Below are 53,023 nucleotides of genomic sequence, written 5' to 3' on the forward strand. Positions count from 1 at the left end.
TAGCGCCGATCCGGTGAAGACCCGACAGGCCGTGTTGGCCGTTGCCGACTGGCTCCGCGACCCCACCCGCTCCGCCCCGGACCGCGCCACCCTCGGGTCGGCGGTGCGTCTCACCGCCCGCACTCTGGCTGCTGTCGCGCCGGGCGCGAGTGTGGAGGTCCGGGTCCCGCCCTTCGTCGCGGTGCAGTGCGTGGCGGGGCCCCGGCACACCCGCGGCACACCACCCAATGTCGTCGAAACCGACCCCCGGACGTGGCTGTTGGTGGCAACGGGACTGATGGGGTTTCAGGATGCGTCGGCGACGGGCGAATTGGCGCTGTCCGGCTCGCGGGCCAGTGAAATATGTCACTGGTTGCCGCTCGTGGATTTAGGCCCTGAGCACTGAGTTTGCCGCGACACGAAGATTCGGTGAACAGCAACACGCGGGTTTGATTCGGCACGGGGGCGTCGCGGCCCGTAGACTCCGTAAGCGTCACTAACCGCGCCCTAGGGAGCCGCCACATCGTGACCGCGCAGCAGCCTGAAGAAGACTTCAATTCGCCTCGTGAAGAGTGTGGCGTATTCGGGGTCTGGGCCCCCGGCGAGGACGTCGCCAAACTCACCTACTACGGCCTCTACGCATTGCAGCATCGCGGCCAGGAGGCCGCGGGCATCGCGGTCGCCGACGGATCCCAGGTGCTGGTCTTCAAAGACCTCGGTCTGGTCAGCCAGGTGTTCGACGAGCAGACGCTGGCGGCCATGGAGGGCCACGTCGCCATCGGCCACTGCCGCTACTCCACCACCGGCGACACGACCTGGGAAAACGCGCAGCCGGTCTTCCGCAACACCGCAGCCGGTACCGGGGTTGCGCTGGGACACAATGGAAATCTGGTCAACACCGCAGAACTTGCCGCCCGGGCCCGTGATGCGGGGTTGATCGCCAAGAGGTGCCCGGCGCCGGCGACGACGGACTCCGACATCCTGGGCGCGCTGCTGGCCCACGGCGCTGCCGACTCCAGCCTGGAGCAGGCGGCATTGGAACTGCTGCCGACCGTACGTGGCGCGTTCTGCCTGACTTTCATGGACGAGAACACCCTGTACGCCTGCCGCGACCCGCATGGCGTGCGGCCGCTGTCGCTGGGACGGCTGGACCGGGGTTGGGTCGTCGCCTCCGAAACCGCGGCGCTGGACATCGTCGGTGCATCCTTCGTCCGTGACATCGAGCCCGGCGAGCTGTTGGCGATCGACGCCGACGGGGTGCGCTCCACCCGGTTCGCCAACCCCTCGCCCAAGGGCTGCATCTTCGAGTACGTCTACCTGGCCCGGCCCGACAGCGTCATCGCCGGTCGGTCGATCCACGGTGCGCGCCTCGCGATCGGCCGCCGCCTGGCGCGGGAGCGCCCGGTGGACGCCGACCTGGTGATCGGCGTGCCCGAATCCGGCACACCGGCCGCGGTGGGTTACGCGCAGGAATCGGGCATTCCCTACGGTCAGGGCCTGATGAAGAACGCCTACGTGGGCCGCACCTTCATTCAGCCGTCGCAGACGATCCGGCAGCTCGGCATCCGGCTCAAGCTGAATCCCCTCAAAGAGGTGATTCGCGGCAAGCGGCTGATCGTCGTGGACGACTCGATCGTGCGCGGGAATACCCAGCGTGCCCTGGTGCGGATGCTGCGCGAGGCCGGGGCGGTGGAGGTGCATGTCCGCATCGCCTCGCCGCCGGTGAAATGGCCGTGCTTCTACGGCATCGATTTCCCGTCGCCGGCCGAGCTGATCGCCAACGCTGTCGAGGACGAAGACGAGATGCTCGAAGCGGTACGGCACGCGATCAATGCCGACTCACTCGGTTACATCTCGTTGCGCGGCCTGATCGCCGCCACCGAGCAGCCGGCTTCGCGGTTGTGCACGGCGTGCTTCGACGGGTCCTACCCGATCGAGTTGCCCAGTGAAAGCGCGTTGGGCAAGAACGTCATCGAGCACATGCTTGCCAACGCCGCGCGCGGCGCCGGACTGGGCGAGTTGTCCGAGCCGGAAGTCCCCGAAGTTCCCGTCTCGCACTGACGAGAGCGACTCGGGGCGGGCAAGCGGTGGTAACGCTCACTGACGTCACCCCCTACCGGTAGCCTTTATCGCGATGACGGAACCCGAAGGCGTTACCTACGCATCGGCCGGGGTGGACATTGAAGCCGGTGACCGCGCTGTCGACTTGTTCAAGCCGCTGGCAACCAAGGCCACCAGACCCGAAGTACGTGGCGGTCTCGGCGGATTCGCCGGCCTGTTCGCGTTGCGCGGTGACTACCGCGAACCCGTGCTGGCCGCGTCCACCGACGGCGTGGGCACCAAGATCGCAGTCGCTCAGGCGATGGACAAGCACGACACCGTCGGCCTCGATCTGGTCGCCATGGTGGTCGACGACCTCGTCGTGTGCGGGGCCGAACCACTGTTTCTGCAGGACTACATCGCAGTCGGTCGCACCGTTCCGGAACGGGTGGCAGCGATCGTCAGCGGCATCGCCGAAGGGTGCGTGCGGGCGGGGTGCGCGCTGCTGGGCGGTGAGACCGCCGAGCATCCCGGCCTGATGGAGCCGGACCACTACGACATCTCGGCCACCGGCGTCGGGGTGGTCGAGGCCGACGACGTGTTGGGCCCGGACCGCGTCAAACCCGGTGACGTGATCATCGGGATGGGCTCGTCGGGGTTGCATTCCAACGGTTACTCGTTGGCCCGTTCGGTCCTGCTCGACATTGACCGGATGAACCTGGCCGGCTATGTGGAGGAATTCGGTCGCACGCTGGGCGAGGAACTACTGGAGCCCACGCTGATCTACGCCAAGGACTGCCTGGCGCTGGCCGCTGAGACCCAGGTCCGCACCTTCTGCCACGTCACGGGCGGCGGGCTGGCCGGCAACCTCGCGCGCGTCATCCCGCACGGGCTGGTCGCCGAGGTGGACCGCGGCACCTGGACACCCGCGCCGGTGTTCGCGATGATCGCCCAACGCGGCCGGGTTTCTCGGCCGGAGATGGAAAAGACCTTCAACATGGGGGTGGGCATGATTGCCGTCGTCGCACCCGAGGACACCGACCGAGCCCGGGCGATTCTGACTGCGCGCCACGTGAACTGCTGGGTGCTGGGCACCGTCTGCAAGGGCGGGAAGGAAGGCCCGCGGGCCAAGCTCGTCGGGCAGCACCCACGGTTCTAGGCGCAGACGCTGAATCGACCGTGCCGCTGCATGGGGCAGAGGCACGGTCGATGTGTCTGACCTAGGGTCGCCAGCCGTCCTCGTCGTCGTATGAATCGTCATCCCCACGGTCCGATTCATCGGTGCTCGTCCCGGACAGCTCGCGCTGAAGCCGCGTGAAGTCGGTTTGAGGGGAGCTGTATTTCAGTTCTCGAGCAACCTTGGTCTGCTTTGCCTTAGCCCGGCCGCGGCCCATGGGGGAACCCCCTCGCGAAATAACGGAGCGGCCTAACACGTAGGCGGCTCCGATCTCTTAGTGTCATTGTCCTGCCGATAGCTTACCGTGCCGCGCCGCTGCGCGTGGTCGCGCCCTGCCAGCCGGTCGCGAGATGGCGGATGTCACAGCCGATGCCCAGCGTCGGACATCATCGGCTGCCGCCGCGCAGCCGTTCGACCGCCAGCCGCCCGGCACCCACCTCATCGAGGGGCGGCAACGATTCGGCGTCAACCACCGCGGCCACCTTGCCGTCGGCCCCGGTCGACAACTCCGTATCGGCCGGTACGCCCCGTTTCAGCAACGCCAGTGCGACCGGGCCCAGGTCGACATGGTCGACCACCGTTCCCAGTCGTCCGACGGCACGCCCGCCGGCGGTGACGGGGTCACCGGTGGACGGCCGATCCCCGGAGCCGTCCAGGTGGAGCAACGCCAGCATCCGCGGCGGTTTGCCCAGATTCTGCACCCGCGCGACGGTCTCCTGGCCGCGATAACAGCCCTTGTCCAGGTGCACCGCTCCCTGGCCGGGGCCGCCGATCCACCGCACCTCATGCGGGATGGTCCGCTCGTCGGTGTCCACGCCCAGACGTGGACGCAGCGCGGGCGCCGGGTTGGTCACTCGATGCGCCTCATAGGCCCACACCCCGGCCGGCTGCACTCCCGCGCTGTGTAGCCGCTGCTGCCATCGCACCGAGTCGGCGCGCGGCACCAGCAGGTCCAGCGCGGTGGTGGCACCGGGCATCCGGCGCACGAAACCACCCCCGGCCAGCGGGACCGCCTGCCAGTCGGCGGGCAGGACGTCGATGCCCAGCACGTCGAGCACCGCTTTGTCGGCGAGTCGCGGACCGAGCAGCGACAACACCGCCAGGTCCGCGGCGGCCACCGTGACATCGGACCAGAAGACCATCTTGCTCAGGTAGGCCAGCAACGGCGGGCCCCGCCAAGGCTCGGTGTCGAGGTAGGTGATCCCGCCCAGTTCGGTCTGAAGCCAGTGGTCCTCGACGCGGCCCTGACCGTCCAGGCTGAGGTTCTGGGTGCCGGCGCCCTCGGGCAGCGCGCTGACGTGTTGGGTGGAAATGTTGTGCAGCCACGGCTGCCGGTCGTTACCGGCCAGCGTCAGCACGGCCCGATGCGACCGGTCCACCAGGACGGCGTCGGTGTCGCCGGCTCGCTGTTCACCCAGTGGGTCGCCGTAATGCCAGATCGCGCCGGCGTCGGGCCCGGGATCGGGGGCGGGGACTGGATTCACACATCAACTCTACGGCGGGTCGCCGTCGCCCTCGCCGAGCGTCACGCCAGCGTGACGCCCGCCCCTGAGCGTCACGCTGGCGTGACGCTCGGCGGGAAGTAATCGCTAGGCTGACCCCTCATGGCTGGTGTGGTGGTCACCCTCGACGGCACGATCGTCGATCCCGGGACGCCGTTGTTGCACGCCGACGACCTGGCCGCGGTTCGCGGCGACGGGGTCTTCGAGACGCTGCTGGTGCGCGATGGCAAGGCCTGCCTGGTCGAGTCGCACCTGCAGCGGTTGACCCAGTCCGCCAAGTTCATGGACCTGCCCGCCCCCGACCTGCCCGGGTGGCGCCGTGCGATCGACGTGGCGACCCGCCGGTGGGTGTCGACCACCGCCGACGAAGCGGCGCTGCGGCTGATCTACAGCCGCGGCCGGGAAGGAGGTTCGGACCCTACCGCGTATGTCGCGGTCAATCCCGTCCCGGACCGTGTGGCCGCGGTGCGCTGCGACGGCGTAGCGGCGATCACGCTGGATCGGGGGTTGCCGGCCAAGGGAATCGACGCGATGCCGTGGCTGCTGGCCGGTGCCAAGACGCTGTCGTACGCGGTGAACATGGCGGTCCTGCGCCACGCCGCCCGCCAAGGCGCCGGCGACGTCGTCTTCGTCAGTACGGATGGCTTCATCCTGGAGGGTCCGCGCTCGACGGTAATCATCGCGGCCGCCGGCGAGAACGGCAGTCCACTTCTGCTCACACCGCCGCCATGGTTTCCCATCTTGCGGGGCACCACCCAACAGGCGCTGTTCGAGGTCGCCCGCAGCGCCGGCTACGACTGTGACTACCGCGCCCTGCGCGTTACGGATTTAGTTGCCGCCCAAGGTATTTGGCTTATCTCGAGCATGACGCTGGCCGCCCGGGTGCACACCTTGGACGGGCAGCGGTTGCGCCGTTCGCCGTTCGCCGACACCTTCGCCGAACTCGTCGACGCCGCGATCATCAGCGATCGGTGACCGCGCCTGCCCTGCGAAATTAAAAGGCTGGCAACCCTTTCGGAGTCGATGGTAGTTTCGTCAGTACACAGGAAAGGAGGTGGTCCGCGAATTGATAGCGTCATGGACATGTGAGGTGGCTGCGCGCTAGCTGCACGGCTCGGAAGAGTCAGCGAGCAACGCGCGCTGGCGAATTTCCCGCAGCCACCCGGCCCCCGAGCCTCCGGTCTGTCCAACCGGAGAACGGCTCGGGGGCCGCTCCATCTGTGGGCCGGGCGGGCCGGTGCGTCGCTACCTGACCGCCTTGGCCGCCATCTGTTCGACGAGCCGGCCGGCTTGATCGGTGACGTCGTTGTTGCCACACGCCTCGACCTCGACCACCAGCGCACCGGTTGCGCTGAGGGCGTGCTGGCATGTCCGGCCGCTGGGCTCGGTGCGGGTCTGGCTGATCTTTGCTTCGGCGCCGGTGACGTCGCCGAAAGTCCATTCACCGCTCTTGCCCGAGTTGGTGATTTTGACAGTCTTGGTGGCGCAGGCACGCCATCTCGTAGCAGACCCCTCTATGAAGGCGCGTGCCTTCTCAGCCGAAGGGAACTGCGCCACCGCTTGAATGACCCGGTGCGCCGGGATCTCTCCGCGGGTATGCACGACCTCATTGCGCGTCGCGGTGGGCCCGTGCGGGCGATACACCGATTCCTGGAACGGCTCGAAAGCCGACAGGCACTCCTGATCCGACAGGGTTCCCTGCGGCGCGCGCAGTCCGTCGGCGCGCTGACCGACCTCCATGTTCGGATCACCCAGGACATTCCCGATGTCGGCTACGTCGAGCAGGACGGACTGGATTTCCGCCGGCGCTGACGCACCGGTCTCCGCGGCGGTCGAGGCAGCGCCGGGTTTTGCCGCGGGCCTCTTACTGCCTCCGCCGCCGGCGAACACCACGACCAATACGATCGCCACCACCGCGGCCACCGCGGCACCGCCGATGAGCAGTAGCTTGCTGCCAGACTTCCCGCCGGTGCCGGGCGCGGGGCCGGGACTGACCGCCGGGGGCGGGGGCGATTTGGGCAGGGCGGCCTGGGTCGCGGCGTCGGCCGCGGGTGCCGGCCGTGGTCCGGCTACGGACGGTCCGGCCGGTGAACCGTCTCTGGCCTCGATCTCGGCCAGCACGTTGTCGATCTCGGTGCGGGTGCGGTAGGTGACGTCGTGCCGCATCCGCAACATACGCAGGAGTTGGGCGATGTCGCTGCGGGCGCTGGGATCCGAGCCGTCCTCGTCGAGCCCGGACCGCAACTCGACCAGCAACTGCATCTGCTGCTGCGGGGTGAGCTCCTTCTCCGACAGGGTGTTGCCCAGCCGCATGATGTAGCCGAACGGCAACGGCGGCTCCTCGGGCAGCGGTGCGGGCAGCGGCGGCGCCTTCTCCTGCAGGGCGTGAATCGCGGTGACCAGTCCGATGCCGGCCTCGACCGTCGGGTTCTGGTAGTCGATGATCTGCAGCGCCGAGACCGGATTGACCCGCACGCTGTCCACCGGCCCCACCTGGACGGGCAGGATCGGACGGTTCAGCGCCTGGGCGTAGCGCAGCTCGGCCTGACTTGGCTTGGACTGCAACCAGTTGTTGGACAGCGCGACGATGAAGACGTCGCAGGAGCGGATCTGCTCCAGGATGGAGTTCCACCACGCGTCCCCACCGCCGAGTTCCTGGTCGAACCAGACCTTTTGTTGGGCTCTTTTCAGGGCGGTCGTCAGCGCTTCGAGCGACGTCCTGTCTTGGCTCGAGTAGCTGATGAAGATGGCCACAGCGGACTCCTCAACGGAAGGGAAGGGAAGGGTGCGGGAGGCAGATACGCCGAAACCGTGAGGCGACGGTAGCGCATGGCATCAGCGGCAGCAATCGATTCCGGCAAACTCTCGGACACGACCCGGCACAGTGACGTGTCAGTCGCCGTCGCGGAGCTGCGCGTCGACGGGCGGGTGATATTCGGCGTAGCGCTGACCGAACTCGTGCCCCGGCACCGGCCACTGCTCACCCTCGCCGCCGCGGACCACCCAATCACCCTCCGCGGCCGTTGTCGGACCCTCCAGGGTGTTGATCGTCTCCCCGGCCTGGGCCGGGCGGGCCTGCACACGTCCCTTGCGGCGCCACTGGCCGTCACCGGCCGGCTCGTAGGTGAGCTGGAAGATGTCGTCGCGCACCGACCAGGTCTTGCCATCGGAGTGCACGGCCCAGTCGCCGGGCTCGGCCTGCATCGTGGCACCCGCATCCGACTGCCAGGTCCACGGTTCGTTGCGCTGCTCGGCGGCCACCGTCCCGGTCCGGGTGAAGGGGCGCCACAGTGGGCGGGACCGGTAGCCGAGCTGACGCAGGCTCCACAGGGTGGCGGCCAGGCTGCGCACCGCGGCGTCCAGCAGGTCGGGGTCGCTTTCGACCTCAGACCAGTCGACGAGCTTGTTGTGGATTTTGCGGGCGTCGTCGCGCGGTACCCCGTATTTCCAGCCGTTGCGCCGGTAGTAGCGGCACCAGTCTTCGTGCTCGGCACGTGCCATCGCCAGGGCCGCGGACCGGTCGAACCCCAGCAGCGAAAGCTGTTCCAGCGCAGGAGAATCCGCCATATCTTGACCGGAAAGCTGGGCGGGTGGATTGCCCCAGGTGTTCCAGGTGTGGCCGGCGATCTGCTCGACCATCCACAAGGCGTTGCGCACCTGGCGGCGGTTCGAGCCCCGGTAGAATTCGTCGAGTTCGCTCCACGGCACCGCCGCGGGACCCCGCGGCCAACTGGGATCGATGGTTGCGACGTAGCGCTCGTGAATGAGCCGTGCCGCCCGCTCCCAGGCGTCCTGGATCTGGCCTTCCCGGGTGTCGAGCACCAGCGAGTAGGACTGCAGCATCCCGACTACCTGAATCGAGTCGTCGGCGATGCTGGTGTTGAGGTCGGAGGTGAAAATGGGCATGTCGGGGAAGCGGGCGGCCAGCCTGGTGCCGGTGGTTGCGGTGTGGGTGTCCACCAGGATCAGCGCGCACGAGACGGAGTCGGTGTCGCCGATCAGACTCAGCATGGTCGGGATGGTCGGCGCCTCCGACACGGCGTCGATCGCTGGGCCGTCGGAAGCGAAGCCGGCCTGCCGGCGATAGAAGTGATGGTCCCTGAGGTACTCCTCGGCGTCTCGTTCCACCAGGGTCAGCGCTGGCAGCGGGTGCGCCCCCGGCGGGGTGTAGAACTCGCGCTCCAGCGCGCGGCGGGTCAGGTCCGCGCACAGGGCCAACGTCAATTGCGAAGTGCCGCAGACGAATACACGTTTGGTATGGCCGGTGGCGATGATGCCGTCCAACAGTCGGCTCGCGGTGACCTCGTACTTGCCGACTACGTCCGCGGCCCACCGGGTGTCAGAGCCACCGAACTGCTGGGCCCGCCATGCCTCAGCCAGCCACGGGTCGTCGATGCGCACGATCAGCGGCAGGCGCCGCTTGTCCGCCACCTCCGCGAGCCGCCGACCGATCAGGTCGAGCCACAACAGGTTGACGGCCGGATCGGGGGCCATCAGGTAGAGCCGGCCCAGGTGACGCCACAGCCGCAGCGACACCAGCGTCGATGGTGTGTTGAAGTCCACCAGCACCACCCGGGCGCCGAGTCTGCGGACCCGTTGCACGCGATCGTCGCCGGCGCTGGTGATGACCACCAGGGTGCTGCGCCGGTCCAGCGTGCGTGCCACGCCGCTGACCATCGATTCGGTGTCGTCGTCGACGCCGACGATCGCGGTGACCGAATTGGCGAAGTTGGCCCGCAGCCGGTCCACCTGCGCCCGGAACACGCCGACCAGCGCTCCGCCGAGGCCGGTGAAGATCGCTGAAACCGCTGCCATACGGGCTAATTCGAGGCCGACCGGGGTGGGCTCGGGACAGACGTGACCGGCCAGGGAGTAGTCGCCGCTGCTGCCTTTGATCAGCTGGGCGGTCAGCATCAGCGGCGTGAAGACGGCCGGGTGGTTCGCGTCGTGGCAGTTCCAGTAGGCGCTGAGGCCCAGGATCGCGCTCACGCTGATGAGCACCGCGATCACGCTGAACGAGACACCCACCACCCGGTGGCTGGCGTTGGAGCGGAAGGTCAGGACGCAGACGGCGACCAGCACGCCCACCGCGATCGCGGTCGTCGACATCGATCCCGGCCGGCCGAACCAGCGCAGCTCCGGGGGCAGCGCGGCCAGGATGCCGGGCTCGAACGCGACCGCGGCCAGATAGGCGATCAGCACCACCGCCACGGTGGACAGGGTCCAGCGCAGGTGGCGCGGTACGGTCCTGGTCTGCCGCATCCGTCAGCCGACGTAGCGGGCCAGCCGCGCCGACAGGTGCGGCACCAGGGCGCCGTCGGCGTCTACGCGCTCCTCGACGTAGCCCAGATCGCCACCTTCGACGATGCCGTAGAGCCGTTTGGCCCCGCCGACCAGCACGCCCGACCGGCTGCGTGCCAGCGCATCGGTGGCCAGCTCCCACGACGACTGGGTGAGCGGCCGGCCGTAGAACAGTTCGACGTATCCCGACGAGTGCGCCAGCAGCAGCTCGATCGCCGTGGACTCGGTCGGGTCGTCGGGGTCGCTGACGAAACGCCAGAAACCCGACTCGCGCAGCCCGGGCTCGTCGTAGCCGCCCGATTCGTTCAGGCGCCACGAGCGGGCTTCCCAGTTCAGGTAGTCGCCGCCGTCGTGCGAGACCACGATCTGCTGGCCGAATCGGTAATCGCCGTGTGTTCCGCGGCCCTCACCCTCGCCGCGCCACACCCCGACCAGCGGCAGCAACGCCAGCAGCGCGTCGTTCAGGCTGGCGCCCTCGCGCAGGTTGGCGGTGTCGGAGGGGAGCGGCAGGTCGTCGAACGCGGGAATGTTGCGGGCAGCGGTCAGCTTGGCGCGTTCGGCCGCGGCGGCGACAGCACGGTCCGCCGAACCCGCCGCGTCGTCTGCCGCGGCATCGCCGTCGTTGGGGGTCACGACTCGTCGGTGATCAACCGGTACAGCGCATACAGCGCAAACCAGGAGATGACCCCGGTCGCCAGGACCAGCATGATCTCGAAGAACAGCACCACGACGCCGAGTCTATTCGCCGCAGCCGCGTGACTTCGCAGGCGGTCAGGCGATCTTGATGTCCACCTCGTGGACGCCGGCGCCCTGCGGTGCCACCGCGGCGTCTCCGTTGCCCAGCTTGGACAGCGCCCGCAACGTCCACGAACCGGGCGCGGCGAAGAACCGGAAATCGCCGGTGGCCGAGGCGACGACCTCCGCGGTGAACTCGTCGGAGGCGTCCAGCAGACGCACGAAGGCGCCACCCACGGCTTGACCGTCCCGGTCGACGACCCGACCGGTGATCACGGTTTCCTTCTCCAAGTCGACGCTGGCGGGCAACGTCAGTCCTTGCTTTGGCGCAGAGCACATGTCAGCTTCCCAACTCGATCGGGGCACCCACCAGGGAGCCGTATTCCGTCCAACTGCCGTCGTAGTTCTTCACGTTCTGGTGTCCGAGCAGCTCCTGCAGCACGAACCAGGTGTGCGACGATCGTTCCCCGATTCGGCAGTAGGCAATCGTTTCCTTGGTGCCGTCCAGGCCGGCGTCGGCATACAACTTGGCCAGCTGATCGTCGGACTTGAACGTGCCGTCCTCGTTGGCCGTCCTGCTCCACGGCACGTTGATGGCGCTGGGGACGTGGCCGGGCCGCTGGCTCTGTTCCTGCGGCAGGTGCGCCGGGGCCAGGATCTTGCCGGAGAACTCGTCGGGCGAACGCACGTCGATGAGGTTCTTGGTGCCGATGGCCGCGATCACCTCGTCGCGGAAGGCGCGGATCGAATTGTCCGGCGCGGCGGCCGTATAGGAGGTCGCGGGCCGGTCGACCGGATCGCTGGACAACGGCCGGCCGTCGAGTTCCCACTTCTTGCGCCCGCCGTCGAGCAACTTCACCTTCTCGTGGCCGTACAGCTTGAAATACCAGTAGGCATAGGCGGCGAACCAGTTGTTGTTGCCGCCGTAGAGGATCACGGTGTCGTCGTTGGAGATGCCGCGGTCGGAGAGCAGCTTGGAGAACTGCTGTGCGTCGACGAAGTCGCGCTTGACCGGGTCCTGCAGGTCGCTGCGCCAGTCCAGCTTGATCGCGCCGGGCAGGTGACCGCCGTCATATGCGCTGGTGTCCTCGTCGACCTCGACGAAGACGACGCCTGCGGCATCCAGATTGCTCTCCGCCCAGTCGGCGGAGACCAGGACGTCGGAGCGTGCCATGGTGGGATCCTTTCGATTTCTCTTTGTGAATTTTCGAGCGCTAGCCGACCGCTGGGCGGCGCGGACGTCCACGCACTCGGGCGGTGGTAGTGCTCGACACGGACTTACTCCTAGGTATGCCTGTTGCGCATGGGGAGATGCCACGGGGGGATTCCGGGCTGCTCCGAGTGCTGCGCAGATGAGGCGCGGCTACTCAGCAGCTACAGCAACAGCAACAACCCGCTGTGCGGCACAGGTCGACTGTGCGGCACTTGGTGAGCAGAAGCTCGGCGCGGGCTGACACGTCGGTCAGCTTACCCAATGACATAGTGATCAAGCCAACAGCGATAACCGGACCGAAGCTCAGGACTGTTTGAAGTCGTCGAGTCGGATGGTGACGTTGTTGGTGATGCCTTCGATGATGACGTCGGATCCGCGGGCCCCGACGGTGTTCGGCGCCACGCCGAACGGCAATTTCTGGCTGTACAACCTGCCGGTGAAGGCGCGCAGTACCGCGGTCAGCTTGTCATCCGGAACGCGCTGGTCGGCGGTGTCGGGGCCGGTCAGCACACCGGTGGGGGTGATGACCAGCGTCGCGGGGTCCTCGGCGGCGATGGACAGGTCCACCGACACGCTGACGCGGTGGTCGAAGTCCGCCGATTTCGGGGTGCCGCTGAACACCAGTCCGTGGCTGCCGGATATTCCGGACTCGGTGGTCCCGCCGGTGGCGTCGTTGGACTCCTGCGGGGGTGCCTCCACCATGAGGTCGGTGATGCCCAGGTAGCGGCCCAAGTGCACCGAGTCGATGATGATGCGGCTCTCCAGCTCGCCCACCGGAATTTTGGCGTCCGGCCTGATCAGCCAGGATGCGTCGGTCAGGTCCACCGCGTGCATGGTGGCCTCGAGCAGTGCCCGGCCGACCGCCGGCTGGTCTCCCGTGTAGGCCTTGATCTCCAGCTCGTTGTAGCGGTGGTTCATCGCCTGCGGAATGAACGGGAAGGCCAGGATCGCCACGAACGGATCGGAGCCCAGGTCGGCGGCGTGGCGAACTGCGGTCGAGAGCCGGTATTCGGCGTAGATGCTGGCGCCGTAATCGACGCCGAGGGCACCGAACCCGACCACACCGACAGTGATCGCCGCGGCGGTAGCACCGACCAGCATCTTGCGCATCGCCATATTGTGACATCGCCGGGGGGCATGTTGCATTGGTCACAACCGCCGCGCGGCGGCGAATCCGCTGGTCTAACCGCTGGTACCGGTGGGCCGCGACGCCCTGTCAGAAGGCCAAAGACCAGGTGGCACGTTATCGTTAGATGTTCTGGCCGCTAACGCGATGTGTCGCGATGTGCCTGGAGGCCTTACCCACGAACGCTGGAGGGGCTTGTTGGAGCTACTACTGCTGACCTCGGAGCTGTATTCCGATCCGGTCCTACCGTCGCTGTCGCTGCTCCCTCACTCCGTGCGGACGGCGCCGGCGGAAGCTTCTTCGCTGTTGGAGGCAGGCAACGCGGATGTCGTCCTGGTCGATGCGCGTAACGACCTGTCGGGGGCGCGCGGTCTGTGCCGGCTGTTGAGTACGGCCGGTAGGTCGGTCCCGGTGCTGGCCGTGGTCAGCGAAGGCGGGCTGGTGGCGGTCAGTGCCGATTGGGGTCTGGACGAGATCCTGTTGCCCAGTACCGGGCCGGCCGAGATCGATGCCCGGTTGCGGCTGGTGGTCGGTCGGCGCGGAGGTCTGGCCGATCAGGAAAGCGTCGGCAAGGTCAGTTTGGGCGAATTGGTGATCGACGAAGGCACCTACACCGCCCGACTGCGCGGCCGTCCGCTCGACCTCACCTACAAAGAGTTCGAACTGCTCAAGTACCTGGCCCAGCACGCCGGCCGGGTGTTCACCCGTGCTCAGTTACTGCACGAGGTGTGGGGATACGACTTTTTCGGCGGCACCCGCACTGTCGATGTGCATGTCCGCAGGCTGCGCGCCAAATTGGGCTCCGAGCACGAAGCCCTGATCGGCACTGTCCGCAACGTCGGTTACAAGGCGGTTCGGCCTGCGCGCGGTCGTCCGGCGGCCGCCGAGTCCGAGGACGAAACCGAGGCAGACGGTCTGCAGGACCCGCTGGCCGACCCGTTGCGCAGTCAGTGACCACCCTGACCTGGCGCTCGGCGCTGACCGCCGAGGACCAACGCGCGATCCGTGAGATCATCAGCGCGGCAACAGAATTCGATGAGGTCGCGCCGGTCGGAGAACAGGTGCTGCGGGAGCTGCCGCAGCAGCGCACTCATCATCTGCTGGCCGTCGAGGGTGATGACGGCGGTGCCGTCGTCGGGTACCTCAATCTCACGCCCGCGCGAGATGACGCCGCCGCGATGGCCGAACTGGTCGTGCACCCGCAGCACCGGCAGCGTGGCATCGGGACCGCGCTGGCGCGCTCGGCCCTGGACAAATCGGGTGGTGGCAACCAGTTCTGGGCGCACGGCACGCTGGCGGCGGCCCGGGCCACCGCCGCGGCGCTGGATCTGGTCGCCGTGCGGGAACTGCTGCAGATGCGACGTCCGCTGCGCGACGCGCCCGCCCCGGTGCACCCCGATCGGCTGCGTGGGTTGCGGATCCGTACCTACGCCGGCCCGTCCGACGACGACGAGTTGCTGCGCGTGAACAACGCTGCGTTCTCCTACCACCCGGAGCAGGGGGGTTGGACCGAACGAGATCTCGACGAGCGGCGCGGCGAGCCGTGGTTCGATCCCGACGGGCTGTTCCTGGCGTACTCGGCCGCCCCCGCGGACGGAGACGAGAGACTGCTGGGCTTTCACTGGACCAAGGTGCATCCCGGCACCGCGGGATTGGGGGAGGTTTATGTGCTGGGCGTCGACCCCGCCGCGCAGGGCCGTGGACTGGGGCAGACGCTGACGTCGATCGGCCTGGCCTCGTTGGCGCAGCGGCTGGCTGACCGGCCCGAACCCACCGCGCTGCTGTACGTGGAATCCGACAACAAGGCCGCGGTGCGGACCTACGAGAAGACGGGTTTCTCCGTCTACAGCGTCGACACCGCCTACGCGGCCGCCACCTGAGCATCGCCATGATGACGCCGAACCCAGCCGACGCAGGTTCGGGCGAGGTCGTGGCCGCGCCCTTTCCCGAACCACCGGTCATTCCGCTCAGTTCACGGGGGCTCCCCGAACCCCGCCTGGCGGATCGGCTTTTTCGACGGCTGTCCGCGGCCTCCGGGGCGCTGATCGTCGTCCTGCTCTCAGCCATCGGCGTCGTCCTGCTCCTGCGGGCCTTACCTGCGCTGTCGCGCAATCGGGAGAATTTCTTCACCTACGCCGGCACCTGGATCACCACCGATGCCGCGACGCTGCGATTCGGCATTCTGGAGCAGCTGCAGGTTACGGTCTTCGTGTCCTTGTTCGCGCTGGTCGTGGCGCTGCCGGTGGCGCTGGGGGTGGCGCTCTACCTCACCCACTACGCGCCGCAGTCGCTGGTCGCGCCGCTGTCGTACCTGGTCGACCTGCTGGCTGCGGTGCCCTCGATCATCTACGGCGTGTGGGGCCTGCACGTGCTTGCGCCCCAGCTGCGTCCGGCGGCCGGCTGGCTCAACGCCCACCTGGGTCAGTGGTCTCTGTTCGCCGCCGGTGACGGGTCGATCAGCGGTGGCGGCACCCTGTTCACCGCCGGGATCGTGCTGGCGGTGATGATCCTGCCGATCATCACCGCAGTCACCCGTGAAGTGTTCGCCCAGACACCACCGGACCAGATCGAGGCCGCGCAGGCTCTCGGCGCCACCCGGTGGGAAGTGGTCAAGTCGACCGTGCTGCCCTTCGGGCGATCCGGCTTCGTCAGCGGCGCGGCCTTGGGTCTGGGCCGCGCCCTGGGGGAGACGATGGCGCTGCTGATCATCCTGCGTGGCACCCGCGAGGAGTTCGGCTGGTCGCTGTTCGACGGCGGCTCGACCCTCGCCACCAAGATCGCCGCCAACGCACCCGAATTCGACAACCATTACCGCGCCGGTGCCTACATTGCTGCCGGGCTGGTGCTGTTCCTCCTCACGTTCGTGGTCAACGCGCTGGCGCGGCGCGCCGTGTCCGGGTCGCGGGCCGGGGGAGCGCGATGACCTCCTTCCTGGACCGCCCCCTGAAGTGGCGAAAAATCTCGGGTCTCAGTCGGCGCCGCCGATTCGCCGACCGGGTGGCCACCCTGCTGGTGAACGCAGCGATGCTGCTGGCCTTGGCGCCGCTGGTGTGGGTGCTGTGCGCGGTGGTGGTCCGCGGGATGAAGGCACTCGGCTCCAGCTGCTGGTGGACGCATTCCCAGGCGGGTATCTCGGTCTCGACGGCCGGCGGCGGGGCTCTGCACGCGATCGTCGGCACGCTGCTGCTGGGGCTGGTGTGTGCGGTGATCTCGATTCCGCTCGGGATCTCGATCGGGATTTATCTCGCCGAGTACGGGGGCGACGGTGCGATGGCGCGCCTGGTCACGTTCACGGTGGACATCCTGGCCGGGTTGCCGTCGATAGTGGCGGCCCTGTTCATCTACGCGGTGTGGGTCGCGGTGTTGGGTCTGCCGCGCTCGCAGTTCGCGGTGGCGCTGGCGCTGGTGGTCCTGATGTTGCCGGTGATCGCACGGGCCACCGAGGAGATGTTGGGGATCGTCCCGGTCGACCTTCGCGAAGCCAGTTACGCGCTGGGAATACCGAAGTGGAAGACCATCTCCAGGGTGGTACTCCCGACCGGCCTGTCCGGCATCCTGGCCGGCATCATGCTGGCCTTGGCCCGGGTGTTGGGCGAGACATCACCGCTGCTGGTCCTGGTCAGTTACTCGAGCGCGACGAAGTTCGATATCTTCGGCGGGTTCATGGGCTCGTTGCCCGGCATGATCTATCACCAGACGAATGCGGGCGCCGGTGAGAATCCGGTTCCCACGGATGCACTGTGGGGTGCCGCGCTGACTCTGGTCCTGTTGATTGCGATGATCAACGTCGGGGCCAGGGTGGTCGCGAGAGTTCTCGCCCCGAAGAAGGCGTGACCCGAAGCAGTATCGAGGCGGGAGCTGTAGCAGTGGCCAAACGGTTGGACCTCAACGAGGTCAACATCTACTACGGGTCGTTTCACGCGGTCGCAGACGTGTCATTGTCGGTGCTGCCGCGCAGCGTGACGGCGTTCATCGGCCCGTCCGGCTGCGGCAAGACGACCGTGCTGCGCACGCTCAACCGGATGCACGAGGTCATCCCGGGTGCACGGGTCGAAGGCAGCGTGTTGCTCGACGACGAGAACATCTACGGCACCCGCATCGATCCGGTGGGAGTGCGCCGCGCCATCGGAATGGTGTTTCAGCGGCCGAATCCGTTCCCCGCCATGTCGATTCGCGACAACGTGGTGGCCGGTCTGAAGCTGCAGGGCGTGCGCAACCGCAAGCTGCTGGCCGAGACCGCCGAGCATTCACTGCGCGGCGCCAACCTGTGGGACGAGGTCAAGAACCGGCTGGACAAACCGGGCGGCGGATTGTCCGGTGGGCAGCAGCAGCGGCTGTGTATCGCCCGGGCCATCGCCGTCCAGCCCGACGTTTTGCTGATGGATGAGCCGTGTTCGGCTCTGGACCCCATCTCGACGATGGCGATCGAAGAACTGATCAGCGAACTCAAGCAGGACTACACCATCGTCATCGTCACCCACAACATGCAGCAGGCCGCGCGGGTCAGCGATCAGACGGCGTTCTTCAACCTGGAGGCCACCGGCAAGCCCGGCCGTTTGGTGGAGATCGACGACACCGAGAAGATCTTCTCCAACCCGAGCCAGAAGGCCACCGAAGACTACATCTCCGGCCGATTCGGCTGAGGTCGACTACAGCGTGCCGGTGGCCTGGAAAATGACCCGCCGGGCCACCTCGACCGCATGGTCGGCGAAGCGTTCGTAGAACCGGCCCAGCAGGGTCACGTCGACGGCGGCGGCCACACCGTGCTTCCACTCCCGGTCCATCAGCACGCTGAACAGGTGCCGGTGCAGGTCGTCCATCGCGTCGTCTTCTTCGCGGATCCGCGCGGCCTTCTCAGGATCGCGGGATATCAGCACCTCTTGCGCGCTGTTGCCCAATTCGACTGCGACACGGCCCATCTCGGCGAAGTAGCCGTTGACCACTTCGGGTAGCGCGTGCTGGGGATGGCGACGCCGAGCGATCTTGGCGACGTGCAGGGCCAGCGCCCCCATCCGGTCGATATCCGCCACGATCTGGATTGCACTGACGATGGACCTCAGGTCCCCGGCGACCGGCGCCTGCAGCGCCAGCAGTACGAAGGCGCTCTCCTCCGCCTGCGTGCTGAGCGCCGAGATCTGTTCGTGGTCGGTGATCACCTGTTCGGCCAGCACCAGATCGGCCTGCAGGAGCGATTGCGTAGCACGCTCCATTGCCATCCCGGCCAGCCCGCACATCTGACCGAGGCGCTCAGAAAGTTCCGTGAGCTGCTCGTGGTAAGCGGTCCGCATGGGTAGAGCCTACGTTCTAGCGGCCGGAATCGGAGTGAAGCACCGCACGTCCTGCTACTCGCACGTGGTGTCCGCGGCGTTGGTCACCGTCAGGTCCTCCGGCAGCCTGGTCGGAGTGCTGCCGGACGCGCGACTGATCTGCATGCTCACCGAGGAGCCGCTGGGCGGCGGCGTGTTCACCGCGTTGAAGTCCGAGCCGATGACCACCTGAACCACCGAGCCTATTCCGGTGACCCGTTCCACCTTCGAGTTTCCGAAGGCGGCGGCGACCGTCGCCGCGGCCTGCTCGTTGCCCGGCGAGAAGAACACCGTGGTGGCCTTCAACGTGTTGGGGTAGTCGTCGGGCGTCATGACGTTGAACCCGTTGCGTTTGAGCTGGCCGGCGGCGGTGGCGGCCAACCCGGTGGTGCCGGTGCCGTTGGACACCTGCACGGTGACCTCTTGCGGCGAGGTCGTGATGACCTGCTCCCGGCGCGTCTCGTTGGTCGGAGTCGCCTCCGGCGCCTTGCTGGCGGTCGAGGGTGTGGTGGTGGTCCCCGACGTGCGCGGCCGGAGCGTCTGCGCGTTGTGGTCGTTCTCCAGCGGCAACGGATCGTCGTTGATGATCGCTGTGAACAACGCCTTCATGTCGGCCGTGCGCGGCGGCTCGTTGCCGTCCTGGTCGGTGATCCCGGTCGGAACGGTCACGAAGGTGACATGCCCGGCCGCCATGTGCTGCAGTGATCGACCCAGCTCGACGAGGTCCTTGGTCTTGACGTTGTCGACGTAGCTGTTGCCGATGAACATGTTGACGACGTTGTTGAGCTTGTTCAGGTCCATCAGCGTGTCTTCGGAGATCATCGTTCGCAGCAGCGACGACAAGAACAGCTGTTGACGCTTGATGCGACCGTAGTCGCCGTTGCTCTCGGTGGTGACCTGGCGCGCGCGCACATAGTTCAGCGCGGTGGGCCCGTCGATGATCTGGCGTCCGGCGTGGTCGAGGACGGTGCCCAGCTCGTAGTCCTTCAACGCCGTGGTGCTGCACACCTCGACGCCGCCGAGAGCCTCGACCATGCGCCCGAAGCCGACGAAGTCGATGGCGATGAACCGGTTGACGCTCAAGCCGGAGAGCTTCTGGATGACTTTGACCAGACACTTGGGCCCGCCGAAGGAGAACGCCGAGTTCAGTTTGGTCTCGGTGTAGACCATGCGCGGACCCGTCTTGCCGGTCTTCGGGTCGTAGATGGGGCCGTACTTACCCGTCTCGGGGTTCCAGGCTTCGCACTGGATCGGATTGATCGCCAGGTCGCGGGGAAACGACACCGCTACCACTCGTTTGCGGTCGGCCGGGATGTTGACCAGCATCACGGTGTCGGACCGGGCGCCGCCCGCATCCTCGGTATCGCCGGCCCCGACGTTGGCGTTGGCACCCAGGCGGGAGTCCATGCCGACGATCAGGAAGTTCTCGTCGCCGTATTGGGCATTGGGGTCGACGATGTCCGCCGATTGCGGATCCAGCGCACTCACGGTGTTCAACCGGTTGTTCTTCGATGCGCTCCACTGGTAGGCGCCACCGGTCATCACCAGAGCCAGCACCGCGACGACGGCGACCGCGGCGCGGCCCGCAATCAACAGGCCGCGGTGGTTCCGCCGCTTCGCCTCGCGCGTTCTCGGGCCGTTGTCCTTGGCCGCGGAGATCCTTCGGAATCGTTTGCGTCGCGGCTTTGCCGAGTCGGCGTCTTCGTCGTCGGGGTCGAGCGGGTAATGGGCGGACCCCAGGTCGGGCAGCTCCGACTGCAGTTGCAGCGAGTAGGCGGGGATGGGAAGGATCTGGGTGTCGGTCAGGTCGTCTCGGTCGGGTGCTTCGTCGGATTGCGGCACGGGCCGCTGGACTTCGGCAACCTCGGGCGATGCCGGCGCCGCCGGCTCTTCTTCGGGCTCGTCAGCGACCTGCGGCTCGTCAGCGTCCTCGGGCTCCCCGGCGACGTGATGGTGCCGCGGGCGCTCGGAAACAGTCGCACCGAGCTTGGCGATCAGATCGGCGACACTGAGCGGGCCGCGGTCGTGGCCGGCCGCGGTGTCGGCCTGTTCCGGACGCTGGTCAGTCTCGACGGCTGGGGGTTTGCCAGACCATCGGCACAGGTCCTCATCCACTGCAGATTCGGTGAAGCGCTCCCACGGCGCGGCGCCTGGCATTGCCGACGCTTCTGCGGTAAGCCAGTCATCATCGCGGCCGGAGCTGCGCGGGAGGCCGGGAGTGGCGTCCTTTTCGCCGTCACTCATTCTTTGTTGGCCTCCGAACGTGCGCATGAGTAGGCGCAGCACCATCGGACAAGTGCCGCGCAACTGCAGTAGGGCTCATATCGTACTGATTTCTTGGCCGAGGCGCGATTTCAGTAGCGTCTCGGTTCGGCTACCCGAACTCAGCCGCCGGAGTGCATGACGTCGGCGCCCTGGGGCACCCGGCAGTCTTCGGGGTCCTCCAGCCAGCCCGCTGGGAGCGCCACCTTGGCTGCCGACCCCTGCCGACCGCGTGGGCCACTGCCGACCTCCGGGAAGGGGACGCTGCCGTCCAGGCGTTCCAGCAGTTCGTCGAGTTCGTCGAGGGACGTGACCAGGGCCAATGCCCGTCGTAGGTCGGACCCGGCCGGGAAGCCGTGCAGATACCATCCGACGTGCTTGCGGATGTCGCGCATGCCCTTGTCCTCGCCGAAATGCGCGGTCAGTAGCACGCCGTGCCGGCGGATGATGTCGGCGACTTCGCCGAGGGTGGGCGGGGTCGGCGCCGGGCGGCCGGTGAAAGCTGCCGACAACTCGGCGAAGAGCCAGGGCCGGCCGAGACAGCCGCGGCCGATCACCACCCCGTCGCAGCCGGTGCTCGCCATCATGGCCAGGGCGTCGCTGGCGTCGTAGATGTCGCCGTTGCCCAGCACCGGGATCGTGCGCACCTGCTGCTTGAGCGCGGCGATCTGCTCCCAGTCGGCGGTGCCCGAGTAACGCTGCGCGGCGGTGCGGGCGTGCAGCGCCACCGCTGCGGCGCCTTCGGCTTCGGCGATCCGTCCCGCGTCCAGGTGGGTGTGGTGCTCGTCGTCGATCCCGATGCGGAACTTCACCGTCACCGGGATACCGCTGCCCGCGGTGGCGCGCACCGCGGCGGCGACGATGCGGCCGAACAGCCGCCGTTTGAACGGCAGGGCCGCCCCGCCGCCGCGCCTGGTCACCTTGGGCACCGGGCAACCGAAATTCATGTCGATGTGGTCGGCCAACCCCTCGTCGGCGATCATTTTCGCCGCGGCGTAGGTGGTGTCCGGGTCGACGGTGTAGAGCTGCAGCGAGCGCGGTGACTCGTCCGGCGCAAAGGTCGTCATGTGCATGGTGACCGGGTGGCGCTCGACGAGCGCGCGGGCGGTCACCATCTCGCACACATACAACCCGCTCACCGTGCCGACTTTGGCCAGCTCCTGTTCCCGGCACAGGGTGCGGAACGCGGTATTGGTCACGCCGGCCATGGGTGCCAGCACCACCGGGCTGGCCAGCGTGATCGGACCGATACGCAAGACCCCTACCGGCGACTCATCGTCAGCTTGCCCGCGGTCTGGTGCAGTTCGAACGCAGTGGTCCTCTTGCCGGTGCGGAGCTCCCGGTCGAGTTGACGCTGCTTGGACACCTCGAACTTGTCGCAGGACTGCTCGAGTTCCTTGATCAACAGGGCCAGGTCGTCGCGCAGCGCGGCCGCCTCGCCGGTGATGTCCTCGCGCTCGAAGAACCGCCACTTCTTCAGCACCGGCATCACCACGTCGTCGAGGTGGATGCGGGGGTCGTAGACGCCGCCGACGGCGATGAACACGGCCTTGCGACGGAATTCCGGAACCTGGAAGCCGGGCATCTGGAAGTTGCGCAGGATCTTGTGCAGCGACTTCGTTGCCTGGTTGGGGCAGATCTCGAAACCGGCCTCGCTGACGTCGCGGTAGAAGATCATGTGCAGGTTCTCGTCGGCGGAGATCTTGGCCAGCATCTGATCGGCGACGGGCTCGTTGCAGGCCTTGCCGGTGTTGCGGTGCGAAATCCGGGTGGCCAGTTCCTGGAACGTGACGTAGATGACGGAGTCGAAGAGGCTCTCGGCGAACAGGTCGTCGCGGACCTGGTGGTTCTGGCCTGGGCTGAAGCCCCGGTTGACCACCTCCATGCGCAGCTTCTCCAGCTCATAGGGGTCGACCGCACGAGTCACCACCAGGTAGTCGCGCAGCGCGATGCCGTGCCGGTTCTCCTCGGCGGTCCACCGGTTGACCCAGTGTCCCCATGGTCCGTCCAAGCCGAAGTTCATGGCGATTTCGCGGTGATACGACGGCAGGTTGTCTTCGGTCATCAGGTTCTGGACCATCGCCACCTGCGCGAGGTCGGACAGCTTGCTTTCCTCGGGATCCCAGTCCTGCCCGCCGAGAGCGTAGAAATTCTTGCCATCCGACCACGGAATGTAGTCGTGCGGGTTCCAGTCCTTGTGCATCTTCTCGTGCCGGTTGATGTACTTCTCGACGACCGGCTCGAGCTCGTGCAAAAGCTGCAGGTTGGTCAGCTCGGCTGACATGATCCCTCCAGTTATCTGTGTCTTTGGGTTGCAGTCAATATATCTGTGTCTATCAGTAGCATCAAGTTTCTCGGCGGTGTGGCGTATCACGCTCGCGTCACATTCGAAACGGGTGCCCGAGGGCGTCCGGCGCTAATCCTGGGCAGCGTCGCCGGCGGGGAAATCAGCCAGCGGTACGTAGGTAGCGGCCGTGCTGAGCAGCATGTCGACGCAGTAGTCGATGAACTGTTCGCGACTGGCGCCCAGCTGCCCGCTCAGGTAGGCGGTGAACAATCCGGTCAGCGCGCCGATCAGGCTGGTGGCGACCAGTTTCTGGACGACGGGGTCAGCGATGCGGGACAACTTGCGCTGCAGCAGGGCGATGAAGTTGGGCATCCACTCCGCGCCGGACTGGGTCAGTATCGGCTCCACCGCGGGAGCCAGCAGCAACACCCGGCCGCGCACCGGGTCGTCGACCATCAGTGCGACGAATTGCTCGACGGCTTCGCGTGGCGTTTTCGCTGAGGTGAGAGCGGCCATCGCCTTGGTGCAGACGTCGTCGTAGACGGCGCGGACAAACTGGTCGCGGTCGGCGAAGCTCTCGTAGAAGTAGCGCTCGGTCAAACCGGCTTTCCGGCAGACGGCGCGCACAGTGAGCGCCGGGCCGTGTTCCCCGCCGAGTAACTGCACGCCCGCGGCGACCAGGTCGTCACGGCGCAGGGCATGGCGGTCCTGCACGGGAACACCCGACCAGCGCCCCCGCCGTTGACCCCCCTGCACTTCTGCTCCTAAGATTGATTCTGACAACGCGCGTAGTCAGAATGGTCGAGAACCGAGGTTGAACACTTGTGACTCAAGATACGTCTGCCGGCTGCCCGCTGACCAGCGATGATGCCCCATCCGATGAGGTGGTGGCCGCCGGTTGTCCGGTGTCGTCCGGCTACGACGCGCCGCCGACCCCGCTCGGCCCGGATTCGCTGACCTGGAAGTATTTCGGCGACTGGCGCGGCATATTGCAGGGCCCGTTCGCCGGGTCCATGCAGAACATGCACCCCCAACTGGGTGCGGCGGTCGAACAACACTCGACGTTTTTCCAAGAGCCGTTGCCGCGGGTCTTGCGGTCGCTGTACCCGATCGGCGGGGTGGTCTTCGACGGTGACCGGGCGCCGACGACGGGCGCCGAGGTGCGCGACTACCACATCGGCATCAAGGGTGTCGACGATCAGGGGCGGCGCTACCACGCGCTGAATCCCGACGTCTTTTATTGGGCGCACTCAACATTTTTCATGGGCACCATCCTGGTGGCCGAGCGGTTCGGCGACGGACTGTCCGAGGCGGACAAACGCCAACTGTTCGACGAGCACATCCAGTGGTACCGCATGTACGGCATGAGCATGCGGCCGGTGCCCAAGACCTGGGAGGAGTTCCAGGACTATTGGGATCACATGTGCCGCAACGTGTTAGAAGACAACTATGCGACGCGCGCCGTACTCGATCTGACGATCTACGACAAGCCGCCGATCGCGCCCTGGATTCCGGATCGGGTGTGGGCAGCGCTGACCAGGCTGTCCCGGCCGATGTTCGTCTGGCTCACGCTCGGCTTCTACCATCCGGCTGTGCGGGAACGGTTGGGTTATCAGTGGTCTGCCCGCGACGAGTGGCTGCATCGGCGCTTCGGGAACCTGGTGCGGGCCATCTTCGCCTTCGTCCCGCCCAGATACCGCAAGCATCCGCGGGCCCGCGCCGGTCTGGATCGTGCCAGCGGGCGCATTCCGGCCGACGCGCCGCTGCCTCAGACGGCCGCGCGCAATCTGCCGCCGCTGGAGCGGCGCGGCAGCCCCAATCACTACTGCCCTGAGGTCTGACCGGATCCGCTCACTCCGGCAGGGCGGTTGCCTGACGCTGCCCGTCGTTGCGGTCCTGCCAGAGCCGGTAGACGTCGACCGCGGCGTCGCGCGGCTCGTACCGCATGGGCAGTCGCCGGTCCTGCCAGTCTTTGGCGAATTCGTCGTAGAAGGTGGCCAGTTCGAAGTATTTGCGGTCGTCGACGTAGTGCGGTTCGTAGGCATCGCGGGTGGTGAGGAAGACGACCTCATCAGGTGAGCAGTAGTAGAGCGAGCCCAGGCACATCGGGCAGGGATGGGCCAGCACGTAGATGGTGGTGCCGACCAGGTGCTCGGTGCCCAGCCTGGTGCAGGCGTCGCGGATCGCCAAGATCTCGGCGTGTGCGGTCGGGTCGCTGGTCTGAGCCACCTTGTTGGCGCTCTCGGCGAGGACTTCGCCGTCCTTGACGATCACGGTCGCGAACGGGCGACCACCTTCTTCGACGTTGCGGCGCGCGAGATCGATGGTGCGTTGGGCGAAGTCGGTCACAGATCGCAGCGTAGTCCCGATCGTGCCGGTCTCGACCGAACGTGATACTAACTAGATTATCTATATTTTTTGCTGAGGGGAGTTGGTCGTGCGTAGCGATCGCGATCGTTGGGATTTGGCTACGAGTGTCGGCGCGACGGCCACCATGGTCGCGGCTCAGCGTGCGCTGGCCTCCGAGCGTGCCCTTATCGACGACCCGTTCGCCGCGCCCCTGGTGCGTGCGGCCGGCCTCGACGTCTATGTCCGGCTGGTGAACGGCGAGATTCCCGCCGACGCCGAGGCCGGGTTCGATCCAGACCGGATGGCCCAGGGAATGGCCTGTCGCACAAGGTTTTACGATGATTTCTTCCTGGACGCCGCCCGCAGCGGGATCGCACAGTTCGTGATCCTGGCCTCCGGCCTGGACGCGCGCGCCTACCGGCTGCCGTGGCCGGCCGGCACCGTCGTCTACGAGGTCGACATGCCTGAGGTGATCGACTTCAAGACGCGGACGCTCAGCGAGTTGGGTGCCGAGCCGACCGCAGAACGCCGGACCGTTTCGGTCGACCTGCGCGACGACTGGGCAGCGGCACTGCGCGCGGCGGGTTTCGACGCCCAGGCGCCGGCGGCCTGGAGCGCGGAAGGACTGTTGGTCTACCTGCCCGGCGACGCGCAGGACGCGTTGTTCGACAACATCACCGCGTTGAGCGCGCCCGGCAGCCGGCTGGCTTTCGAGTTCGTACCCGACACCCGGATCTTCGAGGACCGGCGGTGGCGGGAACACTACGACCGGATGGCCGAACTCGGGTTCGAGGTCGATTTCAACGACCTCGTCTACCACGCCGAGCGCAGCCACATCCTCGATCATCTGTCCGGCGAGGGGTGGCAGACGTCGTCGCGCACCGTCAAGGAACTGCAGGATGCCAACGGCTTCGCCTACCCCGACGACGAACTCTCCCAGGCGTTCGCCGACATGACCTACAGCAGCGCGGTGCTGGGGTCGTAGAGCGCTACTGCTGCCCGCGCAGCAGATCGTCCTTGAGGCGCGTGGTCAGCATGTCCTGGAAGACCGTCTGCGCCGGGGCATACAGATCCCGGAAGGTCGAGAGCAGCGCCTCGCGGTTGTACTCGGGGATCGCGCCGGTGGGCGGCGTCCAGAAGCTGTCGATATCCATCAGGAAGAACTGGCCCGTCCCGGCCGGTGCCACCCGGCGCAGGTGGTAGCTCTGGTCGAGGGCCTGGCCGACCCCCGGCCCGTACCGGACGATCAGCGACCTGCCGGGCTGTGCCTCCCGGAAGACGCCCGCGCCCTGCCATTCGGTGAGCGTCAGCCCGCCGGGAGCCAGCCGCTGCGGCCCCAGCAGGCTTTCGTCGATCCAGTTGGTCCATTCGATGCGGCCGTCGACGCCGGCGGGTACCCGGATCTCCAGGACGTAGCGCAACCCGATGCGCTCGACGCCGACAATCGAGGAAATGCGCGAGCGGGCGTCCACCACGCGCATCGCAACGTCGAGGAACGTGTCGAAATTGGTGTAGGCGGTGGTCTCTACGACGATCGCCTGGTTCTTCAGCGACGCCGCCGTGGTGTTCTCGCGGTTGGAATAGCGCACGAAGCGGTCGGCGACGGGCTGCGGGGGCTGGCCGGGAGCCGTCATACCCCACTGGACGTCCTGTGCCTGGCGCTCGATCGGCAGGTCGGCGAGCAGTTGTTGCTTCAGCTCGCGGCTCGCCGATTCGGTGAGGGTCTCTGCGGCCGGATGACGAATTTCCAGCGTAACCAGGGCTACGGGGGCGTTTGGTTGGGCATCAACGGAAGTCACGTCCGGAAGCATAGCCGCGAGCATAACCGTGCGGGGCGGCATTCGAACGGTGCGCCCAACTTCGCGTCGGCAGCGGGACGTGACCAGCGCCGCGGTGCCCCCAGCAGGGCTCGAACCTGCGACCTGCGGATTAAAAGTCCGTAGCTCTACCAACTGAGCTATAGGGGCGTGGAGACTCAGGATACTGGGTGGCCGGTTGGGCCTCGTTTGAGGATTGGGCCCGGGGTGCCCTAAGCTGACTTGGCTCCCAACGGTGATCTCGTTGCGAGTGCCCCGGAGAGATTCGGTTCTGGCCCCCTTCGTCTAGCGGCCTAGGACGCCGCCCTTTCAAGGCGGTAGCGCGGGTTCGAATCCCGTAGGGGGTACTTGCGACGCGGGTGACCGCGGAGCAGAGCAAGGCCCTGTGGCGCAGTTGGTTAGCGCGCCGCCCTGTCACGGCGGAGGTCGCGGGTTCGAGTCCCGTCAGGGTCGCCAGCACGGCGAGGCACACGCTGCCTGCCGGCTTCCGGCCAGGTAGCTCAGTCGGTACGAGCGTCCGCCTGAAAAGCGGAAGGTCGGCGGTTCGATCCCGCCCCTGGCCACTTCAGAGGTCCAACGCATGAAGATCCACCGCCAGTTCGCCTGGATCCCCCGAAAGGACCTCCTTGCGACCCTGGATCGGTGGCTGAGTAGGCGGTGACGCCCACTCGTTGTGGCGCTCCCCGGTTGTTGTTGTTCGTCGTTCACAGCGTCCCGTCCCCATCGGCGGAGATCCCGAAGATCCGCCGGAAAGAATCCTCGCCGTAGCTGGTGGCTTCGGGCCTGCCGGCGGTCAACCGGAACGTCCGCGAACCATCGGTGCGCCGCTCGGCCCGCAGAAACAGGTCAGTCGGATCCTGACGCGCGTACAGACTGTCCGCGAGGTCGTAGAGGTGGGTCACGAAGAACACCCTGACTCCGCTTTCGACCATGGCGTGCACGATGCCCCGCGCGATCTGAGATCCTTCGAGCTCGTTGGTCGAGGCGAACGACTCGTTGCACAGCAGCAGCGACCCCGGCCCCATGTGCTCGACCATCGCGCTGAGCCGGGCCAATTCCTCCTCGAGCTTGCCGTGCCGCAGGCTGGCATCCTCTTCCCGCTTGAAATGGGTGAAAACACCGTCGCGGACGTTGGCACTGAACGCCGCTGCGGCGACGAACATGCCCGCCTGCATCATCAACTGGGCGACACCCACGCTGCGCAAGAAAGTCGACTTACCGCCTTCATTGGCCCCGGTGATGACGATCAAGTTCTTGCCGTCGGCGTCGACGTCGTTTCCGGTGATTTTCCTCGTGGTGGTCAGACAGAGTGCAACGTCGCGCAGACCCCGGGTGTCGAATTTGACCGTCCCGATCGGTGCTGGCACCGGAACACACAGCGGCACAGACCGTTTCGTCAGCGCATCATGCAGATTCAGGCAGCCGAGGTAGAACGCCAGTTCCAGCCGCAGGCGTCCGAAGAACGTCTGGAAATGTTCGGCTGCCTGGGTGACCACGCTGGCGACGTCGTTGACTGCCTGACCGGCCAGCTTGTCCAGCGCTTGCTCGCCGGCCATGTCCTCCTTATCGACGACGAACCCGTACCCGTCGCGGGAACCTCCGAGCGGCCTGCCCCACCGATTGCGCTGGGGCGGTTGGTGTAATTCGTGGTGTTCTCCTCGGTTGCCGAGTCCGAGCCGGGCGCTGAGCAACACCCCGCGGGGCAGATTCAATTCGGCCAGGTATTCCTCGAACCGGTCGAGATAGTCGTCGGGCATCAGTTCGGCGAGCATCGCGAAGAACTGCCCGAACCCGGCCGAACGGAACCGACCGGCTGATGCGTCGGCCAGACCACGCAGCCCTCTGAACGTGGTGACGAGCAGTTCCAGGATCCGGACCGAGCGGCGCAGCATCAACGCGGGGTCGCCTGAACTGAGACCGCCGAGAAACACCTTGTGTCGCAGCTCGATTCCTTCAACGGCGGAGGCGATGTCGTACATCTTCTGCACCACACCGCGATTGGCCAGGCAGTCAGCGAGCACCTGTTGGCGGTACCGGATGACCTCCGGCTCGCTCACGCTCCGTGGGACCACCTTCTTGGCGGTTTCCAGCAGAAAGGGATCGCCGGCTGCCATTGCGTCGTAGAGTCTGCCCAGCTCCAGGTCTTCTTCGGTGAGAATGCTGAGCCGCCAGGGCAATCGGGCCTTGAGGTCGAAATCCGACTCGGGATGGAGCAGGCGGACTTTCACCGGCCGATCCTCTGTCGCAGGGCCTGGTGGGTGAGTCCGTACTTGTTCGCCAGCGCGGCGGCGTAGGCCAAACCGTCCGCGGGTCGACGGGTGAACTTGAACGTCCGCCGCGCGGGGTCGTCGGGTGCAACCTCGCCCACCATGCTGACGCACGCGCGATCCACGCTGGCCAGCTGATCGAGGAAACTGACATAGACTGCAGTGCAACGTATTTCCACAATGCGCCGAACAACCTTCGTAGCGATCAGCAGAGCATCGTTGAGGGTGGTGGAGGCGAAGCTCTCGTTCAGGATGACCAGACTGGTGGCGGTGGCACTCGACAGGATCTCGTGGATCCGGACCAGTTCGTCCTCGAGTTTGCCGTGCAGGGTCGTCAGGCTCTCCTGTCGTTCGAAGTGCGTGTAGATCGTGTCGGGCACCGTGAACCTGGCATGTGCGGCGGGTACCGGGCAGCCGAGGGAGGCAAGATAGGCGCACTGGCCGATGGTCCGGGCGAAGGTGGTCTTGCCGCCCTGATTGGGGCCGGTGATGACCAGCACCCGTTCGGCCTCCGAGAACCGGAAATCGTTTCCCACCAACGGATGATCCGACTTGATCGCCAACGCGAGGTCGACGGCGTCGTCGGCGGCCAGCACCCCCGGCTCGGCGGTGACCTCGGGGTAGCTGAAGCGCAGGCCGGCTGCGGACATGCGACGCACGAAGGTCAGATAGTAGAGATAGAACCGAATTTCGTGGTCGAACCGGATCACGGTGGACTCGGTGAAGCCGGTGTTACGGCGGCAGAATTCCGCGAGCTGTTTGAATGCGTTCGGGTAGAGCTTCGCGACGCACTCGAGGATCTGCCGTTCAACGTGGTTCATGTCGGCCGAATCCCGGTGGGTGACGTGGTAATCGATCGCTTCTTCGGTCGCGAATCGCTCGAATGTCGCCACCGCGTCGGGACTGTAATCGGTTTGGCCGGAATACTTTTCGACGTGCACGCGGCGGTCTTGGATATGCACGGTGTAACGAACGTCATGCAACGCAGCCCGGACCGTCGAGGTATCGGCCAGCAGGCTCTGGAAGGTGTCGCTGTCGACGTATTCGGTTAAGTAGGAACAGAACTCGGACAATCCGCGAGAGGTCGGTGCTACTCGGCCGAGTGCCTGGCGCAGTGTCGCCACGGTTTCGCAGTAAGTCTGCACCGCGTAGATGAACCATCCTTGCCGCTGCAACGGATGTCGGAGTTCCCTCGCCTGCTCACGCCGGTGCCGCATCGTTCGCAGGCCGTTGACGAAATCCGTGATGGGCTGGCGAATGCGCTCGTCCTGCAGATCCCGGAACACCTGATGGCGGTGCTCGATGGCGGCGACATCGGGCAGCGGTTGGCGAAAGTATCGATCGACGTCGTCGGCTTGCCCCGCGTTGATGGCCGTGATGATTTCGTCGAGGTGCAGATCGAAGAGGCAATCGGGCGCCGCGTCTGCTCCCGTTGCGGCATCACCCGCTGGGAACAGGATGCTGAAGCGGGCCATCGAGCCCCCTTCGGTCGTGAGCATTGATGTCGGTGCGGAACGTGGGCCCGCGTCAGCTCAGTCTACGACCGACGGCAGCTGCAACTAGCTGGCCAAACCCGACCAGACAGGGCCTTGGGTGACCAGATCGGCGCCACCGGCCCCGGCCCACGTCGACTCCCTCGCCATCGTGGGGATCAAAGGGGCTCCGAAAATGTTGTTTCCGGAGAACACTTCTCCGGGGCAGCAGAACGCGCATAGAGCGGGTTTGAGCGTCGGATAACCGCACGCCGGGCAGACATGGGATGTCATGCGCGCTGCCTCCCTAGTGGACGTCTGTGGAACGAATCGCGTTTACCCCTCCTGAGGGTGTTCAAACCCTTCTGGCGCAACGGTTGCCGGACGAATCAACCGAATCAACATGCGTGTTATAAGCGGTTCGGTTCGGGGAACTCGCGTGTCAGGAGGTGCTCAACAGGAGCGCCGCTGTGCACAGGAGTTGAAATGATCGGAACTATTCTCATGGCCCTGGTTGTCGGCGCCATCATCGGTCTCGTGGCACGGCTGGTGATGCCGGGCCGGCAGAACGTCGGGTTGCTCATGACCGTGCTGCTCGGCGCTGCCGGCGGACTGCTCGGGTCCGTGGTGGCGAGCCAGTTCGGTTACCACAACGCCAATGGCGGAATCGCCTGGATTCCGTTCTTCATCGGTGTGGGCCTGGCCATCGTCTTCATTGCTGTCTACGAAGCCCTGACCGGTCGCCGTACCCGCACCGGCATGTTCCGCTAGTTCAAAAGTCCCCGGCCGCAACTCATTTGCGGTGGGACCGAATGGATGACGAGCGTAACGCTGCGGCGAAAAGTTGAGGGGAAATTTCGCCGCAGCGTTACGCTCGCATCCGTTTCAGCGTCGGTAGGCGGATAGATTTTGCGCCAGCTCCGCGAACAACGCCTGATTCAGGTTGAAGGCGATTTTCACTTCGTCCACCGCGCGACCGATTTCGTCGGTGTCGAGTCCGAGCCGGTCGAGGCGGGCGCGGTAGGCGTCCTTGTACGGCTTCGGCCGCATCGGAAACTCGTAGAACGACAGGCCGGCGCCATCCAGATCGAAGGTGCGGTTGAGAATCTTGCCGATGGCCTGTCCGCCGGACAGATCGCCGAGGTAGCGGGTGTAGTGGTGGGCCACCAGTTCGCCGCCCCACGAGGCGTCGGCCAACCGGTCGCGGTAGGCGCGCGCAGCGGGGGAGTCGACGTCGTGGCCCGCGCCCGGCGCCCAGTACTGCAGGTCCGTGTCGATAGCCTCGAGCCGCTCCAGCGCGGGATCGTAGACGGCAGCCACCAGTGGGTCTTCCCGGTGACTCCGCACCGCCCGCTCCAGGGCTTCGTAGATCATCCGCAACCGCAGCAGGTAGTCGGCGTAACCCTGACGGTTGACGCGGCCGGCGAGCAGTTCGGACACGTAGGGCGAGTGCTCGGCGGCCTCGTGCTCGGCGGTCGAACCTTCCTTCATCGCGACCGAGAAGGGTCGGACGGCCTCGGCGGTGCTGACTGACACGTTCTGCTCCCGGTACTCGGCTACTGCTCCAACGGCTCTGACAACATGTCAAAACGATGCTGACAATCTGTCAGAAACATAACACAAGCCGCACTACGGTGTCGCTCCCAGCGCGCGCAGTACGAATCGCTCAATAGCGGCGGTCGGCAGGTCGCGCGGCGCCAGACAGGCGTGCAGCAACGACATGGTGGCAGCTTCGTCCTCCACCACGAACTGGCCGGAACGAACCCCGTCGGCCAGGATTTCGCGCAACACGTCTTCGATGGCCACCACGTGCTCGCGGATGGCGCGCATGGTCTCCTGCGACAGCGCGCCGTAGAGCTGCGGCCCGAGACCCATGTGGAATTGCTCACCCGCACCGAGCTGATGGCGCACGTAGATCCTGAGCCGCTCGGCCGGGTCGTCGACATCGGCCAACTCGGCGCGCAGCCCGTCGATGTAACGGCTTGTCTCGTGCGACGCGAATGCCACGACAACGGCTTCCTTGTCGGCGAAGTGGTGGTAGATCGCGGTGCGCCCGATGTCCGCGGCGGCGGCCAGCTTCGCCATGGTGATCGCGTCGAAACTGTGCTCGGCCATCAACGTGGCGAACGCCTCGAACACACGTCGTTGCACCTGCTCGCGGTGCTCCTCCACCGACGAAGCGCTGATCTTGGGCACACGCGACTCTAACTCCCGCGTGCGCCGCCGAGCGTGTGACGCACTCGCCCGTAGGATGACCAGTGGGCCGCGACCGGGGAGGGTGGATTTGCTCAGACCACGAACCGCGCGCGGTGGCCGGCATCTGATCGTCACCTGCGTGATGGTCGCGCTGACGGCGTGTTCGTCGCACAGCACGTCGGCCAAACCCACCACCAAGCCGGGCTCGCGCGCCGATTCGCTGATCGTCGGCATCGAAGAAGTTCGTCGCATCGCCAACTACGAGGAACTCACGGCGCATGCGCACGCCGACCTGCATCAGCCACCACCGAGCGACCTCAACGCGCCGGCGCCGTGCCGAGCCGCGGGCATCAGCGACGTCACCTTCGGTTCCGGCTGGTCGGAGTTCCGCAGCGCGGGCTACCACGGCATCACCGATGACCTCAAACCAGGCCCGCCCGCACTGATCCAAACGGTCAGCCAGGCCGTAGCGGTGTATCCCGACTCCAGCATGGCGCGCGGTGTCCTGCACCAGCTGGAGACGTCGTTGCAGGCCTGTGCCGACTTGCACGACCCCCGCTACCAATTCACCCTCGACCGGCCCGACGGCGCGACGGTGCGGATCAGCGCCAACGCGTGGAGCCACCTCTACCGGGAGAAGTCCTCGGTGCTGATGTCGGTCGGTGTGGTGGGGCTGGAACCCGCCGCCCAGATCGCACAGGTCATCCTGCAAACGGCGACCGATCGCATCGGTTGAGACCCGCGCGCCGGCTCCCCGTTTCCGGGGTCGCGACCCGCGACAATGAAGCAATGCGTCGAACAGTGCAGTTCCAGCTGATCGTGGCCATCGTGTGCCTGGTGGCCGGGTGCGGTGCGCCATCGTACGGCGCCTCGGTGCGACCGGTGGGCACCACGATTCCGCTCAGTCCTGGCGTGCCTCCGGTGAGTCCCGAGGCGGCCGCGGCCGGACTCGTCGACGTGCGCAGCATCGTGGGCGACGCAGTGATCGATCTGCGATACGCCACCACCGACAACTTCACCCACACGCAGCTGTACCCCCCGGGCGCCCGTTGCCTGGTGCACCACACCATGGCGCCCGGGCTCGAAGCGGCCGCCAATTCGCTGCGCCCAGCCGGGCAACTGCTGGTCTTCTGGGATTGCTACCGGCCGCACGAGGTTCAGGCCAGGTTGTATCAAGCGGTGCCCAACCCGGCGTGGGTGGCCCGTCCCGGCCCGTACGCCACCAGCCATGAGGCCGGACGGTCGGTGGACGTCACCTTCACCACCACCCAACAACCGTGTCCGACAGTACGGCGGGCGGCGCAGTTCTGCGTGGCTGACATGGGCACTGATTTCGACGACTTCACCGCGCGGGCAACGGCTTTCGCGACCAAAGATGTCAGTCCCACCGCGCAGGCGAACCGGTCCCGGCTGCGGGATGCGATGAAGTACGGTGGGCTGCAGGTGTATTCCGGTGAATGGTGGCACTTCGACGGCCCCGGGGCCGGGGTGCAGCGGCCGATTCTCGATGCCCCGGTCGACTGAACGGACCACTTCATGAACGAGGAACCCCAGGCGATCTACACCCACGGACACCACGAGTCGGTGCTACGCGGACACCGGCGACGTACCGCGGCGGACTCCGCCGGCTACCTGCTGCCGCACTTGCGGCCGGGCCTGTCGCTTCTCGATATCGGTTGTGGCCCAGGCACTATCACCGCAGACCTCGCGTTGCGGGTCGCGCCCGGCGCAGTGACCGCCGTCGAGCAGACCGAACAGGCGCTGGGCCTGGCGCGCACCGAGGTCCAGTCGCGCGGCCTGCGCAACGTGTCGTTCACCACCTCCGACGTGCATGCGCTCGACCTGCCCGACGACGCGTTCGACGTCGTGCATGCCCACCAGGTGCTGCAGCACGTCGCGGACCCGGTGCAGGCGCTGCGCGAGATGAAGCGGGTGTGCGCACCGAGTGGGATCGTCGCCGCTCGGGACGCCGACTACGCCGGGTTCATCTGGTACCCGCGTCTGGCGCCGCTGGACCGCTGGCTGGACCTGTACACACGCGCCGCCCGCGCCAATGGCGGCGAACCGGATGCGGGCCGCCACCTGCTGTCCTGGGCTCGCCAAGCCGGCTTTGACGACATCACGCCGACGGGCAGCCTGTGGTGCTACGCAACCGACGAAGCTCGGCGCTGGTGGGGTGGCATGTGGGCCGATCGGATTCTGCACTCGGATCTCGCCCGTCAGCTGGTCGAGTCAGGCCTGGCCGTCAGCGCCGAGCTCGACGAGATATCGGCGACCTGGCGGGCGTGGGCCGCGCACCCGGATGGCTGGTTCGCCATCCCCAACGGGGAAATACTGTGCCGCGCATGATGGTGCGCGGACTGCTCAGCGAGACAGGATCGCGTTGCGGGTGAAATCGGCGGCTTGGTTGGCCATGCCGTTGTCCCGATAGGTGCTGTGCGCGGCGCGGTCCCGGCCGCCGGGGAAGCACACCGGATCGCCGTCCGCGCACAGTTGCAGCGTTTTGGCCGTGTACAGCGGACCGATCGCGATCGGCGGAGCGCTGCGGTCGACAATGCTCAAGAATCCGTCCGACGGGGCCGCGAACAGTACGACCGCGGCGACCTTGGACGCGACGGCGGGCGGCATCGGCCCGGTCCCGTCGGGCAGCGCCACGCCGTCCGGGACGGAGTCGGCCGTGGTGTATGCGGCGACGGCCGCACCCTGGGAGTAACCGCCGAGCACGATCTTGGTGTTCGGGCAATTCGCGGCCGTGGTCTCGACCTTGCTGCTCGCGTCGGCAACACCGTCGACCGCCCTGGCGAAGTCCAGCGACGCGGGATAGTTGACCGGGTCGACGGCGACGTTCTTGCCCACCAGCCGAGCGTTGAGGGCATCGACGAACGCCTGTCCGGTAGCGCCGACGCCGGGAGCCTCGAAGGTCCCGCGCGCGAACACCACACTGACATCGGGACATCCCGGATCAGCGCCGGCGCGGGCCGGCTCGCCGAACGGCGACATGAGTGCGGCTACGGCGCCGACGATCACGGCCAGCCTGGGTGCCATCCGCCGTAGGGAAGGGTTTCCGGTGCGGCGCAAAGTCAGCTCTTTTCCGTTGATTTGGGGGCTCCGCCGATACGAACTCGCGTCGGGAGCGGTTTGTTCCGCGCCCGTGATTTCCGGGGCGATGTGCTGAGCGTAAAACACAGGTTGAATTGGCGCTGCCGGCAGCGGCCCGCGGCCGGGGCGCGCCATAGCTGCGCTCGAAGCGCATTTCCGCACTTGATCGGCGATGACAGGCGCCGCCGGGACCGGACTTCGGCCCCGCCGCGATGTGCTGATGTTCACACATCCGCAGCCGCGGAATCGCTGGCTCGGTGCGGCGAGCGGACAACTCCGAGCCGACCACCCTGCTGGGCCCGAATAGCCGGGGCCGTGTGGCCGCAGACGCTGCTGGCGCGGCACCGTTTCAGCAGGTCAACACTATGGTATTGGCATTCTCTTTTTTTGCAAGTACGTTATTCACCGATGGATAACGCAGCCCACACCCCATCAGGCATACCGCTGGCCCCGGTGTATGGCCCGCAGGACCGCGGCACCGAGCCCCCGCCTCCGGGTGAGTTCCCGTTCACCCGGGGTAACTTCGCGTCCGGATACCGCGGCAAGCTGTGGACTTTCCGGCAGTACTCCGGTTTCGGCACCGCTGAGGAATCCAATCGTCGCTACCGCTACCTGCTGGACCAGGGCGGTACCGGTCTCTCGGTCGCGCTCGACCTGCCGACTCAGTGTGGCTATGACTCCGACGATCCTGATTTCGGTGAGGAAGTGGGCCGGGTCGGGGTCGCGGTCGACACCCTCGCCGACTTCGAGATCCTGTTCGACGGGATCCCGCTGGACAAGCTGAGCACCAGCATGACGATCAACGGCACGGCGGCGATTCTGCTGGCCTTCTACGTTGCGGCCGCGGAGAAGAAAGGCATACCGCGCGCCAAGCTCACCGGCACCATCCAGAACGACATCCTCAAGGAATACGCCTCGCGGGGAACTTGGATCTGGCCGCCGGAGCCGTCGCTGCGGCTGATCGCCGACACCATCGAGTTCTGCGCGGCCGAAGTCCCGCGTTTCAACGCGATCTCAGTGGCCGGCGCCCACTTCCGTGACGCCGGCGCCACCGCGGTACAGGAGATGGCCTTCACCCTTGCCGATGGGGTCACCTACTGCGACACCGTGGTGGAGCGCGGCCGGATGAGTATCGACGAATTCGCGCCGCAGATCTCGTTCTTCTTCTACACCCACGGCGACTTCTTCGAAGAGGTCGCGAAATACCGTGCGGGACGCCGACGTTGGGCCACGATCGTGCGGGAGCGGTACGGGTCGACCAAGGATAAGGCGTCGATGTTCCGGTTCGGCTGTGTCTGCGGCGGTGCGTCGTTGTACGGTCCGCAGGCCCAGAACAACGTGGTGCGGGTGGCCTACGAGGCGATGGCGGCGGTCCTGGGCGGTGTTCAGTCCATGTTCACCGCGGCCTGGGACGAACCCTTCGCGCTGCCCTCCGAGGACTCCACCACGCTGGCCCTGCGCACCCAGCAGATCCTCGCCTACGAGACCGGCGTCGCGCAGGTCGCCGACCCACTGGGTGGCTCCTACTTCGTCGAAGCACTCACCGACGCCACCGAGACCCGCATCATCGAAATCATGGCCGACCTCGAACAGCACGGCGGCATGGTCAGCGCGATCGAGGACGGCTACCTGCAGGGGCTGATCGCCGACGAGGCTTACCGGATACATCAGGACATCGAGAGTGGCGCGAAACCGGTGGTGGGGGTCAACCGATTCGTCTCCGAGGAACCCGAACCGGATATCGACACCTACGAACTCGACGCCGAGGGCCGCGACCTGCAGCTCAAGCGGCTGGCCCAGGTGAAAGCCGAAAGAGACAGCGGCGCAGTGGAATCCACCCTGGCTGCGCTGGCCCGCGGCGCCGAAGGAGACGACAACCTGATGCACCGGCTGATCGACTGCGCCAACGCCTACTGCACGGTCGGTGAGATGGTCGCCACGCTCAAGGCGGTCTGGGGCGAATTCCAGCAGCCGGTGGTGTTCTAGATGGCCGCCCGCATACTGGTCGCCAAACCCGGTCTGGACGGACACGATCGTGGCGCCAAGATCGTCGCCCGTACCCTGCGCGACGCCGGCTTCGAGGTCATCTACACCGGTATCCGGCAGCGCATCGAGGACATCGCGTCGATCGCGGTTCAGGAAGACGTCGCCGTCGTCGGCTTGAGCATCCTGTCCGGAGCCCACCTGACGCTGACCGCCCGAACGATCGCAGCGCTGCGCGCGGCCGATGCGGCTGACATCGCGGTCGTGGTCGGTGGAACCATCCCGCACGCCGACGTGCCCAAGTTGCTGGAAGCCGGTGCCGCAGCGGTGTTTCCGACCGGCACACCGCTGGACGCGTTGGTGCGCGAGATTCGCACGCTGACCGGAACACCCGAACCGGCTGCCCAGACAGCACAGGAGGAACCGTGCGTGTCGGAGTGATGATCGGCGCCGAGCGTGGCGACATGTCCCGCAAGGTGACCAAGCTGGTCGCCGACATCGAATGGGCCGAATCGGCGGGTCTGGACACGGCCTGGATGCCGCAGGTTCCCGACGACTTCGACTGCTTGACCATGGTGTCGCTGATGGCCGCCCACAGCTCACGCATCGAGCTGGGGACGGCGGTGGTGCCGCTGCAAGCTCAACATCCCATTGCTCTTGCCCGTCAGGCACTCTCGATACACGCGGTGGCCGGGGGGAGGCTGGCGCTGGGTGTCGGACCGTCGCACCACTGGATCATCCGGGACATGCTCGGGCTGCCCTACGAGAAGCCGGCCGCCTACACCCGCGACTATCTCGAGGTACTCAACGCCGCCGTCGCCGGACCGGGACCGGTTGACGTACAGAACGATTCGTTCACAGTGCACAACCCGCTGGCGATCGGAGCCGATACCCCGATGCCGGTGCTGGTCGCCGCACTGGGTCCGGTGATGCTGCAACTGGCCGGTGAGCATGCCGACGGCACCGTGTTGTGGATGGCCGACGAGCGTGCGATCGGTGACCACATCGCACCGAAGATCACCAAGGCCGCCGCGGATGCCGGCCGCCCTGCGCCGCGGATCATCGCGGGTATCCCGGTATGTCTTTGTGCGGCATCCGAAGTCGACACGGCCCGGGAACGGGCCAACCGCATCCTGGGGGAAGCTGAAGTCTCGCCCAACTATCAGCGGCTACTCGAACGCGGTGATGCCCGCGACGTCGGTGACCTGTGCGCGGCCGGCGACCCCGAGCAAATTCTCTCCCGGATGCGGGGATTCGCCGACGCCGGGGTGACGGATCTGTCGGTGCGGCTGCTGCCGATCGGTGACACCCGCGAGGAACTCATTGCTTCCAAGCGACGCACGCGGGAGATGATCGCCGAACTCGCCCGGGAGTTGCGGTGAGCAGTGCCGGTCCGCTGGCCGGCATTCGGATACTCGAGGTCGGCACCATGTTGGCCGGACCGTACGCCACCATGTTGCTGGCCGACCTGGGCGCCGACGTCACCAAGATCGAGCCGCGCGGCGGGGAGATTTCCCGTGGGGTCTCCGACAGCTATTTCGCCAGCCTCAACCGCAACAAGTCCAGCATTTGTCTGGACCTCAATTCGCAAGGCGGACAACAACGCTTAGGCGAACTGGTTGCCGACGCCCACGCGCTGCTGGTGAATCTGAAGCCGTCGGCGATCCGGCGGCTGGGATTGACCTACGAGACGCTACGGCAGCACAACGAAAAGATCGTCTGCGTGGCCATCACCGGATTCGGACTCGACGGCGGAGACGACCCGGCCTTCGACTACGTGGTGCAGGCCGGAGTCGGTATCGCCGCGCTGACCGGCGATCCGCAAGGCCCACCGACCCTGCCGGGATATTCTTCGGCGGACAATTCCACCGGCATGACCGCTGCGCTCGGACTATTGGCCAAGATCATCTCGGGCAGCGGTGGTCAGGTGGACGTGTCGTTGCGCGATGTGATGTTCTCGCAGCTGAACTATCACGCTGCCGCCTACCTCAATGACGGTGTCGTTCCCCAGCGCCGGCCCTACGGTGCGCACTCGTATTATGTTCCCGCACAGCTCTTCCCGACTTCCGATGGGTTCCTGGCACTGTTCATCACCCACGACGGTTTCTGGAAATCCTTTGCCTCCGAGGCAGGTATCGGCGGCTTCGAGACGATGGCCGAGCGGGTATCCCGGCGCGACGAGGTGCTGGCGGTCGTGACGGCGATGCTGGCGACCGACACTGCCGTCAGCTGGGAGCAGCGGCTGCGTCCCCTCGGGGTGCCGGCCGCGGCGGTGCGGACGCTGCCCGAAGCGCTGGAAGCGACACCGGAAGTTGTTGTCCAGGCTGGAGATTCGCGCTTGGTGGGCAGTCCGATTCGGGTGTCCGGTTACGAACCGGACTACCGGCCGCCGCCGAAGCTGCCCGATTAGTCCGACGGAGGGTGGTCGGTGATCACCTCGAGCAATCGCGGTATCGGCGGCGGATCGAGTTGCAGCGCACTGGACATGGTCAGCTTGGCAGTGCTCATGCCCTGCAATATGGCCGGCAGGTCGTCACCCTCGATCTCGTACAGCGCGACGTACGGCCCGTCACCGTCGACCGGGCGTAACCGGCGTGCCGAGATGATGCCGTCGAGCGCCACGAGTTCGCCCAGGTGCACCTCGTCGTACCAGGTGTTGTACTCCTGCTCGCGGTCCGGCGCACTGGGGTAGGTCTCGACGTAGATGATCCCTCTGGCCATGTGCCGCCTCCCTGGTGGCTACTCGTAGTGCACGGTGATCGGTGCCGCGTCCGGCACGGCCTGGCAGGTCAGAATGTAGCCGTCCTCGACCTCGTCGTCGTCGAGGGCGTCGTTGATCCGCATCGTCGCGGTGCCTTCGGTGAGGTGCGCCATGCACGTCCCGCAGTTGCCGGCCTCGCAGTTGAACGGCGGTTCGAGCCCGGCTCGTCGCGCGCTTTCCAGCAGCGTCTCGCCGGGGACCAACGGCACCGACACCTTCTTGCGGTCGAGGTGAATCGTCACCATGCCGGCCTCCGTCACGCGCACCTCCCTGCACTTTGTATTCTTCGCTATAGAGAATAGTATTCTCATTAGACGATAGGGTCTTCTCAGACGGTTGGAGGATCGAGACGTGACCGAGCCGGCCGCGCTCGCGTTCGAGGACCGGCAATACAGCCTGTCTGACCTCGACGCGCTGACCGACGGACTGGCTGCCACGCTGCGGAAGCGGAACGTCCACGCGGGTCAGCGGGTCGCGGTGATGGCGTCCAACCGGCCCGAGTTCTTCATCGCCCTGCAGGCGATCTGGCGGCTGGGGGCCACGGCGGTGCTACTCAGCCCGGCCTGGAAGCGGGCCGAGGTCGAGCACGCCCTCGCGCTGACCGACCCGGCCCATGCGATCGGGGACAACCCGGTGCTGGCCGGTCTGATGCCGATGCTGCACCTGGACGAACCGGTCGGTCCCGGTGCACCGGGGAATGCCGGGTCGGCGCCCGGCGATGCGGTCCTGGTGTTCAGTTCCGGCACCACGGGACTGCCGAAGGCGGTGCGACACACCCATGCTTCGCTGGACGCCTCGGTGCAGCACTGGCGCGAAGCGCTGCAGCTGACCGGTCGCGACCGGATCCAGGTCGCCACCCCGCCGTCCCACATTCTGGGCCTGTTGAACATCCTGACCGCATTGCGCACCGGGACATGGTTGCGGCTGCACCGCCGATTCGACATCGACCGGATGCTGCGGCACATCGAATCCGATCGCATCACCGTCGAAATGGCCGTCGCCCCCATTGCATTGGCCATCGCCTCCCATCCCGGCCTCGAGTCCTACGACCTGTCGTCACTGCGTTACATCATGTGGGGTGCCACACCGGTGACGGCCAGCATCGCTGAAACCGTCACCCGACGCACCGGCATCTGCTGGGTCCCCGCCTACGGCACCACCGAGCTCCCGGTCATCGCCTGCAACCCCGTCGTCGGATCGCGGCTGGACTCGGTCGGCCGGGCGGTGTCCGGCGTGCAACTGCGGGTGGTCTGCCCGGACACCGGCGAGCCCGTCGGCCCGGGTGACGTCGGCGAGATCCAGGCGCGGTCGAATTCGATGATGGCGGGCTACCTGCCGGCCGAGGCGACCGCCGAAGTGCTCAGTGACGGTTGGTATCGCACCGGGGACGTCGGCGCGCTGGACGATGGCGGCTGGCTGCGCATCACCGACCGTCTCAAAGAGATGATCAAGGTACGCGGATTCCAGATCGCACCGGTCGAGATCGAGACCGTGTTGCACGGTCATCCCGCCGTCCACGACTGCGCGGTGTTCGGTGTGCCCGACGGTGTCAACGGCGAAGCTGTGGTGGCGGCCGTGACCACCCACGCGGCCGGCCAAAGCACCGCGCTCGCAGCCGAACTCGCTGAACGCGTCGAAGCGGAACTGGCGTCCTACAAACGATTGAGCCGGGTGGTGTTCGTGCCCGATATTCCCCGCCTGCCCTCGGGCAAGGTGCTCCGCAGAGTGCTCAAGGAGAGCTATGGATGTACGTCTGACAGCTGAACAACAGCAACTACGTGACGCCGCCGCCAAGATGGCCGACGACCTGGGCGCCGGGGCGGTACAGGACCTGGCCGACCAGAGCCGAATCGGCAGACTGGACAAGCAGATTGACCTGACCGGATGGCGATCGCTGCGCTCGGATGAGGCCTCTGGGGTCGAAGTAGCCATCGTCGCAGAGGAATTCGGCCGCCGGTTGGTCGACGCACCCTTCCTGGGGCCGGTGCTCGCCGGCGACCTGGCCCGCCACCTCGATGCCGACGTCGGACCGGTGACCATCGCGGTGGACGATCGCGCCGTCGACGCGCGCGGCTATCAGCGGGCGTTGCTGCTCTCCGGCACCACGGTCTCGGTCGTCGATCTCGGCGACGACGGTGGTGCCGATCTGACCCGGACGTGTGCGTCGATTGCCGGATCCCCGACGCCGCTGGGGGAGGTGTCCGCGGAGGCCGCCGGCCGATGGCGGGCACTTGCCTTGGTGGCCACGGCCGCCGACCTGGTCGGAGCCGCCCGCGGCGCGCACGCCACCGCCTGTGACTACGCCAAGCTGCGGGAGCAGTACGGCAAACCGATCGGGTCGTATCAGGCCGTCGCCCACCTGCTGGCCGAAAGCCTGGCGCTGATCGAAGGTTCGGTGAGCGTGCTACGCCACGCGGCATGGGCGGTCGACGAACTCGACCCCGCCGAAGCGATCCGGGCCGCGCAGGTGGCCAAGGTCTACTGCGCCAGGGCCGCCCGCACCGTCTGCGAGACCGCGATACAGGTGCACGGTGGCATCGGCAACACCTGGGAATGCCTGGTGCACGTGTACCTGCGCCGGGCGCTGACGTCGACCGAGCTGTGGCCGGTCACCCTGAAGGAGGTCGGTCGTGGACTTTCGTGATTCGCCGCAGGAGGCCGAGTTCCGCAACCGGCTGCGGTCCTGGCTTTCGTTGCACGCCAAGGAGTTCGGCGGGTCGGGCGACGAGTACTGGGCCCGGCAGGCCGACTGGCACCGCGCGTTGTACGAAGAGGGTTTCTTCGGTCTGTCGTGGCCGCGCGAGTACGGCGGCCGGGAGTTGCCGCCGGTGTACGACGTCATCGTCGACGAGGAGCTGGCCCGCGCCGGTGCTCCGCCACGGCCCAGCGTCGGCTACCTGGTCATCGGCATCGGCCGGCACGGCAGCGACGAACTGCGGCAACGCTTCGTGCCCGGCATCATCAACGGCACCGAGCGCTGGTGCCAGGGGTTCAGCGAGCCGGGTGCCGGTTCGGACCTGGCGTCGTTGACCACTACCGCCACCCGCGAAGGCGACGAGTACGTGATCAACGGGCACAAGATCTGGACCAGTTACTCCGACGTCGCCGACTGGTGTCTGCTGCTGGCGCGAACCGACCCCGCCGCCAAGCGGCACCGCAGCCTGTCGGCTTTCATCGTTTCGATGAAACAGCCTGGTGTACAACAACGTCCGCTGCGCATGATCAACGGCGTCACCAACGAATTCGGCCAGGTGACTTTCGACGGTGCCCGGGTCCCGGCGGACCGCATGGTGGGTGCCCCCGGCGAAGGGTGGGCAGTGGCCATGACCGTCGTCGGGCACGAACGCGAACCGTCCACCCTGGGTTACGCGGCCCGGTACAACAAACTGGTCGCGCAACTGGTGGCGCGCAGCGACGGTGAGGTCGACGACGACGTGGCATGGGCAGCTGTCCAGGCGCAGATGCTCACCCACCACGTGCGGCGGCGGCTGTCCGAACAACTCGACGGCGTGTCGCACGGACCTGAGGGCTCGCTGGATAAGCTCTTGATGACCTGGGTGGAACAATCCGTCGGACATGCGGCGCTGGCCGTCGGCGGCACCCGCGATCCGGACCTGCTCAGTGCCTACCTGTACAGCCGCGCGCAAAGCGTGATGGGCGGCACCTCGCAGATACAGAAGAACATCATCGCCTCGCGAATCCTGGGACTGGGAGTCTGAAATGTACGACATGCCAAGCGAAATCGATGTGCGCGCCGACGGTCCGCTGCGGATCATCACGCTCAACCGTCCCGATGACCTCAATGCGGTCAACGACAATTTGCACGTCGGGCTGGCGCGGCTGTGGCAGCGACTGACCGACGACCCCACGGCGCGTGCGGCGGTGCTCACCGGCGCCGGTAAAGCATTTTCGGCCGGTGGCGACTTTGCCTACCTCGCGGAGCTGGCCGAGGACGCCGACCTGCGGGCCAAGACAATTCGGGACGGACGCGAAATCGTGCTGGGTATGGCACGGTGCCGGATCCCGGTGGTCGCGGCGGTCAACGGACCCGCCGTCGGGTTGGGGTGCAGCCTGGTCGCGTTGAGCGACATCGTCTACATCGCCCCGCACGCGTTCCTGGCCGACCCGCACGTGCAGGTGGGATTGGTGGCCGCCGACGGTGGGCCGCTGACCTGGCCGCTGCACATCAGTCTGCTGTTGGCCAAGGAATATGCCTTGACCGGCACCAGGATTCGCGCCGAAAGGGCGGTCGAGCTGGGCCTGGCCAACCATGTGGTCGAGGACCCGGTGGCCGAAGCGGTGGCGTGCGCCACACGCATCCTCGAGTTGCCGCAGCAGGCTGTGGAAAGCACCAAGCGGGTGCTCAACATCCACCTGGAGCGTGCGGTGCTGGCCAGCATCGACTACGCGCTGTCGGCCGAGCACCAGTCGTTTGTGACCGAGGACTTCCGGTCGATCGTCAGCAAGCTGAACGCGGGCAAGAACTAGCCGAGCGAGACCAGGTCCTCGACCGAGTCGCGCGGCAGGTCGTCGCTGCTGATCGCGGTGACGACCATGTTGGTCAGGTCGATCCCGCCGCCGTGGTTGTCCAGGAAGGCGGTGTCGGCCGCGTCCCGGCCCGTGGCGATGCGCAGCATGGTCTGGCGCGGCGCCAGGCACGTCGCGTCCACTACCCGCCACTGTCCGTCGATCAGCGCTTCGGCCACGGCGTGGAAGTCCATCGGGTCACACCCGGGCGCGTACACCGAGACCAGTCGGGCGGGCACGTTGACAGCGCGCAGCAGCGCGATCACCAGGTGCGCGTAGTCGCGGCACACGCCGGCACCGGCCAGCAGCGTGTCGGTCGCTCCGTCGATCGGATCGCTGGAGCCCGGAACATACTGCAGCCGCGTCCCCACCCACGACGACACCTTCTCCAGCAGTGTCACGGACTGGTTCGTGTACTGACCGAACTCGGTGGCGGCGAATCCGAAGAACTTGTCCGCCTCGGCGTAGCGGCTCGGCCGCAGGTAGGTCGAGACTTCGATCTCCTTGACCGGAAGTGGCTCGGCACGTCCGACGACGGTGGCCTGGTACTCGACGTTGAGCTCACCGGCGCCGAGGTCGGCGGTGTGGATGCGGGTGCCGTATTCGCCGTTGATCTCACGCAGCGAGACGGGTTTCCCGTCCAGGGTCGCGGTCAGCGACTCGTTCACGTCCAGGCCCGGCAGTCGGGCGACCGCGATCTGGAATTCCAGCGCGGTGGGTTCAGAAATACCGACCTGCAGACTTGCCGCAACCTCACGCTTCATCGACGCGCCCCCCTTGTTTCGATTCCGTCGCAACTTCATGGCGTGCAGCCAATCATGCGTGGCCTATACCCGCACCTCGGCACTTCACGCACACCCGGGAGCTTTTGTCAGCAGTCGTGCTGCCGGAGAAACTCCCGCATCACCCTATCGAACCGAGTCGGCTCTTCGATGAATGGCAGATGAGCGCTGTTCTCGAAGAACTCATAGCGCGAACCGGGGATGCGCTCGTGCATCTCGCGCATGTGGTCGGGCGAGCATTCGTCGAACCGGCCCGCCAGCAGCAGTGTCGGCACTGTGATCTCGCTGAGCCGATCGAGCACATCCCAGTCGCGGATGGTCCCGACGATATGAAAGTCGCTGGGGCCGAACATTGTTTCGAAGATTTCGGTGCCCATGTTCTGGAAAGCCCGATAGAGATCTGTCGGCCACGGCAGGCGGCGGCACAGGAACGTTTCGTTCCAAGTGGTGACGGCGGCCCGGTACTCGGCCGAATCGGTGGTACCGGCCGCCTCGTGACGATCGATGGCGTCCCGGGTGGCAGGGTCCAGCTCGCTCTTGAGCCGTGCGACGTTGGCGGTGAACGCAGGGATGGAGGCGGCGCTGTTGGAGATGGTGAAGCTGACGGCGCTGCAGGCGATGTCCAGCAGGTACTGCTGCGCCAGCATCGCGCCCCAGGAATTGCCGAAGATGTGAAAGTCGTTGAGACCGAGAGCCGTTACCACCGCATCCAGTTCGGCCACGGACCGCTGCATGGTCCACAGGTCGGGGTTCGACGGTCGCTCGGAGTTGCCGCAACCGAGTTGATCCCAGAAGATCACCTCGCGGTCGTCGGCCAGCCGCTGCAACGAATTCAGGTAGTAGTGCGGCAACCCCGGGCCGCCGTGCACGACGAGCAACGGTCGACCGGAGGCTGTCTCGTTGGACGGGCCCACCCGCTTCGCCCACACCGTGCCGCCCGGCACCGCGATCCTCGACTCGGTCACCGGCAGCCTCCTTCGGGACGGGCACCCAGGATCGCACGGAGCACCCCGGCGGCGCGCGGGCAACCTTGCAACTCGTACTCTCTAACTGAGAGAATAGTGTTCTCATTTTGGCGCGGAAGGGCGTAGCGCACCACCATGGACGTATCCGATCTGATCGGCAAGGCCCGCAACGGATCTCCACGTGCCGCGGGCCGGTTGCTGAGCCTGGTCGAAAGCGAGCGCCGCGACGAGGTATTGGCCGGCATCGGCGCGGCACAGCCGGTCCGGGTCATCGGCATCACCGGCCCGCCGGGTGCGGGTAAGTCGACGACCATCGGCGCGTTGGTCGGTGCATACCGGCAGCGCGAATGCCGGGTCGCGGTGTTGGCCGTGGACCCGTCGTCACCGTTCAGCGGAGGCGCACTGCTGGGCGACCGGATCCGAATGACCGCGCACATCAACGATTCCGACGTGCTGATCCGCTCGGTGGCCAGTCGCGGTCATCTCGGGGGCCTGGCCGCGGCCGTGCCTGCCGCCATCGCGCTGCTCGGGGCGATCGGCTACGACGTGGTGCTCGCCGAAACCGTCGGGGTGGGACAGTCCGAGATCGAGATCGCTGCGGTGGCCGATCCGACCATCGTCATCCTGAACCCCGGGGCCGGCGACGCGGTGCAGGCCGCGAAAGCCGGCGTGCTGGAGGTCGCTGACATCGTGGTGGTGAACAAGGCCGACCGCGAGGGTGCCGAGCAGACCGTGCGGGACCTGCGCGCGGAGACCAAAGCTCCGATCGTGAGCCTGGTCGCTGCCCGGGGCGAGGGTCTGACCGAACTGGTGGACGCGATCGACGCTCACCATCGCGCCGACAACCGCGCCCGTCGGCTGGCCCGCGCCCGGGCGCAGATTCTCTCGCTGGCGCAGACCAGGTTGCGTGCCCGCACCGACCTCGATCGGCTCGCCGAGTCGGTGGTCGACGGCCACGACGATCCCTATGCCGCGGCCGAACGGTTGCTGTCGCCCCAGCAACAGGATTGAACCTGCGGGGCCTGCCCTCCCACGATCGGGGGACATCCCGATTCAACCGGCGGGTGGCCGCTCACCGGACAGACAGCAACACCGCCGGGCGGCACGCTGAACGCCATGTCGCCAATCGTGCCGCACCAGTCCTACCTGTTGATCTCGGCCGCGGGAAACCGAGGGTCGGTCGACACCACGATGACCGCCGGCAACCCCGCAGCGGATCGCTGAAAGCGCACGGCAGCAGATGGGTTACGGGGCATTGCCGCCGGAGGTCAACTCCGGGCGGATGTACGCAGGGCCGGGTGCCGGATCGATGCTGACGGCCGCCGCCGCCTGGGACGAGCTCGCGGTCGAATTAAGAGTCACGGCAACAGCTTTCGAATCGGTGATCACCGATCTGGTCAGTGGTCCCTTCCTGGGGGCCGCGGCCACCGCCATGGTTGCCGCTGCCACACCGTATGCGGCCTGGCTCGATGCGACTGCCGCGCAGGCCGAGGCGACCGCCGGCCAGGCCAAAGCCGCCGTCGCCGCCTACGAGACCGCCTACGCGATGACGGTGCATCCCGCCCAGGTGGCGGCCAATCGCGCGCAGCTGGCCACCCTGGTCGCCACCAATTACCTGGGTCAGAACATGCCGGCGATCGCGCTCACCGAGACCCGGTACGGCGAGATGTGGGCACAGGACGCAGCCGCCATGTACGGCTACGCCGCCGCCTCGGCCGCCGCCGCCCGGTTGACCCCGTTCGCCGAGCCGCCGCAAGTCGTCAACCCGGCCGGGGTGGCGAGTCAGACAACCGGGGCGGTGGCCGCCGCCGGAAGCGTCGTGGCGGTGTTGACCCAACTGGGTTCGATCGGCGACACCGTGCTGCCCGGGTGGATCACCGATCTGGACACCCTGATGAGCATCTTCGGCACGCCGTTCTTCGTGTGCACGTCTTCGGCCGGCCTAATGATGTCGATGATGTCGACGATCAACGGCCTGTTCCCCGCGGTCGCAGGCGTCGGCGGTCAGATCGCGGCATCGGTGGGATCCGCTGCGGCAAACGCACTGGGTGCTGTCTCGGCCTCGTCGGTAGGCGCAGCCGGATCGGTGTCCGCGGCGCTCGGTGAAGCCTCGTCGGTGGGGGCGCTGTCGGTCCCGCGAGCCTGGGCCGCATCGGCACCGACCCTGAGCCACGCCGCGGTGGGGGCGCTGCCGGGCACGGTCAGCGGAGTCGCACCGTTGATGGGTTCGGCTGCTCCGGAACTGCTGGGCGGACTGCCGGTGGGGGCCGGCTCCGGACGCGCCCAGGCAGCCGGAGTCGCGATCCAGGACGGAATCGCACCGCTGCGAGTGCTCCCCTCGCTGGTCGGATAGCCGTGGTGTCCCCCGATCGTCCGACCGGCCTCCGCCCCCGCACGGCCCGATCGGTGGAGTTGCCGAAATGTGATCGTCAATACCGTTCCAGGCGTGACGACAATCGCCCCGCTCGCAGTCCCCGCTCACCCGCCCACAACGTTGGCTGATCTGCACTTGCGGCCGGTCCCACTGCAGGACCAGGTCTTCACCGAGTGTGCGACCGAAGTCGCGCACACCATCCTGCACGACTTCGCCGAGACCCATCCGCAGATGTCCGCTCGGCATGGAATCCTGTTGTGGCAGAAACGTTTTGCCCAGAGTATCGGGGCAGCATGCGTCGTCGCGGCGGTGATCGCGCCGTCGGCACTGCTGATCACCCTGCTGACGGTCACCTCGCTGATCGTGGCGGTGTCGGTCGCCGTCGCGATCGCGGGTCGGCGACGCTGCGCGGATCGGGCCCGTCAACCCGGTCCGGTGCTGACCGACGAACAGCTACCCAGTTACACCGTGCTGGTTCCGGCCTACCGCGAGGAAGAGGTCATCGGTGATCTGGTCGGATGCCTGGCCAAGCTGAACTACCCGGCCGAGCGGCTCGAGGTCCTGTTCCTGGTCGAACGGACCGACGTCGAGACCCAGGCGGCGATCGCCGCCGCGCACCCGCCGTCGCACATGCGCGTGCTGCAGGTGCCGCCCGGGCCGCCGCGCACCAAACCGCGCTCGTGCAACGCCGGCCTACTGGTGGCCAAGGGCGAGTTGCTGGTGATCTTCGACGCGGAGGACCGTCCCGAGCCCGACCAACTCCGCCGAACCGCGGCGGTCTTCGCCGACGACAATGCCGAACTCGCCTGTGTCCAAGCGGTTTTGCAGACCAGCAACGTCGAGACCAGCCTCCTGGCGCACTGCTTCGGGGTGGAGTATGCGCGCCGCTTCCGCATGACGGTGCCGGGTCTGGCCGCCCTGGGTGCGCCGTTTCCACTCGGTGGCACCAGCAACCACTTCCGCACGGAGGTGCTGCGCAGGGTGGGCGGCTGGGACGCCTGGAATGTCTCCGAAGACGCTGATCTGGGGATGCGCCTGCACGCGTTGGGCTACCGGTCGGATGTCGTCGACTCGGTCACCTACGGCGATGCACCGGACCGGTTGCGTGACTGGATCTCCCAGCGCACCCGCTGGCACAAGGGGTTTCTGCTCACCGGGCTGGTCCACACTCGGTCGCCCCGCGACGCGATGCGACGGTTCGGTCCCCGCGGGCTGCTGACCCTGCTGATCTTCGTGTTCGGCATGCCGGTCCAATTCCTGGCGCAGACAATGATTTTCGGGCTCGGCGTAGCCGACATGCTCGGCTACGGGGGGCTGGTGCAGGTCGAGGCCGATCCCTTGCTGATCGGTGGGGTGCAGGCGGTGAGCACGCTGGCCTGGCTTCTCACCACCTACCTGGCGTACGGCGAACGCCGCGGGAGCCACCTCCGCGCGATCCTTGCGCTGCCGCTGTACTGGATCGCGCACTGGGTGGCGGCGTGGCGGGCGCTCTATCAACTGGTCACCGCCCCGTTCCTGTGGGAGAAGACCGCTCACCGCGGCTCCGTCCCGGCCCCGCAGCCCGCGGTGCCGCAGGCCCTGGCGGCCTGATGTCCCCCGATCGGCGGACAGGTGGTCAACCCGTTGTCGGGCCGATCGGAGGTACTGCGGCCGCGTTGCACTTTCTACCGTCAGTTACGTGAGCACAGTGGCGGTCGAGGACCGGATCCCCAGCGTCGCGCAGCAGACCCACACCGAAGATCATTCGACGGTGATCTGGCTGCTGCTGGGCGGGAACCTGGTGGTTCGTTCGGCCGGATTCGCCTACCCGTTCATGGCCTATCACGTCGCGGGCCGCGGTTACGCCGCAGGCGCTGTCGGTGCTGTGCTGGCGGCCTACGGCGTCGGCTGGGCGGCAGGCCAACTGCTGTGCGGCCGCCTGATCGACCGCATCGGTACCCGAACCACGCTGGTGTCCACCATGTCGGTCGCGGCCGCGGTGCTCGTCGTGCTGGCCGGGGCCCACGACTTGGCGACGCTGCTGCTCGGGGCCGCGGTCGCCGGCCTGGTCTGCGATGCTCCGCGCCTGGTGCTGGGCGCCGCCATCACCGAGTTGGTGACAGATCCGCAGCGGCGGGCGCGGTTGGACAGCTGGCGTTACGGGTGGGTCCTCAACGTGGGTGCCGCCATCACCGGTGGCATCGGTGGTCTGACCGCCGACTGGTGTGGCACTCCCGTGCTGTACTGGGTCAACGCCCTGGCCTGCGCGGCCTTCGCACTGGTGTCGGCCCGATGCATCCCGGCCGGCACCCGTCGCCCGACCGACTCGCCACCCGGGCCGAGCAGCTACCGGCAGGCGTTCTCGGACCGCCGCCTGCTGCTGTTGTTCGCATCCAGCCTGGCCAGCCTGACCGCACTGATGGGCATCTTCGCCGCGGTGCCGATGCTGATGGCCGAGTCGGGTCTGGGGGCCGGCGCCTACGGGTGCGTGCAACTCGTCAACGCAGTGGCGGTCATCGCGTTCACCCCGTTGATCACGCCCTGGCTGAGCGCGCAGCTCGCCGCCGGCCCGCGACTGGACATCCTGGCCGGCGCGGGTGCCTGGGTGACGGTCTGCATGGGCGTCTCGGCGCTGGCCCACACCACGCTGGCGTTCAGCGTGACCGCGATCGCGTGCTCGCCCGGTGAGATCATCTGGTTCGTGGTGGCCGCCGGCGTCGTGCACCGCATCGCGCCGGCCGCGAACCGGGGTCTCTATCAAGGGATCTGGTCGATGACCACCGCGATCGCCTCGGTCGTCGCGCCGGTCCTGGTCGCGTGCAGTCTGCCCCTCGGGGGGCGCGCCACGCTCGCGGTCGCGACACTGGCCATCGGTTTGCTCGGCGCCGCACTGTGCAAACCGCTGGCGGCCGTTGTGACCGGCGCCGGCTGCCCGCGGGTGCTGTCCTGAGTACGGTGTTCCGGTGGCGATCGCCAGTGACACAGAAATGGACCGGGTGCGCAACATCCACCGGTTGCGCTCCTATCGTGTTGTCGCCGTGCTCCGGGTCGGTGTCCTGGCCTTCGTGATCGGCGCCATGGTGGTGGCCACCCCCCGCTCCGAATGGAGAGGGCAAATCACCCTGGTGATGCTGTACGCCTTCGCCACCGTGTGCGCCCTGATCTTGGCTTTCACGCCGTTTCGGCGCCTGGGGATGAGCCGGTTCGCCGAGCTGAGCCGACTGGAGCCGTTCGTCTTCATCGCCATCGACGTGGTGGTGCTGACCGCGCTGCAGTTGCTGTCCAGCGACGGGATCTATCCGTTGCTGATCATGATCCTGCTGCCGGTGCTGGTGGGCGTGGACATGTCGACCCGCCGGGCGGCGGTGGTGCTGGCCTTCACCCTGGTCGGGTTCGTGTTCGCCGGAATTCAGGACCACGTGCAGAAGCGGGCGATCGGCTGGCCTGACACCGCGTTTCTGTTCGGGCTCTACGGATTTCTGTGCGCGGCGGCGCTGGTGATGGTGCGTATCGAAGAACTGCAT

General features: G+C 66.9%; 51 protein-coding genes, 4 tRNA genes and 1 pseudogene (1 of these 56 only partly in view). 31 read left to right on the top strand and 25 right to left on the bottom strand.

Going from position 1 to position 53,023, the window contains the following annotated elements; translation table 11 throughout:
• From AC5Y6Y_RS15990 to purM, 3 genes are all read left to right on the top strand, one after another.
• On the top strand, positions 1-385 hold the 3' portion of the coding sequence (locus tag AC5Y6Y_RS15990; RefSeq protein ID WP_499919007.1) for a sterol carrier family protein. 14 nt of this gene lie to the left of the window's left edge; only the last 385 of its 399 coding nucleotides appear in the window; its start codon lies beyond the left edge, outside the window; its stop codon occupies positions 383-385.
• Positions 386-504: 119 nt separating this feature from the next.
• A complete protein-coding gene (purF, locus tag AC5Y6Y_RS15995) occupies positions 505-2,040 on the top strand; it encodes an amidophosphoribosyltransferase (protein WP_463828459.1) in 1,536 nt (511 codons plus the stop codon).
• 73 nt (positions 2,041-2,113) lie between these two features.
• A complete protein-coding gene (gene purM / locus AC5Y6Y_RS16000) occupies positions 2,114-3,178 on the top strand; it encodes a phosphoribosylformylglycinamidine cyclo-ligase (protein ID WP_463828460.1) in 1,065 nt (354 codons plus the stop codon).
• 61 nt (positions 3,179-3,239) lie between these two features.
• On the opposite strand, the gene AC5Y6Y_RS16005 is transcribed toward purM, so the two are convergent.
• A complete protein-coding gene (locus AC5Y6Y_RS16005) occupies positions 3,240-3,413 on the bottom strand; it encodes a DUF3073 domain-containing protein (RefSeq protein ID WP_463828461.1) in 174 nt (57 codons plus the stop codon).
• A 169-nt stretch (positions 3,414-3,582) separates the two neighbouring features.
• A complete protein-coding gene (ygfZ, locus tag AC5Y6Y_RS16010; RefSeq protein WP_499930119.1) occupies positions 3,583-4,680 on the bottom strand; it encodes a CAF17-like 4Fe-4S cluster assembly/insertion protein YgfZ in 1,098 nt (365 codons plus the stop codon).
• A 129-nt stretch (positions 4,681-4,809) separates the two neighbouring features.
• Here ygfZ and AC5Y6Y_RS16015 point away from each other — a divergent pair, with 129 nt between their 5' ends.
• Positions 4,810-5,673: an aminodeoxychorismate lyase gene (locus tag AC5Y6Y_RS16015; protein WP_499919514.1), complete on the top strand. Its 864-nt coding sequence runs from the start codon at positions 4,810-4,812 to the stop codon at positions 5,671-5,673.
• Positions 5,674-5,943: 270 nt separating this feature from the next.
• Here AC5Y6Y_RS16015 and AC5Y6Y_RS16020 read toward each other — a convergent pair whose 3' ends face one another.
• The 6 genes from AC5Y6Y_RS16020 to lmeA all read right to left on the bottom strand — a co-directional run bounded on the left by AC5Y6Y_RS16020 (position 5,944) and on the right by lmeA (position 13,063).
• The gene (locus AC5Y6Y_RS16020) at positions 5,944-7,452 is read right to left on the bottom strand and encodes a sensor domain-containing protein (protein ID WP_499919473.1); all 1,509 of its coding nucleotides are present in this window, start codon (positions 7,450-7,452) and stop codon (positions 5,944-5,946) included.
• Between the two features lie 138 nt (positions 7,453-7,590).
• Entirely contained in the window at positions 7,591-9,960 is a 2,370-nt protein-coding gene (locus AC5Y6Y_RS16025; protein WP_499919475.1) for a hypothetical protein, read from the bottom strand.
• 3 nt (positions 9,961-9,963) lie between these two features.
• On the bottom strand, positions 9,964-10,632 hold the full coding sequence (locus AC5Y6Y_RS16030; protein WP_463828465.1) for a heme-binding beta-barrel domain-containing protein: 669 nt from the start codon (positions 10,630-10,632) through the stop codon (positions 9,964-9,966).
• A gap of 138 nt (positions 10,633-10,770) precedes the next feature.
• On the bottom strand, positions 10,771-11,073 hold the full coding sequence (locus AC5Y6Y_RS16035) for a DUF1416 domain-containing protein (protein ID WP_463828466.1): 303 nt from the start codon (positions 11,071-11,073) through the stop codon (positions 10,771-10,773).
• 1 nt (position 11,074) lies between these two features.
• On the bottom strand, positions 11,075-11,908 hold the full coding sequence (locus AC5Y6Y_RS16040; protein ID WP_463828467.1) for a sulfurtransferase: 834 nt from the start codon (positions 11,906-11,908) through the stop codon (positions 11,075-11,077).
• Positions 11,909-12,250: 342 nt separating this feature from the next.
• Positions 12,251-13,063 carry a mannan chain length control protein LmeA gene (gene lmeA, locus AC5Y6Y_RS16045; RefSeq protein ID WP_499919476.1) on the bottom strand — a complete coding sequence of 271 codons (813 nt, stop codon included), beginning with the start codon at positions 13,061-13,063 and terminating at the stop codon, positions 12,251-12,253.
• 205 nt (positions 13,064-13,268) lie between these two features.
• On the opposite strand from lmeA, the gene AC5Y6Y_RS16050 reads away from it, so the two are divergent.
• Genes AC5Y6Y_RS16050 through pstB form a run of 5 tightly spaced genes read left to right on the top strand, consistent with a single transcriptional unit; the run spans position 13,269 to position 17,716 of the window.
• On the top strand, positions 13,269-14,027 hold the full coding sequence (locus tag AC5Y6Y_RS16050) for a winged helix-turn-helix transcriptional regulator (protein WP_463828469.1): 759 nt from the start codon (positions 13,269-13,271) through the stop codon (positions 14,025-14,027).
• Complete coding sequence (mshD, locus tag AC5Y6Y_RS16055; RefSeq protein ID WP_499919477.1) at positions 14,024-14,953, top strand: mycothiol synthase; 930 nt, start codon at positions 14,024-14,026, stop codon at positions 14,951-14,953. The genes AC5Y6Y_RS16050 and mshD overlap by 4 nt, the downstream gene beginning before the upstream one ends.
• Positions 14,954-14,961: 8 nt before the next feature.
• The gene (gene pstC, locus AC5Y6Y_RS16060) at positions 14,962-15,996 is read left to right on the top strand and encodes a phosphate ABC transporter permease subunit PstC (RefSeq protein ID WP_499919479.1); all 1,035 of its coding nucleotides are present in this window, start codon (positions 14,962-14,964) and stop codon (positions 15,994-15,996) included.
• Positions 15,993-16,907: a phosphate ABC transporter permease PstA gene (gene pstA, locus AC5Y6Y_RS16065; RefSeq protein ID WP_499919480.1), complete on the top strand. Its 915-nt coding sequence runs from the start codon at positions 15,993-15,995 to the stop codon at positions 16,905-16,907. Before pstC ends, pstA begins: the two co-directional genes overlap by 4 nt.
• 32 nt (positions 16,908-16,939) lie before the next feature.
• Entirely contained in the window at positions 16,940-17,716 is a 777-nt protein-coding gene (gene pstB, locus AC5Y6Y_RS16070; protein WP_463828473.1) for a phosphate ABC transporter ATP-binding protein PstB, read from the top strand.
• Positions 17,717-17,722: 6 nt separating this feature from the next.
• On the opposite strand, the gene phoU is transcribed toward pstB, so the two are convergent.
• From phoU to AC5Y6Y_RS16095, 5 genes are all read right to left on the bottom strand, one after another.
• Positions 17,723-18,361, bottom strand: coding sequence for a phosphate signaling complex protein PhoU (gene phoU, locus AC5Y6Y_RS16075; RefSeq protein WP_463828474.1), 639 nt, complete (start codon positions 18,359-18,361; stop codon positions 17,723-17,725).
• 54 nt (positions 18,362-18,415) lie between these two features.
• Positions 18,416-20,536 (bottom strand): LCP family protein, encoded by a 2,121-nt coding sequence (locus AC5Y6Y_RS16080; RefSeq protein ID WP_499919516.1) that lies wholly within the window; start codon positions 20,534-20,536, stop codon positions 18,416-18,418.
• A 227-nt stretch (positions 20,537-20,763) separates the two neighbouring features.
• Positions 20,764-21,897, bottom strand: coding sequence for a tRNA dihydrouridine synthase DusB (dusB, locus tag AC5Y6Y_RS16085; RefSeq protein WP_499919482.1), 1,134 nt, complete (start codon positions 21,895-21,897; stop codon positions 20,764-20,766).
• 5 nt (positions 21,898-21,902) lie between these two features.
• A complete protein-coding gene (locus tag AC5Y6Y_RS16090) occupies positions 21,903-22,925 on the bottom strand; it encodes an acyl-ACP desaturase (protein WP_463828476.1) in 1,023 nt (340 codons plus the stop codon).
• A 132-nt stretch (positions 22,926-23,057) separates the two neighbouring features.
• A complete protein-coding gene (locus AC5Y6Y_RS16095) occupies positions 23,058-23,684 on the bottom strand; it encodes a TetR/AcrR family transcriptional regulator (RefSeq protein WP_499919483.1) in 627 nt (208 codons plus the stop codon).
• 68 nt (positions 23,685-23,752) lie between these two features.
• On the opposite strand from AC5Y6Y_RS16095, the gene AC5Y6Y_RS16100 reads away from it, so the two are divergent.
• Positions 23,753-24,769: an oxygenase MpaB family protein gene (locus AC5Y6Y_RS16100; protein ID WP_499919485.1), complete on the top strand. Its 1,017-nt coding sequence runs from the start codon at positions 23,753-23,755 to the stop codon at positions 24,767-24,769.
• Between the two features lie 10 nt (positions 24,770-24,779).
• Here AC5Y6Y_RS16100 and AC5Y6Y_RS16105 read toward each other — a convergent pair whose 3' ends face one another.
• Complete coding sequence (locus tag AC5Y6Y_RS16105) at positions 24,780-25,277, bottom strand: nucleoside deaminase (RefSeq protein WP_463828479.1); 498 nt, start codon at positions 25,275-25,277, stop codon at positions 24,780-24,782.
• A gap of 145 nt (positions 25,278-25,422) precedes the next feature.
• Between AC5Y6Y_RS16105 and AC5Y6Y_RS16110 the strand changes: the two genes are divergently transcribed.
• Positions 25,423-26,262: an SAM-dependent methyltransferase gene (locus AC5Y6Y_RS16110; RefSeq protein WP_463828510.1), complete on the top strand. Its 840-nt coding sequence runs from the start codon at positions 25,423-25,425 to the stop codon at positions 26,260-26,262.
• A 4-nt stretch (positions 26,263-26,266) separates the two neighbouring features.
• Here the strand turns inward: AC5Y6Y_RS16110 and AC5Y6Y_RS16115 are convergent, their stop codons facing one another.
• Together AC5Y6Y_RS16115 and AC5Y6Y_RS16120 are read right to left on the bottom strand one after the other, a co-directional pair.
• Positions 26,267-27,076, bottom strand: a complete 810-nt coding sequence (locus AC5Y6Y_RS16115) for a TIGR04255 family protein (protein WP_499919486.1) — start codon at positions 27,074-27,076, stop codon at positions 26,267-26,269.
• A gap of 95 nt (positions 27,077-27,171) precedes the next feature.
• Positions 27,172-27,244: transfer RNA gene (locus AC5Y6Y_RS16120), tRNA-Lys, on the bottom strand.
• 124 nt (positions 27,245-27,368) lie between these two features.
• Here AC5Y6Y_RS16120 and AC5Y6Y_RS16125 point away from each other — a divergent pair.
• The 3 genes from AC5Y6Y_RS16125 to AC5Y6Y_RS16135 all read left to right on the top strand — a co-directional run bounded on the left by AC5Y6Y_RS16125 (position 27,369) and on the right by AC5Y6Y_RS16135 (position 27,657).
• Positions 27,369-27,441: transfer RNA gene (locus AC5Y6Y_RS16125), tRNA-Glu, on the top strand.
• 32 nt (positions 27,442-27,473) lie between these two features.
• Positions 27,474-27,550, top strand: a tRNA-Asp gene (locus AC5Y6Y_RS16130).
• 33 nt (positions 27,551-27,583) lie between these two features.
• A tRNA-Phe gene (locus AC5Y6Y_RS16135) sits at positions 27,584-27,657 on the top strand.
• Positions 27,658-27,798: 141 nt separating this feature from the next.
• Here AC5Y6Y_RS16135 and AC5Y6Y_RS16140 read toward each other — a convergent pair.
• Together AC5Y6Y_RS16140 and AC5Y6Y_RS16145 are read right to left on the bottom strand one after the other, a co-directional pair.
• Positions 27,799-29,322, bottom strand: a complete 1,524-nt coding sequence (locus AC5Y6Y_RS16140; protein ID WP_499919487.1) for a MutS-related protein — start codon at positions 29,320-29,322, stop codon at positions 27,799-27,801.
• Positions 29,319-30,836, bottom strand: a complete 1,518-nt coding sequence (locus AC5Y6Y_RS16145) for a MutS-related protein (protein WP_499930120.1) — start codon at positions 30,834-30,836, stop codon at positions 29,319-29,321. Before AC5Y6Y_RS16145 ends, AC5Y6Y_RS16140 begins: the two co-directional genes overlap by 4 nt.
• A 483-nt stretch (positions 30,837-31,319) precedes the next feature.
• On the opposite strand from AC5Y6Y_RS16145, the gene AC5Y6Y_RS16150 reads away from it, so the two are divergent.
• Positions 31,320-31,604 (top strand): GlsB/YeaQ/YmgE family stress response membrane protein, encoded by a 285-nt coding sequence (locus AC5Y6Y_RS16150; RefSeq protein WP_463828483.1) that lies wholly within the window; start codon positions 31,320-31,322, stop codon positions 31,602-31,604.
• Between the two features lie 114 nt (positions 31,605-31,718).
• Here the strand turns inward: AC5Y6Y_RS16150 and AC5Y6Y_RS16155 are convergent, their stop codons facing one another.
• Both AC5Y6Y_RS16155 and AC5Y6Y_RS16160 read right to left on the bottom strand, forming a co-directional pair.
• Entirely contained in the window at positions 31,719-32,369 is a 651-nt protein-coding gene (locus tag AC5Y6Y_RS16155) for a biliverdin-producing heme oxygenase (protein WP_499919492.1), read from the bottom strand.
• Positions 32,370-32,462: 93 nt separating this feature from the next.
• Positions 32,463-33,029, bottom strand: a complete 567-nt coding sequence (locus AC5Y6Y_RS16160) for a TetR/AcrR family transcriptional regulator (RefSeq protein WP_499919493.1) — start codon at positions 33,027-33,029, stop codon at positions 32,463-32,465.
• A gap of 142 nt (positions 33,030-33,171) precedes the next feature.
• On the opposite strand from AC5Y6Y_RS16160, the gene AC5Y6Y_RS16165 reads away from it, so the two are divergent.
• Genes AC5Y6Y_RS16165 through AC5Y6Y_RS16175 form a run of 3 tightly spaced genes read left to right on the top strand, consistent with a single transcriptional unit; the run spans position 33,172 to position 35,378 of the window.
• Positions 33,172-33,765, top strand: coding sequence for a sensor domain-containing protein (locus tag AC5Y6Y_RS16165; RefSeq protein WP_463828511.1), 594 nt, complete (start codon positions 33,172-33,174; stop codon positions 33,763-33,765).
• A gap of 53 nt (positions 33,766-33,818) precedes the next feature.
• Positions 33,819-34,553, top strand: a complete 735-nt coding sequence (locus AC5Y6Y_RS16170; RefSeq protein WP_499919495.1) for a M15 family metallopeptidase — start codon at positions 33,819-33,821, stop codon at positions 34,551-34,553.
• 12 nt (positions 34,554-34,565) lie between these two features.
• Positions 34,566-35,378, top strand: coding sequence for a class I SAM-dependent methyltransferase (locus AC5Y6Y_RS16175; RefSeq protein ID WP_499919497.1), 813 nt, complete (start codon positions 34,566-34,568; stop codon positions 35,376-35,378).
• 15 nt (positions 35,379-35,393) lie between these two features.
• On the opposite strand, the gene AC5Y6Y_RS16180 is transcribed toward AC5Y6Y_RS16175, so the two are convergent.
• Complete coding sequence (locus tag AC5Y6Y_RS16180; RefSeq protein WP_499919498.1) at positions 35,394-36,074, bottom strand: cutinase family protein; 681 nt, start codon at positions 36,072-36,074, stop codon at positions 35,394-35,396.
• Between the two features lie 462 nt (positions 36,075-36,536).
• On the opposite strand from AC5Y6Y_RS16180, the gene AC5Y6Y_RS16185 reads away from it, so the two are divergent.
• The 4 genes from AC5Y6Y_RS16185 to AC5Y6Y_RS16200 are packed head-to-tail and all read left to right on the top strand — an operon-like array spanning position 36,537 to position 40,521.
• Positions 36,537-38,114 carry a methylmalonyl-CoA mutase family protein gene (locus AC5Y6Y_RS16185; RefSeq protein WP_463828489.1) on the top strand — a complete coding sequence of 526 codons (1,578 nt, stop codon included), beginning with the start codon at positions 36,537-36,539 and terminating at the stop codon, positions 38,112-38,114.
• Positions 38,115-38,552 carry a cobalamin-dependent protein gene (locus AC5Y6Y_RS16190; RefSeq protein WP_499919500.1) on the top strand — a complete coding sequence of 146 codons (438 nt, stop codon included), beginning with the start codon at positions 38,115-38,117 and terminating at the stop codon, positions 38,550-38,552.
• The gene (locus tag AC5Y6Y_RS16195) at positions 38,537-39,493 is read left to right on the top strand and encodes an LLM class F420-dependent oxidoreductase (RefSeq protein WP_499919501.1); all 957 of its coding nucleotides are present in this window, start codon (positions 38,537-38,539) and stop codon (positions 39,491-39,493) included. The genes AC5Y6Y_RS16190 and AC5Y6Y_RS16195 overlap by 16 nt, the downstream gene beginning before the upstream one ends.
• Positions 39,490-40,521, top strand: a complete 1,032-nt coding sequence (locus AC5Y6Y_RS16200) for a CaiB/BaiF CoA transferase family protein (protein ID WP_499919502.1) — start codon at positions 39,490-39,492, stop codon at positions 40,519-40,521. The genes AC5Y6Y_RS16195 and AC5Y6Y_RS16200 overlap by 4 nt, the downstream gene beginning before the upstream one ends.
• On the opposite strand, the gene AC5Y6Y_RS16205 is transcribed toward AC5Y6Y_RS16200, so the two are convergent.
• Both AC5Y6Y_RS16205 and AC5Y6Y_RS16210 read right to left on the bottom strand, forming a co-directional pair.
• A complete protein-coding gene (locus AC5Y6Y_RS16205) occupies positions 40,518-40,832 on the bottom strand; it encodes a hypothetical protein (protein WP_499919504.1) in 315 nt (104 codons plus the stop codon). The two genes, AC5Y6Y_RS16200 and AC5Y6Y_RS16205, sit on opposite strands and share 4 nt — an antisense overlap.
• Positions 40,833-40,850: 18 nt before the next feature.
• Positions 40,851-41,117 carry a 2Fe-2S iron-sulfur cluster-binding protein gene (locus AC5Y6Y_RS16210; RefSeq protein ID WP_463828512.1) on the bottom strand — a complete coding sequence of 89 codons (267 nt, stop codon included), beginning with the start codon at positions 41,115-41,117 and terminating at the stop codon, positions 40,851-40,853.
• 106 nt (positions 41,118-41,223) lie between these two features.
• Here AC5Y6Y_RS16210 and AC5Y6Y_RS16215 point away from each other — a divergent pair, with 106 nt between their 5' ends.
• Genes AC5Y6Y_RS16215 through AC5Y6Y_RS16230 form a run of 4 tightly spaced genes read left to right on the top strand, consistent with a single transcriptional unit; the run spans position 41,224 to position 45,360 of the window.
• Positions 41,224-42,636 carry a class I adenylate-forming enzyme family protein gene (locus tag AC5Y6Y_RS16215; protein WP_499919505.1) on the top strand — a complete coding sequence of 471 codons (1,413 nt, stop codon included), beginning with the start codon at positions 41,224-41,226 and terminating at the stop codon, positions 42,634-42,636.
• Positions 42,614-43,516: an acyl-CoA dehydrogenase family protein gene (locus AC5Y6Y_RS16220; protein ID WP_499919506.1), complete on the top strand. Its 903-nt coding sequence runs from the start codon at positions 42,614-42,616 to the stop codon at positions 43,514-43,516. Before AC5Y6Y_RS16215 ends, AC5Y6Y_RS16220 begins: the two co-directional genes overlap by 23 nt.
• A complete protein-coding gene (locus tag AC5Y6Y_RS16225) occupies positions 43,503-44,591 on the top strand; it encodes an acyl-CoA dehydrogenase family protein (protein WP_499919508.1) in 1,089 nt (362 codons plus the stop codon). The genes AC5Y6Y_RS16220 and AC5Y6Y_RS16225 overlap by 14 nt, the downstream gene beginning before the upstream one ends.
• Before the next feature lies 1 nt (position 44,592).
• Positions 44,593-45,360: an enoyl-CoA hydratase/isomerase family protein gene (locus AC5Y6Y_RS16230; protein WP_463828497.1), complete on the top strand. Its 768-nt coding sequence runs from the start codon at positions 44,593-44,595 to the stop codon at positions 45,358-45,360.
• Here the strand turns inward: AC5Y6Y_RS16230 and AC5Y6Y_RS16235 are convergent.
• Positions 45,357-46,163, bottom strand: coding sequence for a transglutaminase-like domain-containing protein (locus AC5Y6Y_RS16235; RefSeq protein WP_463828498.1), 807 nt, complete (start codon positions 46,161-46,163; stop codon positions 45,357-45,359). The genes AC5Y6Y_RS16230 and AC5Y6Y_RS16235 overlap by 4 nt on opposite strands.
• A gap of 107 nt (positions 46,164-46,270) precedes the next feature.
• Positions 46,271-47,146, bottom strand: a complete 876-nt coding sequence (locus AC5Y6Y_RS16240; RefSeq protein WP_499919509.1) for a proline iminopeptidase-family hydrolase — start codon at positions 47,144-47,146, stop codon at positions 46,271-46,273.
• Positions 47,147-47,281: 135 nt separating this feature from the next.
• Between AC5Y6Y_RS16240 and meaB the strand changes: the two genes are divergently transcribed.
• The 5 genes and pseudogenes from meaB to AC5Y6Y_RS16265 all read left to right on the top strand — a co-directional run.
• The gene (meaB, locus tag AC5Y6Y_RS16245; protein ID WP_463828500.1) at positions 47,282-48,157 is read left to right on the top strand and encodes a methylmalonyl Co-A mutase-associated GTPase MeaB; all 876 of its coding nucleotides are present in this window, start codon (positions 47,282-47,284) and stop codon (positions 48,155-48,157) included.
• A gap of 229 nt (positions 48,158-48,386) precedes the next feature.
• On the top strand, positions 48,387-49,499 hold the full coding sequence (locus AC5Y6Y_RS16250) for a PPE family protein (protein ID WP_499919511.1): 1,113 nt from the start codon (positions 48,387-48,389) through the stop codon (positions 49,497-49,499).
• A gap of 93 nt (positions 49,500-49,592) precedes the next feature.
• A complete protein-coding gene (locus AC5Y6Y_RS16255) occupies positions 49,593-51,110 on the top strand; it encodes a glycosyltransferase (RefSeq protein ID WP_499919512.1) in 1,518 nt (505 codons plus the stop codon).
• A 97-nt stretch (positions 51,111-51,207) separates the two neighbouring features.
• Positions 51,208-52,449 carry an MFS transporter gene (locus AC5Y6Y_RS16260; RefSeq protein ID WP_463828513.1) on the top strand — a complete coding sequence of 414 codons (1,242 nt, stop codon included), beginning with the start codon at positions 51,208-51,210 and terminating at the stop codon, positions 52,447-52,449.
• Positions 52,450-52,462: 13 nt separating this feature from the next.
• Positions 52,463-53,023: pseudogene (locus AC5Y6Y_RS16265) on the top strand (sensor histidine kinase); the annotation flags it as partial.

This window comes from Mycobacterium sp. NGS24, assembly GCF_059813065.1.

Excerpts from the sequence above, each read along its gene's own strand:
- purM (WP_463828460.1), top strand. The coding sequence starts at position 2,114 with ATGACGGAACCCGAAGGCGTTACCTACGCATCGGCCGGGGTGGACATT.
- AC5Y6Y_RS16005 (WP_463828461.1), bottom strand. The coding sequence starts at position 3,413 with ATGGGCCGCGGCCGGGCTAAGGCAAAGCAGACCAAGGTTGCTCGAGAA.
- AC5Y6Y_RS16025 (WP_499919475.1), bottom strand. The coding sequence starts at position 9,960 with ATGCGGCAGACCAGGACCGTACCGCGCCACCTGCGCTGGACCCTGTCC.
- AC5Y6Y_RS16035 (WP_463828466.1), bottom strand. The coding sequence starts at position 11,073 with ATGTGCTCTGCGCCAAAGCAAGGACTGACGTTGCCCGCCAGCGTCGAC.
- AC5Y6Y_RS16040 (WP_463828467.1), bottom strand. The coding sequence starts at position 11,908 with ATGGCACGCTCCGACGTCCTGGTCTCCGCCGACTGGGCGGAGAGCAAT.
- lmeA (WP_499919476.1), bottom strand. The coding sequence starts at position 13,063 with ATGGCGATGCGCAAGATGCTGGTCGGTGCTACCGCCGCGGCGATCACT.
- pstC (WP_499919479.1), top strand. The coding sequence starts at position 14,962 with ATGATGACGCCGAACCCAGCCGACGCAGGTTCGGGCGAGGTCGTGGCC.
- pstA (WP_499919480.1), top strand. The coding sequence starts at position 15,993 with ATGACCTCCTTCCTGGACCGCCCCCTGAAGTGGCGAAAAATCTCGGGT.
- phoU (WP_463828474.1), bottom strand. The coding sequence starts at position 18,361 with ATGCGGACCGCTTACCACGAGCAGCTCACGGAACTTTCTGAGCGCCTC.
- AC5Y6Y_RS16080 (WP_499919516.1), bottom strand. The coding sequence starts at position 20,536 with ATGCCAGGCGCCGCGCCGTGGGAGCGCTTCACCGAATCTGCAGTGGAT.
- AC5Y6Y_RS16090 (WP_463828476.1), bottom strand. The coding sequence starts at position 22,925 with ATGTCAGCCGAGCTGACCAACCTGCAGCTTTTGCACGAGCTCGAGCCG.
- AC5Y6Y_RS16110 (WP_463828510.1), top strand. The coding sequence starts at position 25,423 with ATGGTCGCGGCTCAGCGTGCGCTGGCCTCCGAGCGTGCCCTTATCGAC.
- AC5Y6Y_RS16145 (WP_499930120.1), bottom strand. The coding sequence starts at position 30,836 with ATGGCCCGCTTCAGCATCCTGTTCCCAGCGGGTGATGCCGCAACGGGA.
- AC5Y6Y_RS16150 (WP_463828483.1), top strand. The coding sequence starts at position 31,320 with ATGATCGGAACTATTCTCATGGCCCTGGTTGTCGGCGCCATCATCGGT.
- AC5Y6Y_RS16165 (WP_463828511.1), top strand. The coding sequence starts at position 33,172 with ATGGTCGCGCTGACGGCGTGTTCGTCGCACAGCACGTCGGCCAAACCC.
- AC5Y6Y_RS16170 (WP_499919495.1), top strand. The coding sequence starts at position 33,819 with ATGCGTCGAACAGTGCAGTTCCAGCTGATCGTGGCCATCGTGTGCCTG.
- AC5Y6Y_RS16175 (WP_499919497.1), top strand. The coding sequence starts at position 34,566 with ATGAACGAGGAACCCCAGGCGATCTACACCCACGGACACCACGAGTCG.
- AC5Y6Y_RS16180 (WP_499919498.1), bottom strand. The coding sequence starts at position 36,074 with ATGGCACCCAGGCTGGCCGTGATCGTCGGCGCCGTAGCCGCACTCATG.
- AC5Y6Y_RS16185 (WP_463828489.1), top strand. The coding sequence starts at position 36,537 with ATGGATAACGCAGCCCACACCCCATCAGGCATACCGCTGGCCCCGGTG.
- AC5Y6Y_RS16190 (WP_499919500.1), top strand. The coding sequence starts at position 38,115 with ATGGCCGCCCGCATACTGGTCGCCAAACCCGGTCTGGACGGACACGAT.
- AC5Y6Y_RS16205 (WP_499919504.1), bottom strand. The coding sequence starts at position 40,832 with ATGGCCAGAGGGATCATCTACGTCGAGACCTACCCCAGTGCGCCGGAC.
- AC5Y6Y_RS16210 (WP_463828512.1), bottom strand. The coding sequence starts at position 41,117 with ATGGTGACGATTCACCTCGACCGCAAGAAGGTGTCGGTGCCGTTGGTC.
- AC5Y6Y_RS16220 (WP_499919506.1), top strand. The coding sequence starts at position 42,614 with ATGGATGTACGTCTGACAGCTGAACAACAGCAACTACGTGACGCCGCC.
- AC5Y6Y_RS16230 (WP_463828497.1), top strand. The coding sequence starts at position 44,593 with ATGTACGACATGCCAAGCGAAATCGATGTGCGCGCCGACGGTCCGCTG.
- AC5Y6Y_RS16235 (WP_463828498.1), bottom strand. The coding sequence starts at position 46,163 with ATGAAGCGTGAGGTTGCGGCAAGTCTGCAGGTCGGTATTTCTGAACCC.
- meaB (WP_463828500.1), top strand. The coding sequence starts at position 47,282 with ATGGACGTATCCGATCTGATCGGCAAGGCCCGCAACGGATCTCCACGT.
- AC5Y6Y_RS16250 (WP_499919511.1), top strand. The coding sequence starts at position 48,387 with ATGGGTTACGGGGCATTGCCGCCGGAGGTCAACTCCGGGCGGATGTAC.